This is a genomic window from Bradyrhizobium sp. WYCCWR15520 (assembly GCF_056174665.1).
This window is the reverse complement of record NZ_JBWBWM010000049.1, coordinates 1-49,277: the sequence shown is the minus strand read 5'-3', so window position 1 is coordinate 49,277 and position 49,277 is coordinate 1. Positions and strand designations below refer to the sequence as shown.

The following is a 49,277-nucleotide window of genomic DNA, read 5'->3' as shown; positions in this document are numbered from 1 at the left end:
TCAGTTCGGGATCGATCGAAGGTCGTCCGATGTTGCTGTAGAACGGCGCCAGCTCCCGTCGCAGGTCCTCAAGCTCTACGAACCTATCGATCGACCGGAGTAGGTGGTCGGCCGGGATGTGCCTTTCAAGCGAGAACTAATAGAACAACGCAGCTTGTTCGATTTGCCGATGCCCCATCATGACCTTCAGTCCTGCCAATTAGACAGACTGAATCACTGATATCTCTGCGTCGCAACAGCCGCCTTTTTCAACACAATCGGCCAGAAGCTGACTCAGGCTGAGCCCCGAACTAGCTGCAAACTAGCGCGCGAAGTGCCTAGCATTACAGACGAATGGATCGCGGGATGACTCGCAAACATTTGTGACAATCGAACAAGCTCACCTTCGCTTGACGCCAAGCAGGATAGGTACCGTCTCGCGAAGCTTTAGTGATTTCACAATGTCCTGAGTGGCGGTCTTGTACTTTTTGAAATGAGCCGTTTCAAGATGCGTTTTGTATGCTTCCACGTCCGTGTATATCTCAAAGACGGTGATGTGCGCCGGATTCTCCTTGTCGGCGACGGAATACAAGGCCAACACACCTGGTTCGATCCGGAGGGCCGCTTCGATCTGTTCCTTGACTGCGGCCTGGTAAGCCTCCAACTGGACCGGATCGATTTCGATCTCGGCCACTCGCACGTAGGGTTCTTTACCGCCCTGACCGTAGCTGGGCCCCCCTGTCATCGTCAGCATTACGGCACTCAGCACGAGAAGTTGCCTGAATTCCATGTCAATCTCCTTGCATTCTCCAAGCGCTTGCGGCCGCGACCGTTCCCGCCGCCCACGGATATCTCGGACCAAGGTCGCTGCCAACGTGTATCCTGTAATGCAGCCCACACGGCGCCTCTTGGCGTAGGGCTTCACATAGGCCGGTGGCATCCATCGCACCGTATGGCCCAATGCCTCAGTTCTGCTAGAGCTGATTTACGATTTGGGTCACAAGCGGCGGTGAGGAATTGCGCATGCCATGCGGTCCCCTGCTGAGACCCGACATGACGAATGCTTTAGCGTTGTTCGGCTACGGACCAAGGGCGGTCATTCGAGATTGGATGACCGAAGTCGTGTCCTGGAAGGGGGGTGACGCGAGCAGCGATGACCTCCGCCATCTCGACGTTGCTCTCGACGAGCGGCGAGGTTGCACTCGTTAGTAAACCCGAGCGCGAGGGCAATGGCGACGCCGGTCACCCTTAGGCCAAGGGTCGGATGTTCGTGATAAGCCCGAGCGAGTGGACCGCCTTTGATGTCGAACCAATCCTCCAGTCATGCGGTGGCCGACCGGATCGCTCGTCAGAGCAACGACGGGGATAGGTCGATTTTGCGCGGCGGGTAGATGCGGTCCATGCAGAGGCCGAAGCGCTACCACGTCACCCGCGAACGTGTGATGTGATGCGTTGAATGGCGATAGAGCTTTTGATCAGCCTGGGCGGATCAGGTGCGCGAGCATGGCGGTGCAAGCGATCTCGGCCTCGACAAGCGTCATAAAGGGAGAGCCGCCGACCTTTATGGCGCATCGGCTTTGGTGGATCGGGCGCCAAGATGCCAGGTAACCATGGCGTCCGCGGAGGCCGGGACCGCTGCAAGTTTCAAAGCTGATCACAAAGGAGAAGCCGTTGCTTGTCGCACTCCATATATGCAGGTCCTCGACGAGACCGCTGACGCGGTTGAATTGCATGACAATCCCACACGAGCCCCCATCAGGAGGAAACAGCACTTCGCTGATTCGGAAAATGCAGTTCTGCTGACCTAACGTTGTTTGCCCCAGAGTGGCCACAGCGCAGGCTCGTCGTCTAATTTCTTGAACGACTACTGCCCAAACAATTGTCCATCACTGAGTTGAAAACATGCGTCAAGCGATAAGAGCCGTCGTCCGCACGGATTTTGCGCCCAAACGAAAAGGACCACCGGAACGACCGATGGTCCTCAAAGCCTTGCGGCCTTCGTGTCGCATGTATGTTGCCAGTTAGCTGCGGACAGACTGGCGGCTGCCGCAGGGTTGACCCTCGCTTTGCACTGGCCGTTTGGACTCTGACCTTTGGACCCTTTGCCGTTGAGACGTCGGTCCCGTCGGACGCCTGTCACCCTTGGCTTTGGTCGTTATCGGTACTCGTCACTGTTGGCGCGGGATGGTGCGAGAAACCAGTCAATCAACCGAAGAAGCCAACGCTAGATAAAAGCGCCAGTTCCATCATTAAGACCACCAGGGCACAACTTTGTTTAGGCTGGGCAAATTTGGTTTGAAACTTTTCGGGGCATGCATGCCGACGCAGGCTAACGATGTCTGTTTATAGGGGGTAGAGCGGAAGTCGTCGGTACGTGGCCAAATCGAACGCTCGACTTAAACAGTCGACGTAACGTTCATGCGACAGCCTTGTCTTCTTTGTCCGCACCACGCATCACGATCTTCAAGGCGTCATCGGGCAGAGGACGCTGTAACGTCTTCGCTTCGTCCCACGGCGTGCGCATCCAGACATCGCGCTCTTCATCGGTCGTCACGATCACCGGCATCGCCTTCGGTTGGATAGGCTCGACGATGGCGTTAGGTGATGTCGTCAGAAAGCCATAGACCGTGCGGCCCCGCTATCGGCTTCGACTTGGTGCTGCCTTCCCCGTTGTAGGTCGTCCACATGCCCGCGAAGGCGAACAATGGACGGTCCTCGTTGAGGTCGAACCAGACCACATCCCTTTTCTTGGTTTCCGTTTCGGATCGGGGCGCGTATTCGTCGACCCGACTGAAACCAGCGCAGGGAAACTAGTCAGTCGATTGGCATGAGCCGTTCGTCCCACTGCGCCGCAAGGTTCTTGATCTGCTCGAAATTCAGGATCGCCGGTTCACTCTCGCGGACGATTGTTGTCCGCTTGCGTTCCTTGGGCAGCAACGTCATCGCGCGCAATACGGCCGCGCGCAGTTTCATCGAGCCGTGATCTGTCAGGGTGACGAACTCTTCGGGGTCAAGGGCCATGGGTCCACGCCTACACTACCGGCTGGCCCGCAAGCCAGCACACGCGCCCCGAATGCCCAACTCTCCAGATAATCCAACTTGGTTAATAGCTAGTTATCGTTCGGCTCTGTCATTCTGAATTGGCGCGCGCGGTACACCCGTACTTGCACCTCGACCTATGCGCCGCCCGATTTCAAATGGTTGGCTTAAAGGAGACGGCTGCCGTCAAGCTCACAGTTGCATGCCGGGAGGCGTCGCGACGGTGCCCGGCGGGCAGTGGCACGCGAAGTCTATCAGCAACGTCCTGGGGCAAGCAGGCGTTTTGAATGCCTGAACGGCTGGTGCTCCGCTGTTAGGTGAAAATGAGCTAAGCTATTTGCATGGAGGAGTGCCGATGGCCGATCCGAGAGACGTGATCTACGCCGCGATCCATTCCGCGTTTGTCAAATATCCCAAGGAAGATGATCCCGCTTCGCACGATCATTGGATACAACCGGAAGAGGCCGCTCACCTGACCAAGGTGGTTATGACGGAGCTTGAGACCAACGGGTTCGAGATCGTGAAGCGGAAATAGGTGTAGGCGTTACCTCGGGCGCACCTGGAGCGGTTGACCGACACCAAGTTGATGCGCGCATCGCGATGGCTGGACACGCTGCGGAAAGCTTTCCGCCGTTCACCCGCCTACTATCCGTTGGGTCGCGCTGACATGAAGGAGGTCAATCCACAGTTCTGACACGCGTCTGCCTTGTTTCAAAAACGGACTGTTGCCGGCAAGTCACGCCATTTCCGGGAAAATCATGCAAACTTACTTACAGTTGTAATTCGGAAGTGCACTTCAACTTGGTGGTCGCGACAAGGCGACGGGGGATGGAGAAATTACGATGAAGAAGTTTTTACTGGGGACTATCGGGTTGCTTGCTCTCGGGATGGGCTCTCCCGCTTCGGCCGCTGATATGGCCGTCAAGGCACCGCCACCCGCGCCGCTTCCGGTGATCTACAACTGGGGCGGCTTCTACATCGGCGCCAACGGCGGCTGGGGTCAGAGCCGCAACTGCTGGGATTTTGTTAACACGGTGGTTGGCACCTTCGCTGAGGGCTGCCACGAGCGGTCCGGCGGCGTCGTCGGCGGCCAGATCGGTTATCGCTGGCAAGCCAATCAGTGGGTGTTTGGCCTGGAAGCCCAGGGCGATTGGGCGGATCTCAGCCATACGCGCGTCAGCCTGTTCGATCCTACGCTCTCCCTTCGCACCAAAACCGATGGCATCGGCCTCTTTACCGGCCAGATCGGCTACGCCTGGAATCAAGTGCTGCTGTACGTAAAGGGCGGCGCGGCGGTGACCAGCAACCGCTTTAGCATCCTCGACAACCTTAACTTCGGCGCTGAACTGGCCTCGGCAAGCTCGACCCGCTGGGGCGGCGTCGTGGGTGTCGGATTTGAGTACGGCTTTGCACCGAACTGGTCGGTCGGCGTTGAATACGACCACCTGTTCATGGGCGATGCCAATAATACGTTTACGATTGTCGCACCTTTTGCCGCTGTGCTCAACAACCGGGTCAGCCAGGACGTGGATATGGTCACCTTGCGCATCAACTACCGCTTCGGCGGTTACGGCGCACCGGTCGCAGCGAGATACTGACCTCGCGTTATTTCGACTTCTCCAGCAAACTAGGTCGGCAGAAATGCCGACCTTTTTGTTGGAGGTTACATGTCTGAGAAATCCGTCAGGTCCGCGACACGCCCACAATCGAACAACGGCAGGTCGCTGCCGATTGCATAAATCAAGCGCTTGAGAAGTCGGACATCGCCGAAATTTGTCACGCCATTGCCGCCGCCACCCGGCCTGCACGCAACGCTACGTCCCGCCGTCGGGCGGTTCCGGCTGATGGCTTGTCGATTGCCGGCCGTCCTTCCGGCGCCCGCCTGCCGGCGGCGATCGATGCCTTGAGCCCGATTGCCGATGCCCTGGGCACGATCGCCGACATTGGGCCGGTTCGTTCCCTGACCCAGCCCCTGGCGGCCGCCACCTGGACGCTGGTTGGGATTGCCGAATCTCTGCTGGAGGTTCGCATTGTTGTAGCGCGCGCCCTGGCGATGCGCCGGATTTGTGCTGCCAGTGCTCGACGCGGGCGCCGCGGTTGATGGGCTGCCGCCCCAGTAACCGCCGCGGCCCCAATAACCGCCCGTCGCCCAGCGGCGCGGTCGCCGGCTGGCGGTCGCAAGCGTTTCAAACGCGCGGCAAATCAGGAGGCGAAGCCGGTACCGCCGCTTTGACCTCTGCCAGAGCCGCTTGCAAGGCGGCTTCCTTAGTGTGGTCGAGAGAAGTCTTTAGCACCGCGCCGCCTTCGCCTTTGAGCCTCTCAAGAACCTTGTCTGCCGTGACTTTGCGCACCAGTACGAAGAGTGCTGCGGTTCCAGGTTGAATGGCAGCAGCGGTCTCCTTCATCCATTTGTCGTCAATGCCGACATCCGTCAAATATCCGCCGAGCGTGCCGGACGCTGCGCCAAGGGCAGCGCCAGCCAGCGGCATCAAAAAGATCAGGCCAATCAGCGCGCCCCAAAAGGTGCCAGTAACCGCACCAGCAGCCGTGGTATTGATCAGTTGATTTAGCTTGATGTTTCCGTTGCTGTCCTTCACCGCAACCACGGCATCGCCGAGTTCGATCAGATAGTCCTTCTGCATGGTCAGCAATTTCTGACGAACTTCCTCTGCCTTCGCCTCGGTTGGGAATGCAATCACGACAAGATCACTCATCAGTTCTGCTCCTCTACTCGAACGAGAAAATCTTCTTCCAGTTTCTTCGTTCTAGTCGGGCCTTTATTTCTTGCCCCACCAGTCGAATATTCCGCCGATGCGCCCGCCAGTGTCGAACGCTTTCTTCTGCTTCGCGTCCAGGCTGTCATAAAACGCCTGAAGCTTGGGCTCGACTGCCTTCAGGCCGGAAAGCCTGGTCTCCGCCATCTTTGCGGCGAACGCCATTCGGCCCGGCGTCGTAGAAAGATCTTTGTCAGCGCATAGCAACTTCTTCGCAGAAGCGTCGGCAGACGCAGAAGCACCAGTCAAATCTTTCAGCGCCGCTTTTTGAGGATCGGTGAGTTTAAGCCGCCTCGCTAGGCCATCGGTGTTGGCAACGGGCGTCGCCCCGCCGCTGCAAATCGCCCTTGCAAATCTCGTCTCAAGCCACGAGCCTTGGGCGCGCGCTGGCGTCGTCGCAAAGGCCAGAATGGCAAGGAAAATCAGGATTGCTGAATGCATGACAGACCTCCAGCCAGACATCGGCCCTAAACAACGATATCCTCGGCCCGACGCCAACTTCGTTGATCTAGATCAGTTGATTGTCATGAAGCGCAGCTGAAAGCGGTGAACATCGCAAGCTGCCCGAGCTAGCTTAACAGCTCACGCGAGCTTGTGCGGAGCAGTTGACAGACAACTGATGTCCGCCGTGGGTCAAAAATCGGAAGAACTTGCTTTGAGCACACTTGGTCTGCTGTGCTCCCGGAGGCGACATACGGTTTCGTGGCAATCCATATCGTCAGACCTGTTGCTCTAACGGCGGTTCGCCGACCACATCGGCCATCACGCTGCAGGCTTCGGCTCACGCCTGACCTGAAACACCACCTGATCGATCTTGCGCCTCACCACCATGTCGCGGCTGCACCGCGCCGCCATGCCGCTCAGATGCGTGAGAACGACCCCGGCAAGGGTGTCGATCAACTCATCAACGTCCGCCCGCCGGACCAGTTCTCGCTTCTTCTCCATCAACCGCAGTTGCAGCATCTCAGTCTTGGCCTTGACGTGATCAGCGTCGGCCTCCGCGCGCGGCGATTGCTGCCGCTTGCGCCGCAAGTATCGCAGATAGGCAACGCGGCTCTGGTCGAGCGCAAAGCCGTCACCTTGCCGCTGGATGACGCCTTCGGCTTCGAGTTTGGCGATGTAGGTTCGGCTGCAAGGTGCAGCGCCAGTGCCGACGAGCTCACGGTCGCAGGCTGGGCGACGTGACGGGCAACCAACGCTGACGGTCTCAGCCATCGTGTTCGTTCCTGTTGCGTCGCGGCAAGATACTCCGATTGCTTGCAGCATCCGCGTGAATGGGCGGTGATCGAGCAGTCGTTCACGTAGATGAACGTGAGGTTTGTTTGATCCAGGTCAAGGGCGCGAAGCTCCCGCGCGCGAGGCTTCAACTGACCCGCGGTTCGGTGCGATGTGCAGGTGTCCGCGGCTTCCCTATCTCGAAGAAGGAGAACTCCTAATGTTGCGTCGAATTTTCATCGCTTCGGCAGCCGCAGCCTTGCTGCTGGTCACCTTCACTCCCGATGACGCGTTCGCCCGACGCGGCGGTGGTATGCGCGCTGGAGGCTTCCACGGCGGTGGCGCTGTCGCAGTTCGAGGACCCCGGGGCGGCGCTGTCGCTGCTCGTGGATATCGGGGTGGCGCGGTCGCTGTGCGCGGCGGGCGCTACGGCTATCGCGGCTACGGCTATCGCGGCTACGGTGTCGGCGCGGCGGCGGTGGGCGCGGCCGCGGTCGGCGCAGCCGCGGCGGGGGCCTACCGCGGCGGCTGCGGCTACGACACCTACGGCAACTGGGTTTGCCCAAACCGGTACTATCCGTACTGAGTGGCGCGACGCCGTTGGCCGATGGGGCGCGAAGCCGATGATGAGGTCATCGGCATAGCGCACAATGACCATGTCGCCGGTGGCCATAGTGCCGTCGGCAACGCGTTGGCCTGGTGCAGATCGAGTTGGCACATCGCGTCATTCCCAGCGCTGCGGAACGTGCCATGCCTGGACTTGCCCCTGGAGCAGACGTTCAGAGGCGCTCCGCGCAAGTCGTCGTTACACCGTGGAGTATGCGATGTGGGTTCTGATGTACGTCTTTTCCTACTCCGTCAGCCCAGCCGCCTCCAATGATAGGGCGGAATGGAGGCTCCTTCCGACCGTGGTGTTTCAGGAGTTCTCCAACGAAGAACGATGCAGGGCGGCTAAATCGGCGCTTGAAGAAAGTTTAAGGGATGCCGGAGCCAAGCTGAGAAGTGGCCTGGAAGACTTGAAGACCATCGGCAAGGCCGATCCGGCCCAGATTATCATTGCCTACAATGTGGAATGTCTTCCGAAATAAAGCCAAGCAACCACCGTCCATTTCATCACCTCGATGATATTGCATCGCGCCATTCGCTGCGCTGCCGTTGGCGTGCCGGCACGCGTGCAACCGCACCACGGATTTTCTCGCACCAGATATCCTCAATATGTGGGGTCGCGCGGTCCCGGCAGGTGCGCCACGGGCCGAAGGACCCACTTGCGGTGACAGTTTCAGGCCAGCCGAAGCGCGTTATCGCATTTGATCGTAGGCGTCGGCGAGGAAATGATCGAAACTCTCGATCCGGATGAGGCCGAGACGCGGATATTCCATATCGGTCACGATGTAGAGCGCGACGGTCAGGGTTCCTGCAAAGAGCAACATGTGTATCCAGCTGTGCCCTGCGCTCGCGGCCATACCGAACCCGGCAAGCAGTGAGCAGCCAAGACCAAGGCCAAACAACATAAAGTAGACGATCTGTGGCGGATGTTTTTCGGCGGCACCTGCACGCAGGCGCGCGACTTCAAAGAGACTATTTAGCGCCGGAAGAGATAGAGCGCATGCAGGTCGATAGTTCGGCTGCGGGCAAGCCGCCACCGCCGCGTCCCACAACTGGTTCTTGAGTTCGAGCACCTTTTTTTCTTGCTGGTCCGAGAAATCTTCCGCCCGCTGGAGCAGCAAGAAATCATGCGCCATGCGGTATAGATCGATCCGGGCGCGGACGTATTCTTTGAGGCCGGTCTGAAGCCTGCGCGCATCGTCTCCGCCGAAAAGGCTCAGTCTGTCATATGCGGTGGTGGCCGCCGTCGCTTCCTGAATGACCAGCTGTCGGCGATCATCGAAGCGTTGCAGCGCACCTGAGATGGTGAATGCGAGCAGCAGACCCATTAAGCCGAAAATTGAGCCTTCAACGGTCGCTAACCCTCCGAGGCCCTCGCTGCCGCTCCGCTTGCGATGCTGCAAGCCGAGCTGCTGACCCAAACGTAGCAAGATGAGCGAGCCGGCAAAAAATAAGACGGCAATGGCCACGGCAAACAACATGAAGATCATTCTTGATCTCCGTTCCAGAATGGCCCGCCTCACGCCGCCAAGTGTGGCAACAAATTATGCAATCACTTGGGCAGATCATTTCAGCCTTTTACGACGTAAACTCAGCGCCAACGGAGTGAGGGCGCCACGTTGGCCAGATGCTGCGATGGCGTGAAAGGTTATCGCCACTGGCCTAAAATTAATTGTCCGATCCAATTGACTCTCGCTACATGCGGCGTAGCCTCATCGGCGGATCGCGGGCAAGGCTTCCCACGCCAGCAGAGCCAGAGCGGGTCGCTCCCGCCAGCGCCAGTCGAAGTGGGCCGGTTCCACGCGTAAGGTGCACCAGACGGCGCTGGCGACAGCGCCGTTTCTGCATTTTGGGACGACTCCTTGGCTGGTCAGCACCGAGCGCGGTCTTAGCTAGTCTGCCCCGCGTCGGACGCAAGGATGCTGACGCGCTCGGCCAGCAAAACAAGCTCTGGCAGAGATCGAGCCTGCATCTTCGTCATCACGAAATGGCGGTGCGCCTTCATGGTGCGTTCGGTCGCGCCCAAGACGTTGGCGATCTCTTTGTTAGTTTTGCCACGAATGACAAGTTCAAACACTTGCCGCTCGCGCGGCGTCAACGTTGCAATGCGGGAGAGAATGAGGGCGCGGGTCTGCTTCAGGTTAAGCACCGCGCGGTGATGGGCGATGGCTCGTTCGACGGCTGGAAGAAGCTGGTCCGATGATACGGGCTTGATCAAAAAATCCTCTCCGCCAGCCTTCATGGTCTTCACTGTAGTCGCAATATCAGTGTAGCCGGAGAGGAATATGATGGGGAGCGTCGAACCGAGTTCTGACAACCGCTGTTGCAGCTCTGGCCCGCTCATTCCCGGAAGCCGCACGTCAAGAAGGATGCAGCTCGGTATGTCGTCGCTCGGCAAACGATCCAGGAAATGCTGGGCCAAAGGATAAGTGGAGACCTCATATCCGAATTGCTTCAACAGGCCTTCAATTGCTTTGCGGAAGTTCGCATTGTCTTCGACAATATGTACAAACATCGAACCGACCTTCACCTCCACTGCCTTCCTCCCACCCACGACAATAGGATGACGCTCTACATCCCACGGGGTCAACCCGGGATCGGTGAGCGCTGAGGTTAGAAAAACGGGACCCTCGAACCGCCGGAAGAGATGGTCTCACCCATAAGGGTGAAGGGTTCACAACAAAATACGCGGAACCTCAGCGGGGCGAATGAACAAGGTGTGACGTGACGGACGGTGCTGCTAGGTCTGTCGCCGAGCCGCTCGTCCTGATCCGTGGCGCAAGGTTGAACGAGGCAGCAGGGTGGCGCGAAGGCGACATGGGTAGAGCCTCAGTTCTTTGCCGACGTTGAATACAGAAACATCACATCGGAAGGATTGCTGCGGGCGAGTTCTTTCAAGGGGCTGACCAAGGGAACGCAGCGGACTTGATATCGTCGTCATTCCGGCAGAAGGCTCCGTAGAAGAGCGGTGCGCGCCGACGCATCGGCAAGTAGCATCGCGCATCAGTTTGCTGGCATTGCGCTCACAACCTGATCTTGGTTGACCTTAGCAGGCAGCAAACAATAAAAAATGAGACTGTTATAGAATCTATACTGTTCACTTTTGAACCTCTGCATACTCTTTTTTCGGAGGAGCCATGCATGATTTTCCAAAGCTCGCTGCGCAGGTAAGAGGCGCACGTGCACTTCTTGGTTGGTCTCAATCCTACTTGGCAGAGGGTATCAGTGTTCGTCGTGTGATAATCGCTGATCTCGAAAGCTGCAAACGCGAACCACAGGCGTCGACATTATCCGCCTTGATAACGGAACTGAGCGCCGCAGGCATCGTCTTCACGGAAACAGGTGTCGAGCTTCTGGAATGGCCGCCGAGACCCTACGTACCAACCGGGTGCGCAACAATAAAGAAGCGCGCGAGGAGACGGTGGTGTTCTAGGACGCAGCAGGCGATTAGTTGAACGAGCCACTGAATTTGCGATGCGGTTGAGGCGCGGCTCTCCTTGCATACCAAAACCTAACATTTGTTGTGTTGCTCCCAAACCATCACCGCGCGGCCGTGGCCTTGCCCGGTGTAGGAACATTTCAGTTGAGGCTCTGTTTTTCCTTGCATGACCGACACCGACCTCTTTGAGCAGTCTTTCAATATTGCTTGGAGCGTCCTTGAGAGGACGGGTGAACTCGGCGAACCCAACGACACCTCGCGATTTCTGTTCGACAGCATCGCTTGCATGATGAGACGCGGCGAGCGGCGCAGGCTGCTGCTGTCAAATTCTGCGATCGATGCATACCGGCGTCGTCCGGTTAGGCTCGTTCGATGATTGATCCTGACTGCAAGGTCAACCATCCGCAGCGTGCCTGGGCAGAAGGGTTGGGATGTCAGTGTGGGGCAGGAATGCCCTGTGACTGTGTTCGCGCTGATGGCCTCGAAGGGCCTGACGTTAGTCAGGTACTACAAGAACGACCAACAGCAAGTCATGAGCACCCACCACGCCGTCTTCGCGTTCCATCTTCAGACTGATGATGCCGGTTGGCGTGTTGGCCTTAGCAAAACGCAGCAAGCTCGAGAAGGGTTAGGGTTCCTTCCGTAGTTCTCTGGCCGTGAACGGAGTTCCAGTGCTATAAGAGGGGTCTGGTTTTGTTTGCGTCGGCTGAGGGCGGGACAATGCCAATCAATCGGTTATTGAAAAACAAGCGCACGCCGGAAGAAATCGAGCTTTTGAACAAAGCCTTCAACCACGCTCTAAACTTGCTGGGCGTGGTTGATCGCAATGACCCGCTTTGCGATATGGTCGCTCGCAAGGTTATCGAGGTCGGCGCGACAGGCATTAGCGAGCCGCGAGAGATCGCGGAAATGACCGTGGCACGGATTGGCCTACGGTAAGGCCGCCCAGTTGGCGGCTTCTTTCTCATGGAATGCTAAGCAGGCGGGCAAAATTGAGCGATCGAGCTGCTTTCTAATTCCCCTGCGATGGTCCCCGACGCCGGGCGACGTATATGATCGGTTGCCGCCGAGGTGAGGGTCTATGCAGGACATGAAGGCCAGCGCGGAGAAGCTGCGCGCCGAAGCCGACTTTGCCGAACAGATCGCGAGAAGCGCGACGGATCGGCAGAAGCGCGAGCTTTACGAGCGCCTCGCCGCCCATTTTAGACAACTCGCTGGCGATATTGAAAAGATGATGGCGGACCGGTCAGAGTAAGGACCGCTCAGTTGGCGGCCACATCGCGACGAAACACAAAGGCAATCGCGATTTGTATCGCGGGATCGAATACTCCGTTGTGCAGGGCATCGTACGCCACCATTGGAAGTAGGTCGCAACCGTCTCCGGGACCAAGATATCCGGATATGGCAGCACGCGGGGCGAGGCGATTGGTAACGCGGAAAAAGCCATCGAGCGCTCTCTCCAGAGGCAACGCTTCAAGCCGGATTTAGATGGAGAAGATCGATGATCATTAGCAGAAATACCGCTGCACGAGCTGCATTAGTATTCGCAGCAGTCTCGGTTGGTGGTGCCGCTGTCGCTCAGGGCGCCCCGCCGGCAAAGAAGCCAATGGTCGGAGGAAAGTCGATTGTCCAAGCGAAGCCGCGTGCGCCAAATGGGATGCAAACTGGTAGGGACTGTCAGGGGCACCAAGAGTTGAGCGGGTGAGTGTGTTGGGGCATCCGAACTTAGGGGCACTACGCCCGCTGAAGAACTCTCATCACCTCCCGCGGTCGCTCCCAACGAAAAGAAATAATAGAACCCATCAGCCCCGCAGGTGTGCTCGCGCCTACAGCACCGACTGGAGAAATCGTGTCGCAAGGTAGACGCCAACCGCGGCGACGAATGTGATGCCAATCGCGATGGCCGTGTTTCGGACGACGCGGCCTTCATAAGTCTTTCTCGGATGCCCTCGAAAAATGGATGTCGCATCTTGCCTTCCGCTGACTTCGCCCGGTACTCGATTCCCGCCACGGCATGATCCATGTCCGCAAATACGCCGATAGCGACCAAATTCCGCATCGCTACGGAATGACGCGATGGGCCAGACTGAGACATTCACTCGGACCAACTTGTCGGCGCGCAAGCTAGCCGGGATATCAAGGGCGATTTCGGCGCATCTTTTCGCATCGTCCATAAAGAGTGGCGCAATCTTCTACGTCCGCGCGTAGTCTTATAATCCCGACTGAACGAGAATCATTCCTGAAGCATCTGGTCTGAAGCCTTCAGGAAATTGTGTGCGCTCGTCGTACTCGGCTCCATTCAACACGGCTCCTGTTAAATCTGCACCTCGTAGATCGGCTCCCTGAAGCGGCGTTGAACCGCCAAGATTGCTCAAACCAAGATTAGCCCCCGTCAATTTCGCTCCCCGCAGGTTCGCTTCCTTCAAGTCAGCCCCGCAAAGCAGGGCATTTGAAAGATCGGCATCACTCAGATTTGCTCTGAATAGAATGACCCAGTAGAGGTCGGCATCGCGCAGGTTTGCGCCTTCAAGATTTGCATCACTAAGTTCTCTACCCTCCAAATTCGCGCATGCGAGATTTGCACCTGGCAGCTCTATTGGGTCCCAGATCGCTTCCTGATTTCGGATGGTAAGTAAGGATTTCGACACCATCATGGTGGCGAATTTTCCTCATGGTGCTGCTACTCCGCTTATGAGAATTGCGGGGAATTATCGACACGACTAGCGCTCCCGGCAATTCGTTTTGGGATGGCGCCAGATGTTCATTAGTGATCTGGCAATCCCTGCCACTCGATTCTGGACAATGGATCCCCGGTTCCACTGAAGCATGGGCGAAGAAGCTTATGGCCAACTGGTCGGATCTTCGAGCGAGCTGACAAGCGAATTGCTAAACGGCTTTCTCACCGGCCTAGTATCGGGCACTGAAAGCGCGGCGACCGATGCACTAACGGTGACTTGCGAGTTCATGAGCCGAACTTCCTTTTTCTTTGGACAAACGGTATGACGGTTTCTGCAAAACTCGAGGGCAGCAGCCGTTTCGATACTTCGATACTCGCGTTCGGAACGCGGTCGAGCCATTTCTCGGATCCGGAAAACCTCCTCATGGCGTCTGCCAGCGCCTCGAAGTTGCCGGTCGGCACGACAAATCCGTTGATGTCTTGCTGCACGAATACGTCTCCGGCTCCGCATTCATCGCTGCAGATTACTCCGAGACCAGCTGCAGCGGCCTCCTGGATCACGACACCCCACGGCTCCAGAACACTGGGGAGGACGAGGCACGCCGCTTCCGCGAGCACGTCAGGCAGTTGGTTCGCCTGGACAAATCCGACGTCTTGTATTCCAGGAACTCCAGAAAAGAGATGTTTGAGGGGCCCGTCGCCGGCAACAATGAGGGGCCAGGGTTGCGAGCTGTTGCACCTATACAATCGATACGCCTCCACCAGGATCGAAACGCCCTTCACAGGCGCATAACGGCCCACAAATAGGAAGTTCTTTCGTTCGCCGGGATGTCGCCCGGGCGCCAGCGTGTGCCAATCACACACAGCAAAGCCCTCACAAATGTCGTCCGGACGAAAGCCCATTTTAAGCGCGAAGGTCATCTGTCTCGTCTGGCGTGCCGCGGGACTTCCTTGACCGTCGACATACTTGGGACCGGAGAGGAGGGCACCATCAAATAACGAGTGGAAAAAGTATCGCCGCAGGGCCCGCCCCCCCAACTGTTTCAGGTAGAGTGGAAACTCTCTCTTGCTCAGCAGAGCACCCAGATGGCCGCGCCATTGGCTATCGAAACACACGATGCGCACGGTCCTTCCGGCCCACCGCTTCATTAACTCGCGGTAGGCAGGCCTGCGCCATGACAGAACGATGATTCCATCTGGCTCGAATTCATGTAGGGCTTGGTCGAGAGCGTCGACGTCTATTTCAGCGGCGTAGGTCAATTCAGACTCGACCGGCCCGAAGCTCTCCTCGGCAAATCTGTATTGGTCTTTCAGACTGCCGACATGTCCCCGCTGACGCGCACGAAAAACTACCACGTGATGCTCGGACCGAAGGTACTGCACGGTCGCATCGATATAACCGGTCCAGTATGCCCAAAGGAATGCGAGTCGGAGGGGCCGACAACCATTATGCGCACATCGTCCGGCGATCTCTGCAGCGGCATTTCTGTGCATGTCGCGCTCCATTATCTCGTTCTAAACCGCCAGCTGGCTGTAAGCGCTCAACCGATTGGGAGGCTTCATGAACAGCCGCCGGCCGACCTGCCTGCGTCGCGAAGCGTCGTCCCAATGAGTCGTGAGAGCGGCGATGACAAACAGCGGCGCCCAAGCGGGCACAATCACGATGCCTCCCATGGTCTGCCCCATAAGTGTCGCCCCGAGCAACACGAAGCCAATTTCGCGCACGCCCAATTGTGCCAACGCAAATGCCACGATGGAGGCGATGATGGCGCCGCCTAAGATGCCAAATGAAATCCAAAACTGCCAGAACGAGTTTGTGAGTAAGTGACTTGTCTTTCCCTCACTGAAGTTGATGGCCATGCCCGGAACGCTGGCGACGTCCGCCTCATAGGCTCCCGCTAACATGTTTTCGATGACGGGCGAAAACGCATCCATGGCGTAAGGAGTCATTTCTGCGTCACCTCCCAATCCGAAACCAAAGAAAGGACTGTGGTCGACCATGCTTGACGCAAGCCGATATGGTCCAATCTGGCGAGAATAGAAGCTATCTCCCGTGACTATGTCCTCGATCAATCCTCCGAACGCATTGGAGGCATATGCAAGCAGCGAAGTCGAGGCGACGACCAGCACGAAACAGGCAAATAGTGATGCCGATTTGATTAATCGCACGCCAGGGTTGGCGCTTCTTCTTAATTGATAAACGATCAACCCGATCACGGTGACAGTGACAGCATAGAATATGGTGGGCGAGCGAATCACAAAAATCGCAGCTGCGGTCAGCAGTGCAGCGACAACCAGCCGTCTAAACCCACACTTGTCCGGATCGGCGAGTAACCACCCACACAGCGATAGGCCCCAGAAAATACCTACCAGCGAAGGTTCGGACGAAAAAGCGCTCGGCCGCACGGCGCCGTAGAGCTCAAGATCTCGTATCGTGTCATCGTAGTACTGCTGATGAATCATCGAGCGAACGGCGTCGACAAATGGTCGTAAACCGAAGTGCACCTCCAATGTCGCGACGATCAGCACGACGACCGCCAAATACATGAACAGGCGGGAAACCGTTCGCGATGGTAACGCGGATAGCCCAAGAAAAAGGCCGTAGTTCGCTATGAACGCCACGTACATCTGGACTAGCGAGAGTAGGCGACGTGACGGGGCAACCGCATACGGGATCGACAAAGCAAAAAATGCGACGGTAGCGATCAATAATAGAAAGGCAGCAATAACCACCCCTATCGAGACACGCCGCCACTCGAGACAAATCAGAGCGAGAGACGTGGCGAAAGCCGCAACATAGGGGAACAGAAGGCGTCCTGAGGCGGAAAGATGGATTGACAGGAACACCGAGAGTAGCGTGGCAACGCATAGAAATGTGCGAAGGCGCGTCCCGACGAGACGCGCGGTTGTTGTGCGTAGTTGCGCTGGAGCGTGCATGTGCCTTCCGGTATACATTGGTACCGGCCCGCCCAAGCGGCGGTCGCGTGCCGCCGGCTGAAGGAATCCCAGCTGCGATCAATAAACGGAGGCGTTGTCGGTCGGTTCCTTTGTCCCGAGGCAGCTTGCGCGGGGCCGGCGACCTTTGAAGTCGAGTTCCAAATTGACCCAATGGGAACTGCGGCGCAGGAACTCCGGGGCAGCGGGCTCGTTGTAGCAACCATCATTCCCGGGCCACGCTGGAGGGCAGGATGAACGCAATGAATTTGCGCCTGTTTGGGTCCGCTCGGCAACTCCTGATGCTTATCGCCGTTCTGCTCGCCCCAATCGCTGCACACGCCGAATACCTTCTGGCACCCGGCGACGTGCTTGAGATCGAGGTGGTGGGCCTTCGTGATTTTCGGCACCGGGTGATGATCGATCTGAATGGTCAAGCCTCATTTCCATTGATCGGAGACATCAAGGCGGCAGGCGTGAGCGTGGGCGAATTGCGGAGGCAAGTAAAATCCATACTTTCAACCAAGGCCTTTCGTTCTCGGCAACTAGATCAGCAGGGGCGTTCGGTGTCACTGGACCAGGTGGTCACCGTTTCTCCCGATGAGGTTATTCTGAACGTGGCGGAGTATCGGCCGATATACGTCAATGGCGACGTGGCCAATCCAGGGACACAGGCCTACCGCCCAGGAATGACTGTGCGCCAAGCCATCGCGCTCGCAGGCGGCTTTGATACAATGCGGTTTCGGGGACGGGACCCTTTTCTGGATTCGTCGGATTTTCGCGGTGATTACTACGAACTGTGGACGGAATTTGCCAAGGTGCGGGCACAGGCCGACCGCTTCCAAGCCGAGCTCGACGGTAAGAGCGCGCTCGGGCAACCGAAGCTGGATGATCTGCCGCTCCCATCGGCGGTGACTTCAAGGATAGCAGATGTCGAAGCACAGCGGCTCAGCGTCGACAATTCCGATCATCAAAAAGAGAAGCAATATCTAACCGATGCCGTTCAGCAGGAGGATGGGCAAATAGCCACGCTTCAGCGTCAACGAGAGACGGAGCAGAAGGACGCTGACGGTGACGCTGCTGAGTACAGTCAACTGCAGGCCAATTTCAGTAAAGGGCTCGTGCCAATGACGCGACTTTCGGAGACGCGCAGACAGACGCTGTTTTCAGCCACTCGGGTACTTCAGACGACCGCGCTGATAAACCAGGTACAGCGTCACCGCAGCGAATTCGCCAGACGATTGGAGCGCGTGGATGACCAGAGACGGGACAGTCTGCTAGGAAAACTGCAGGACGCCAACGTTCGCCTCGCCACGATCCGGGCTCGACTCCAAGCGGTCGGCGACAAATTGTTTTATGCCGGAGTGGTGCGATCCCAACTCGCCCGCGGAACCGGTGGCGACCCGGTGATCAAGGTGCACAGAAATGACAACGACACGTCGGGCAACATCGCTGCCGATGAAGGTACCAGACTGATGCCGGGCGACGTTGTTGAGGTGCGGCTACGGCTGGAAGGTCTGCCCAAGTTTACCGATTCTGGATCGCCCGCGCCGGCGCCCGACGAAGATCAAAAGGAACCCGTCGGAGCACGGAAGTAGCACTCGCCTTTGTGATGGGGCGTATAGTGGTGCATCAAGCCAAGGTCGGTCTTGTTCAAAACCGCACCGAGCAACTTGCGATGCACCCCTTGGACCGACGCCAAAGCGCATTGTACCGTCTCGGTCGAGGTCTTGCCCCATTCCAGCACGAGGACGTAGGCATCGATCGTCACGATTGAAGCCCGAATATCGGTAGATGACTCGAGGGAAGGCAAATCAACAACAATATAATCGTATTGACGTCGAAGCGCTTCAAACATCGTGCGGACATTCTTAGATGCCAAGAATTCCATCGGCTCGAACGGCTCGGGCATTTCCAGCAGGGGGAAGAAATGCATCTTGCTCGCATCATCGGTCCGGAGCACTTCCTCCCCGCTGCCGCACTGCAGGGCCAAGTCGCACCAGCCCTTCGAGGCACGCGGTGTCATCGAGCGTGACAGCGTCCTCTTGCGGAAGTCCATATCAAGAAGAAGAACTTTGCGTCCTGCACGCGAAAGGAGCTGCGCGAAATTCGCACCGACGGTCGACTTGCCTTCCTCCTCCAGCGCGGACGTAAATCCGACAATCCTCGACGGCTGTTCCGGAAGGAGAAGATCGCAGGATAGCTTTAACGAACGGATGGTTTCAGCGAAATGCGATGCCGGATTCTTCAACACATACGCGAAGAGGGCCGAGTGTATGAGCTGAGGGGCCGCCAACCTGCTCCGAAACCGCTCCAAGAACCGCTCAGCCAGAGGCCATTTTCGAATCCATTCGAGCCGACTAAGACGGTCGATCTTCAGGCGCTCTGCAACATGCCCGGGCGTTCGGAACGTCCGAAACCGCTCGCTCAAGGCTAAAGATCGCTTGGGAGGTCGAATCCATTCGAGCGCTCCAAGACAGTCGATCTTCAGGCGCTCTGCAACGTGCTCGGGCGTCCGGAAAGTCCGATCCGATAGTTCTGCCCAGGCCGCAATCCCAAGACCGATGCAGAGCCCGCCGAATACGGCAATCGGCAGCACCAACAGGGCATTCGGTCTGCTCTTGAATGCCGGCGGCAAAGCTGGACTTACGACTTGACCCGCGGTGAACTGGAACGACCGCTGCTGACCGGCTTCGGCGTACCGATCGAGAAAGCTGTCATAGAGCCTTCGATACGTCCTTGCATTTGCCCGAAGCTCGCTTAGCTTTGCCTGCTCCTCGATTTCATTCTTCGCTTGAAACTCCTGGACTAGCTTCTCCGCATCGGCTGCCTTCTTCTGCAGGTCTCGGAGGCGAGCTTCCAGCCAATTGGCTGCGCTCTCCGCGGCTTGAGACGTGGAATTGATCCGATTTTCGATGTATGCGGTGGCGACGGCATTCGCTATTCGTGCGGCTTGCTGGGGATCAGAATCGGTAAAGTTGATCTTGATGACCGATGAAAGGCCAACTCGCGACACAGACAGATTTCGTCGCAGGACGCGCATGGCCTCCTGTTCGGGAGTCAGACGTGAGGTCCCTGCGCTTATAAAAGCCGCGTTTTCCGCCAGTTGAAGACGTTTGACAACTGACAGTACGATTGCATCTGACTTCAGAATCTCGACTTGGCTATCGATCGTTTTAGAATCGACGGAATTGTCGCTGCTCACGGGTTCGGACTGAACTGGGCGGATGTGCGGCTTTTCAATGTACAGAACGGCTTCTGCCGTGAAGCGGGGCGTCGCGAACAGGAGATAGGCGAGGGACGATGCGACGGCTAGGCCAAGAAGTGTCAGGATCAGTCGGAGGTTGCGGCGGAGGAATGCGGTACTGGACGTAAGCATTTCGGCCGCCGAACTAGCGGGCGGTTGTTCCACGTCGCCGAGAAGAACTGCCGACTTGTCAGGTTGCAACATCTGGGGCGCTCCTAGATGTTCGCAATCACGAGGTTGAAAAGCGCGTTCTTGGGGCCAGCAAACGCCTGATCCGTCGAGAGCTCGAAGTGGACACGATCGCCGGGCGTTACACGATAATCCGAATGTTTGGTGTTTTTGACGACGGCTGCAGCCTTCAGGCCGCCGGCTCCCGACGTTATGGCGAGCTTCATCGCTCCGGAATCGAGCGGCAGTCCGTTCTTGAAGAGCTCCAGTTCTATCTGCCCAGCCGTTACTTCCGCATCCAAGCTGAGCTCGATCGCCCATATCCAACCGGCAGCTCCCACGGCCTGGCCATTGATCGCGCTAGGTGAGTCGTTTGGCACGCGGTCCATGCGCGACGTCAGACTGTTCTTGTAAAAGCGCAGCACTTCCGAGGTTGCGAATGTGACGGCTGCCAGATCAGGGTTGTTCAAGAGAAGAACGTGGGGAGAAATGATATCCGCAACACTGCGAAACTGAATTCGTGCGTCCTGTGTAGTGGCCACCGTGAGCGCTCCCGACTTGTGCCTGGTTGCAACCTCCTGATAGCCGTCGATTATCACTTGCGCGCCGTCGTGCGCGTGAAAGACGGAATGAGCCTGCTTGGTGTCGATGGTCGTAAACCGCATCTCGACGCCCTGAATACGGTAGCTGCATTGTTGACCCGGCCCGTTACCGCTCAGATCAAAAATCACGTTTCGTGGACCGTCCGCTATTGTGCATTCCTCCATGCGCCACGCGCGCACATTGACTTCTGTCGTTCCGGCCCAGCAGACGAGCTGAGGCCCGCGGCCGAAGTTGATCTCGACGTTGTCAATGTTGACGCTTGAACAACCCGCCAGGTGAATGAGTTCCTCTTTCGCCGCATACCGAAGGGCGTAGAGATGCGAGATCAGGATATTTGGCATCCCTTCGACAGGGTTGGTCTTCAAGCGGACAGCCGCGCCACTCGCCGAATAACCGCTAAACAGGCGCGAAAAAACACAGCCCCATATGTTCAGACGGCGATTAGATGCCTGCATTTCGCGAGTTGAGATGAGCCGACAACCATTGGAATTTTCGCAATTGTCGATCTGAAAATCCGCATACCCTCCGTCGTCAAACAGGAACATGTTGGATTCGTTATTCGCAATGCCTTGATTGCGCGTCCACGCGGCCTTCAGGTTGCTTACGCTGAAGGAGCGATTAGTCGTATCTCGATAATCGTGGCCATGGCTGGAAAACAGGAAGATGGGCTTGTTGTCGGCGGTTTGTGTGATCTTGACTCGCCCCGCCTCTCCCGAAATCGCCCAATCGTGCTTGCCATGCGGAATGGGTAGGGAGTCGGAAATTAGATAAGATTTGGGCGTACCGGGAACGACCAACTGCATCTTGTTGTTGCAGGCATAATCGATCGCCCGCTGAAACGCACTTGTATCATCGTTTACGCCATCGCCGACCGCACCGAATCTCCGAACGTCCAGACGCGCTTCAATGCTTCCGGCTACTTTTTCCTTCGCGCGAGCCGATCCGAAAAAGCCGCTCGAAGCGCCTAAGATGAGCAAGTTGCGGCGGTTCATCTCATCTCTCCTGGCGTTCCCATTGTACCCGGCGAGCAGGCGCGAACTTTGAGTTGCAACCGCGGCTCTTCGTTCGAACTTAAACAATCGTCCGGGCAATCCGACCTAAGCGCTCCGGTGCGATCTGCTCTTCCAAGGAGGTCCGACATCCAGCCCCTGCGCGTCCCGCAAGTGTTTGATGAATGACTCCAGTCCATCCGCAGCGATCATCCGACGGGCCTCGTAGAGCTTGGCGTCCACCAGAAAAAGATTCCAAAACGCCTGCAGGAAGCAAAAGACGAGACCTTGCTGCCCGTCGAGGAATCCCAGTCGAAACACGTATCGATACAGGTAGTATGCAAAGGCACGCAGATAGGGCGGGAGAGCTGGATATATCTTGGTCTTGACCTTGTGGTAGATGACTTGCCGGCCGGACATCTTGCCGCTAACTGCATGCTGCGACAGCCCCAGTTCGAGTTCGCGGTCGAGCAGGTCGATCACCCTGCGGCTTGAATACTTGTTGTGTTTTTCTGTCCACCAGGTCAGGTCGTGCAAATTCTCGTCGATCAAGTCGCCCGGGCAGTACTCCACCTGGCCGTGCTTGACGACGCAGTATTCATCTATCCAGCGCTGTTCCACCTGGCCTAATCCCGTCCGCCAGATTTTCAGGACTCTCATCGGGTAGAAGCCCCCGTGGCGAATCGGGCGCCCGAGAAATACGACCATCCGGTCAACGTAAAAGCCGGAGACCGATATGGGCGCGCGAGGAAGGACTTTCGTCATCGATGCTGCGAGTCCTGTCGAGATGTATTCATCTGCGTCAACACGCATGACCCAACTCGTGTCGATCGGCAGGTTGTCGAGCGCCCATTGAAATTGATCGGCTTGATTTTTGAATTTCCGTTGCATCACTTCAGCGCCGAGGCCGCGGGCGATCTCGACCGTCGCGTCTGTCGAAAACGAATCGACGACATAAATTCGTGATGCGACAGGTTTGAGGCTTCGAATGCAGCGCTCTATGTGCAGCTCTTCCTCGAAAGTCAGGATGATCGCTGTGAGCGACAGTCCGGAGGACCAATCGGTATCTCTTGCAGCCACCTTCGCGGATTCGCGAGCGCCAATATCGGCCACATCCGTCTCCCGCAAGTCAGAGGAAGCTGGCCCTAAACGCGATTGACGGCGGCAGGTTCCTACGAGGTAAACCCTCGATCCAATTCGGAACCCATTCGAACCTATGTTTATCGGACCCAACCAGACCGGTGGCGGAAATGGAACGCCATCGCGGATCATTTGTTCGGGACGCCGATTGCGCGGACCATTTGCTCGGGACGCCGGTGAGAGGATGATCCTCGTATGTGCGGTATTGCAGGCTTCGTCGGCCCCTGGAGCGACCGGCTGCTCGATGCGATGCTTGATCGGATCAATCATCGTGGCCCGGACGGCAGCGCCACTTGGCGGGATTGGGACGCGAGTTTCGCGGTCGGCCACGCCCGCCTGTCAATCATTGATCTGAGTGCTGCCGCCAACCAGCCGATGCATACGGTTGATGGACGTTACGTCATCTCATTCAACGGCGAGATCTATAATTTCAAGCAGTTGCGTCGTGAACTCGAGAGCGCCGGTGTCGTATTTCGCACCAAGAGCGATACAGAGGTGCTTCTTTGTCTGTTTGAACGGCAGGGCCGGTCCTGCCTCCGTCGACTGAATGGAATTTTCGCATTCGCAGTCTGGGATCGGGCATTGCGGAATCTCTTCATTGCTCGCGACCATCTCGGCGTCAAACCCTTGTACTATGCGGCGCTGCCTCACGGGTTTCTGTTTGCATCAGAACTCAAGGCACTGACGGTGTGTCCGGATGTGGCCCGCGACATCGACGTTGGATGCGTGGCAAACCACCTCGCGTTCGTCTGGTCATCGTCTGCTTCCACCATGCTCAAGTCTGTTCGGAAGCTGCGACCTGGACATTGCGCCTGGATTGACGCGAACGCCCGGCTGACGATTGAGCGATACTACGACATTCCACTCCCGCCCCCGCGCAGCGAGCGAGTGGAGCCGGCGGCTTTGCTGACGATGTTCGATCGCGTCGTGGCGGATCAGATGGTCGCCGACGTTTCCGTCGGCGCGTGTTTGTCCGGAGGCGTTGATTCCAGCGCCGTTGTGGCGTCGATGTGCAGAGCGACGGATCCCTCTCGCGTCGTCACATTCTGTGCAAGCGTGTCGAAGGACCGCACACATGCCGATAATTTCGGAGACGATATTGTCCATGCACGCGATATGGCAAAGAGGCTGGAGGTGCCCCTGGTCGAAGTGCCGACTACGGCGCAGCTAGTTGAACAGCTTCCCCAAATGCTCTGGGATTTGGATGAGCCGACCGGCGACTTTGCCGCCCTCCAGACCCGGATGATTGCTGCAGAAGCGAGGCGACATGGCATCAAGGTCTTGCTGACGGGCACCGGAGGAGATGATCTGTTCACGGGATACGGCCGGCATGTGGCAGCATTCATCTGGGCAACGCTCGATCAGCTACCTTATGCTCGTCGGCTCACCTCGTACCTGATCAGCGGGTTTCCCAGCAATTCCGTGCTCGGTCGTCGGCTCGGCCGCCTTGGTCAGATGTTGAGCTGGAGCGAGGACGAGATGCTGACGGAAGCCATGAGCTTCTCGAACTGGCCGGCGGAAGAGCGGGCCTTGCTTCTGGCGAAAGCATCGGGCCAGTCACTGGACGGCCAGAGCGCTCCGTTCGGCCGACTGCTGGGCGAGACGCGCGCGTTGCATCCGGTGGACCGACTACTGCAGTTGGATCTTCACGGATTCGTGCCGGATCTCAATCTCAACTACACCGACAAGATGGGCATGCAGGAGGGCGTCGAGTTTCGCGTGCCTCTGCTTGACGTCCGGCTTGTCGCGTTTGCGATGCGAGTTCCGGTCTCACAAAAGATCGGTCTCTGGCAAACGAAGCGGATCTTGCGAAAGGCCATGGCAGCCCGGTTGAACCGCGCTGTTCTGCATCGCGCGAAGCAGGGTTTTGGCGTCCCTCTCAGGGCCTGGATGGCCGGTCCTGGACGTGAGCTGGCTGCGGAAATGACATCGCCGCGCGTCGTCGCAGCAAGGGGCCTGTTCGATCCTGCCGCCGTCGCCCGATTGCGCAAGGCGTTCGATCAAAATCGGAACGACGTGGCGTTCATCCTCTTCACGCTCGTATGCATTGAAATCTGGTGTCGGCAGCTCAGCTGCAGACCATCGCTAGCGAGCACGGATGCGAGAAATGCTGCCTAGTCGCAAGACAGGCTTCTGAATGTCAGCGCAACGTTCCTTACTGGAGCGCAAGGATGAAGCAGATCGTCCAAAGTGCAAGTACTGGCGCGTTGTCGGTTCGGGACGTCCCTGTTCCGCGGGTGATGCCGGGACATCTGCTGGTTCGCACGGCGGCGAGCCTGATTTCGGCCGGCACAGAGCGAATGGTCGTTGAGTTTGCGAAAAAGAGCCTGATCGGGAAAGCAAAGAGCCGGCCTGATCTGGTAAAGCAGGTAATAGCGAAAATTCATCGTGATGGACTCCTGGCCACCTTGGACGCTGTGCGAGCCCGTCTCGATCAGCCATTGCCGCTCGGGTATTCCGCGTCGGGCGTCGTTCTGGAAGTGGGCTCTGGGCTCGAAGGCCGATTTCAGGTTGGTGATCGGGTTGCCATTGCAGGAGCGGGGATCGCTAATCATGCTGAGTACAATGTTGCTCCGGGCAACCTCGCAGCGTCTGTTCCAGATGACGTATCCCACTTCGAGGCGTGCTTCGGTACTCTCGCATCCATAGCGCTCAACGGCATCCGTCTGTTGGAACCGAAGCTGGGTGACGTTGTCGGGGTCATCGGTGCCGGTCTGGTCGGTCAATTGACCGCTCAGCTGCTTGCGATCCACGGCTGTCGCGTAGTCTGCCTGGATTACAGTGCCCAAAGGCTTACGCTGGCCCGATCCCTAGGTGCTGAATTCACCTGGAATCTTGCTGACGGCAGCCCCTCCGCGTTCATCGAATCTCAGACCGACGGCGTCGGTTGTGATGGTGTCGTGATCACCGCCGCTACGCCTTCAAGCGAGCCGTTTGAGACAGCGGCGAACATTGCGCGCGACCGCGCGAGGATCAGTCTAGTCGGTATCACCGGAACGGCTTTTCCGTATCGCGAGTTTATGAAGAAAGAGCTTTCGGTCGTCGTTTCGCGATCCTATGGGCCAGGAAGATACGACAGCGATTTCGAAAAGCGCAATCTCAAGTACCCTGTCGGCTGGATACGCTGGACTGAAGCAGACAATCTGACTGAGTGCGTTCGTCTGATGAGCTCGGGACGCACGCTCCGGCTCACTCCGGCAGCACTCACGACCCATCGCTTCTCGATACAGGAAGCGGAGAGAGCCTATGAACTGGTTACCGAAGGAGCAGAACCGCATCTGGGGGTCGTGATCGAATATCCGATTGATGAGCACGCAAAAGCCGAGCCGATTCCGGCTATCGAAATGCGCTCTGGTCCGCATCCGGATCCTATTCGTAAGGGATGCGTCTTGGGGGTGATCGGCGCGGGATCTTTTGCGCGATCAAAATTGTTGCCTACACTTGCCCGGCACCCACAGGTCATGCTGCACACAGTTGTGACGCAGCGCGGCGTTTCGGCCGACGACACCCAGCGCAAATTTGGGTTTCGGCATTGCGGGACCGACGATTCGACGATTTTTGACGATCCCGCAATCAATGCAGTTGTGATCACCACGCCCCACAGTAGCCATGCGGCTCTCACTGCTCGCGCGCTGTCCGCGGGCAAAGCCGTCCTGGTCGAAAAGCCCTTAGCCTTGACGCGAGACGAGCTGAATTCAGTCGTCCAAGCGCGCAATACGTCTTCCGCATTTTTTCAAGTCGGATTCAACAGACGGTTTGCGCCGATGACCGCGTCCTTGTGTCGGCACTTGGCGAGTTTACCGGGGCCAAGAAACGTTCTCATGCGCATCAATGCAGGACAACTTGCACCAGACAGCTGGCAGCGAGAATCGGACGAGGGGAACGGCCGCATTCTCGGCGAACTCTGTCACTTCGTCGACTTGGCGCGTCTCCTGATTGGTACACCGATCGGGACGGTCCGAGCCGATGCCGCGCGACTTCGTCGCGGTCTGTGTGAGGACGTCACCGTCGCCATCCGGTTCAGTGATGGCAGTCTCTGCACCCTGGTGTACACGGCGCTAGGCGATCCGACCTACAGCAAGGAACGAATTGAATGCTACGCCGGGGGCACGGTGGCTACCATCGACAATTTCCGCACACTGGAGATTGTCGCGAACGGCAGCATCCGACGCCAGTCGAGCAGATTGAAGCAGGATAAGGGCCATCGCGCTGAGCTCGATGCGTTCGTCGCGGCGGTCGTAGAAAACACCGGGCCGCCCGTTCCGGAAGCTGATATTGTTGAAACGAGTTTGGCAACAATTGCCGTTGTCGAGTCGCTTCGAACCGGATCGGTCGTGCATCTATGAAGCCCGGCCGCACCATCCGGACGATACGGCACCTGAGTGCAGAGCAGTTGTATTTTCGCGTGTGGTCGCGCGGGCGATGGGCGATAGCCGGGAAGCTTCCAACGCTGCTCCGTCGATCGGTGGAAAAGACAGCTCGCGAGCTTCCTGATCCGGAATTCCGCGATCCACTCCGCCAGGCGGCGCAACATGTTCTTCACCTGCAAAATTGCGTTTACGGCACGCACCTCTCGGAAATCCTGGAGGGAAGATTCCATCTTCTCGGCAGGACGATGGATTTCGGCGGGATCGATCGCATCGCGTGGCGCGTCGAAATGGGCGAAGGCAACAACCGCCTTTGGCGGATGACGTTGTCGTATCTGGGCTGGGCCGTACCACTCCTTGCCCGAGGCGAGCCCAGCAACGTAGCAATGATACGTCGGGCAATCGATGGACTCGAGGCCCAGAACCAGTGGGACGTACCGGGCGTCTTTCGAGATGTTTGGCATCCATACTCTGCAAGTCACCGAGTGCTAAACCTGCTTGCGGGCTACGCACTCTTTCGTGCCGCGGGTGGGGGCCACTCCGACGACCTTGCGGCTTTACTCGAACACGCAAAATTCTGCGCTGCATTCGTGCTTTGCAATCTGGAGCGAGACCTCCAGTTCAATCATTTGCTGAAGAATTACGTGGCGCTGGCGATGTATCGCGCGGCTCTCGGACGGAGCGCGCCTCGCCTGGAGTTCCTGGACCTCGCGATACGAGAGACCCTGGATCAGGTCGTGCTGAGCGATGGCGGCCATGCCGAGAGATCGCCGATGTATCACGCGCTGTGTCTCGTCGACCTGCGAACGTTGCAGGCGACGAACTTGCCGGCCGCTTGCCCCTGGCTGGATACGGCCCTTTCAGCGATGCAGTCGGCTCTTGGCGTCATGTGCCATCCGGACGGCGACATAAGCCTGTTCAACGATTCGTGGCTCGGCGACACTCCATCGGCCGTTGAACTGGCGCCACCGCCAGCGGACGGTCGAATCGCACTACCAGAAACAGGGTACGTTCGACTGTCCGGCCAGAACGATGCCGTCATTTTCGATTGCGGGCCCTGCGGGCCTGAATCCAATCCGGGACACGCTCACGCAGATTTCCTAAGTGTTGAACTCTCGGTCGCTCGCAAGCGGTTCATCGTAGACCCCGGTGTACCAACATATTCTCGGGGCTCTGCGCGGGACAATTGCCGATCCGCCTCCTGTCACAATGGACCACACGTAATCGACGCCGAGCCGATCGAGTTTTGGGACTCATTCCGTGTCGGACGCCGAGGATCCGCCCTTCCTCTAGAATATCCGACCCTTCGGGGGGTGGCGCCGCTGTGGACGGCGGGATATCAAGACGGCTTTTGTCCGGTCGGAGTTGATGTCGCACGCTGGGTCGGACTGTGGCCCGGGTGCGCTTTGCTCATCGTTGACGTTTGGCGTGGTGCCGAGCCCACCCGTGCAGGCGTTCGATTCCTGGTGCCGGGAACGTGGGCTGCGTCGCCTTCCAGCGCATTCGCAGCCGGTGCGACGCAGGTAAGTCTCGCCGTGCTTTTTGGAAACGCACCTCATATCGAAAGTGCCAATTGGTGGCCGAAGTTCGGTGAGGCGCAATCTACGCACAGCATATTCGTACAGCCATCGTGGGACCATGATGGTTTGGTCGCAGCGACTTTGTGGACCTGGGGCGAACAGGTGCCGGTAGGGATTGTTGAAGCCCGCGCCGTAGCAAGGACATTGCTTGCACACTGCCAAGGACGTCTGCCATGAAAATTGTCGTCTGCGGACTAGGATACGTGGGTGTGACAATGGCGGCCTGCATGCTGCGCAGGGGTGGCACGGTGGTTGGCATCGACGTGAACCCGGAAAAAGTGGAGATCGCCAATGCTGGGCGCTCTCCCGTCAAAGAGCCTGGGATACAAGAAATTTTTGCGAAGGCCCGAACTGAAAATCGTCTGACCGCTGCGACGACGTTGGGTACTGCGCTAACCGACGCGGACGTCGTGGTCGCGTGCGTCGGAACTCCAAGCGGTAAGGACGGCTCACTTGAACTGTCGTACGTCTCTTCGGTGTCCGACGAAATTGGTATGGCCGTTCGGCATCGATCACCCGGACGCCGGCCACTGCTGTGCCTGTTCCGATCGACAATGCTGCCTGGCACCATGGAAACGGTGGTCATACCCAAGTTGAGTATGGCGGCCGGAGAGCCGGCCGGTCACCGTTATGAGCCGGTTTATAATCCGGAGTTCATGCGCGAATCCACCGCGATCGCCGACTATTTCCATCCTCCGAAGATCGTCGTGGGCGAGCGATTTCCTGGCGCAGCACAGGAGATGTACGGAATATACGATGGGATCGATGCGCCCGTGTTCAAAGTGTCCTTTGCCGTGGCTGAGATGGTCAAGTATGTGGACAACTATTTCCATGCGCTCAAGGTCGCGTTTGCCAATGAAATCGGGAGATTGGCGTTCACCAGCACTATTAACCCGCAAGATCTAATAAGCATCTTCTTGTCGGACACCAAGCTCAACATCTCTCCTTACTACCTGCGTCCGGGCAATGCGTTCGGCGGATCATGCCTTCCCAAGGATGTTCGTGCTCTCGATGCCTTTGGGCGGAAAAACGGAGTGGACGTGCCGCTCCTGCAAAGCGTGATCGCCAGCAACACCGCCCACAAGTCCTTTATTGCGCGCTTGGTTCTGGCGCACGCGCCTAAAGGGACGCGCATCCTACAAATGGGACTTACCTTCAAGCAGGATACGGACGATCTGCGCGAAAGTCCGCTGGTTGAACTGGCCGCCACCCTGCTGGATCATGGATACGATCTGTCCCTGTTCGAACCCGACCTGAAGCCGGAGCAGCTCATCGGCGGCAACTTGGCGTTTGTGCGAACTCATTTCACGCGACTACCAGACGTTCTGGTAACCGATTTCAAGAACGCGGCGGCAAGAGCCGACCTAATCATACTCGGTAAGTCTATGCCTGGCGTTAAGTTGCCGTCGGGCAAGCAGGTGCTCAATCTCTATCGCTTAAGCGATCCATTGAGCGATTGGGTTGCCGGTGACGAGGACGACGTTCGCGGTTTGATCGGGGCGGACAACGGTAGCGGCGGAAAGCCCCGCCGGGTTCGCACTGCGGTACGTTAGGAGTTAGCCATGACGCCCAACACAATGTTGCCCTCATCCATGAACGTGCTGCCAGCGAACCATCGGCTAAGAATTGCGCTTGTGTGCAGCCGGTTGCCGTTACCCATGACGCGTGCAGATCAATTAACGGTCGCGCACCTGATCTCATTCTTGGCCGCGCGGGGGCACGCGCTGGACCTGTTCACGCTAGACACGGGAGAAGAGCCGACGCGTGAGCAGATCGCGTGGCTGGATCAGCGCTGCCGTCAACTCCTTGTTTTCCGACAACCCAAGGGCCGCAGCATTTTCGGGTTGATCGGCGCTCTTGCAGTCGGCAAACCTATGCAGGTTGGCTGGTTCACCAATCGCGCTCATATCCATGCCGTCCGGGAAGCCATCTCGCTCCGGCAATACGATGTCGCCTACGCTTATTACATTCGCAGCGCCGAGGCGCTCCGCGCAGTCTGCCCCGCCGACGCGAAACCCGACGAGGGACATCCTCCCACGATCCTTGGCATGCAGCTCTCCCAGTCGCTGAATACGCGACGGCTAGCGCAAAACTCCGGCAGGCTACGAGACAAGGTCATATATGCCGTAGAGCAGGGCCTGGTGCGTCGATATGAGGCTAACATCTGGCGCGACTTCTTCAAGACGGTTCTCATTGGCGAGAGAGATGCGGAGGAAATTCGCTTGGCCTGTCGCGAAAGGTCGGTCCCAGAGATAAGCAATTACATTCTTTCTCCGCACGGTGTAGATGCGAGCCGATTCCGGCCTCGCCCCGACATCGACCCCGATCCAGCCACGCTGGTCTTCTCTGGCGTGATGAGGACTAACACCAACATTCACGCAATCGCCTGGTTCACGAAGAACTGCTGGCCGCGCATAAGGGCGGAGATCCCTGGCGTGCGTTTGCTCATCGTCGGTCGGCAGCCGGCGACTGAGGTCATCCGTCTGGCCGATCTCGACCGCGCAATCACGGTGACCGGCGAGGTTCCGGATACTGCAGACTACATTGCGCGCGCGACGGTCTGCATAAATCCCATACAAATTGGAGCCGGCATGCAGAACAAGCTGATTGAGTACATGGCCTGCGGCAAGCCTGTCGTCACGACCCCGGTGGCCAATGAGGGGATTCGTGCAATTTCTGGAACGCACCTCCTCGAAGCCGCCGGTCCCGAGGCATTTGCGGATGCTGTCGTCGCACTTCTGCGCAGTCCGGAGATGCGAGCGGCTCTAGGAAAGAACGCCCGCGAATTTATCCAGCGCAATTGGACATGGGAGAAGCTGTTTTCAGCGCTGGAATCTGAGATGTTAGTGATGGCGTCGCCTTATCGCGCGTCGGCGGCGTGATCTTGCAAGGCATTCCGGCTGCGGTCAACAATCGGTTGCTAGTAGCGATTAGCGGATCGAGCATCTCGGATGCGGGCCCGCATCCACTTAAGCGAGCGGGTGCGCGTCCTCGGCAAAGCTGGGTTGGAACGTCCTGATGAGCATCTATGGCTTTCTTGCATTAAAGGTCGCTAGCACTGGGCTCCAAGTCGTGTTTGGAATTCTCACCACATACGTCTTCCTGCGGATCCTTTCACCAGATGTGTTTGCGGCCTACATTTTGATTTCTGCCATAGGCGGCTATTCAAATGTAGCCGATTTTGGTTGTTCGAATCTCATGTACGTTAATATACGGAAGGCGTATTTGGCTGGCCAACATCTGGGGACAGCGTTGGAAGAGGCGTTGGCGGCTCTGCTTACATATGGCGCCGTCGTCCTGCTAGTGCTCTTCATCGTCGGCGCACTGATTATTGCTGACGTTATTAAAAATCACGGAGCACCGCTGAATCTCATTCTGTACTTGCTGTTCTGGCTGCTGCTGTTGCCTTGGAGGATCGTAGGATCCACCGCGAATGCGGTCGACCTTTATGTCCCTTTCGAAATTCTCGAGGTGATGCGCAGATTGCTGGTGACCGGTCTCATGATATTGCTTTTGACCGGACTTGAGGTCCGAGACTATGTAATCGCTATAAATATTGCTTGGGTGGCCTGCTTTCTGGTCGCCGCGTTTTACGCTCGCCGCCTGTTTGACGATCTCGGCGCCGGCAAAGGGTCGATCTCGGCGGCCATGGTTCGGTTATATCGTGATCGGCTGTCCAGCATGAGGGCCGTCGCCGCTTGGAACGTGAGTGCGCTTACCATTTTGGTTTCCCCGTACTTCATGGTCCCTGCCATGTCGTTTCCCAAGGAAGCTCTGGTAGTATTTGACACGTTTTATAAGGTCTGCCGCTTCGGTGCGACGGCATACGGATTTGCAGGAGAGGCTTTCCTGCCGTTGCAGACACGGGCAGTGCATGAGGGCAGAGCGCGAGATCTGATGTCATCGGTAGGGACGGTCTTGGCCTTGAAGTCCATCATCTTCCTGGTTTTGGCAATTTGCTTGTTAGGAGGATCGGACCAGATCTTTCCAGCACTGCTCAACGGCAAAGTGGAGATTAGCCAAGCAATCGTGTTGATGATGGTCGCGATGCTCTTTCTACAAATCATCCACCTTACGCTCGAGCTGATACTCATCAATTTCGGCTTCTTTGAACCAATGGCAAAGTTGTACGTGGCCGTGGTGTTCCTACTGACTGCAGTTGCTCTTGCAAGTTACCTATTCAAACTGGCGTTCCCGACATTTCTGGGGGCATATGTTCTGGTTTACGGGATCAGCGCAGTACTGCATGTCCCACTTTTCTTGCGGTACGTCGGACCGATTCGAACAATGTCACGTCAGCCAGACTGACTTTTCGACCATTTGCGGTTCACCCAAGCAGCCGCATTTGGTGCCAGATGCCGAGGGCTTGTGTTGCGTGGTTTGGAACTCCTGCGCAGCCAGCGTGTTCACCACCGCGCAAATCCTCCCAGAAAAGCCTCGCGCTTAACTGTGGTTTTCCTGTCGACATGACGCTTGAACGGCAACAGAGGGCAGGATTCATGCTGAAGAAGATGGGCAAGTTGGTGGAAGCGCTATCAAACCCCACATACTGGAATGGACTACGATATGGGATAACTCCAAGCATCGAGCACAAATTAGCACTGCAGAGATTGAACATAAGGACGGTGCTCGACGTCGGCGCCAACAGAGGCCAATTTACGCTGCTTGCCCAATGTCTCTACCCCGCGGCGACCATTTATGCATTCGAACCGCTCGCGCGTCCTGCTGAACAGTTCCGCGCGCTATTCGCAGATAAGACTAATGTGCAGCTTTTCCAAGTGGGCATTGACGAGGCTCTGCGCGACACCAAAATGTTCGTTGCCGACGATCATCATGCATCGTCCTCGATCCTGAAAGCGCACAAGCAGTCAAAGATATTTGGCTCTCGAGAAACAGGAGAGGAGACGGTTCATGTCGGCCGACTCAACGACTTTCTACGCCTTGATTGCATACGTCCGCCCTGCCTGCTCAAGATTGATGTCCAGGGCTATGAGCTGCAGGTCATAAATGGCTGTCGTGAGGTACTGCCCCTCGTTGATTATCTGTACGTCGAATGCTGCTATGTCGAGTTGTATGCGCGTCAGGCGCTCGCTCACGAGATACTGCGTCGGCTGGAAGAATTTGGCTTCGCTCTCCGGGGCATCTTCAACCAGCACTGCGATCCGGAGGAGGGGCCTGTGATAGCCGACTTCCTCTTCCAATCGTTGAGATCGATGGCCGCGGTCCGAGCGGCGTAGTGAACTAACCACGCTTCCTCAAGAGCGTCAGGAGCACATCCGCCATGCTCAAGAGCGACGTTCGCAGCTTCTGGGACCAAGGCTCCGCTGGTGAATTCTGGGCTGTCGGATCGGAGACGAAGCTGCGCTTCCTCACTGAGGAAAAGTCTCGTTATGAGTTTGAACCTTTCATACCCGCTTTCGCCGACTTCGCCGCCGCGGCGGATCGGGTCGTGCTCGAAATCGGCATCGGTATGGGGTGCGACCATCAGCAATGGGCGCGAGCGCGGCCGCGACGTCTGCTCGGCACCGACCTGAGCTGGCGTTCCATCGCCTACACGCGCGAACGGTTCGATTTGTTCGATTTGAAGTCCGATCTAGTTTTGGCCGACTGCGAATGTCTGCCGCTGTCTTCTGGCTGCGTGGATATTATCTATTCGTGGGGGGTAATGCATCACACCCCGGATACCGGTCAGGCCGTTCGAGAGGCCTACCGGGTGCTGCGGCCCGGTGGTATCGCAAAGATCATGATCTATCACAAATGGTCGCTGACCGGTTACATGCTCTGGATGCGCTATGGCCTCATGCGAGGGCGACCTTGGTGGGGACTCGAGTATATCTACGCGAATTTCCTGGAGAGCCCTGGAACCAAAGCCTACACCGTCGACGAAGCGCGCCAACTGTTTGGGCAATTTTCCGACGTTCGCATCGCCATCCAAGTGAACTACGGCGACCTGCTCCAGAGTGAGGTCGGCCGTCGGCACCGAGGCCCGCTCCTCAGCATTGCAAAGAAACTATGGCCTCGTTGGCTCATCCGCAGATTGCTGAAGCGGCACGGCTTGTACCTGTTGATCACCGCGGTGAAATAGAGCTGCGCCTGGTCTCTTCGTTCTTGCAAACGCTCGTTGGCCGCTGGCTTTTGTGCAGCACGTGGTCACGAAGGCGCCACCGCGAGCTTCTCGTTTGGAATCGCAACCGTATTCCAAGCGGGGCGTTGCAATGGAGACCGGCCCTTCGCTTCACCGTCCAACAACACATAGCGATGCTTTTGAAAGAACGCTGCCATCGAATCCTGAAGTTCGCTTTGGCACTCGATCAGGATGTTGGGACGAGCCATCGCGATTGTCTGCTCGCCGCCGTGGAGAACCATCATTTCCGCGCCTTCCATGTCTATCTTGAGTACCGTCGGCGCGGCCAGACTCCTGGCGAGCGTGTCGATCCGCGTTGTCGGTACCGGTCTCGTCTCCTCCGGAACGACGAACGTTTCACGCAATTTGCCAATTGCCTCCAGCTTATTGAGTGCCCGACTGAACTTGGATATCTGAAAATTGGCTGCAGCATCCTCGTTCGAAATCGCAACACTCATCACCGACAATTTGAGAGTTCGGTTCTGGTTCAGCCTGAGGCTCCGCATCAAGTTGCAGGCAGGTTCCAGATCTGCCTCAAAAGCATAGACACGGCCGGTACGGACCATAAGTGCGGCAGGTAATGCAAACAGCCCCAGATTAGCGCCGATGTCCCACACGACGGTGTCCGCCTCAACCCATTCGCGAATGAAACGCTCATGGACGGGATCAACAAGAGATTTGCGTACGTCGAGTACGCTCAGGCTGCTGCTCGGCGAAACATAGGCAGCGAAAACACGGTCATCCGTTCTGGCGGTCCGGCGAAAATATATGGACTTGAAGAACCTGTACAGCGCGCGCCGGTAGAACGGGGATTGCGCTCCGATTCCCATCGTTGATTTCCGTCAGCCAGGGACACCGAAGGTGTCACCTTCTTGGACAGCATGTTTACGTCAGGCGAGCTCGGTCAAATTTCCGTCAGCAGCATGCTTCCGTTAGTAGCTGATTGGTAAGGCCGAAGAAAAGTGCGTGGCGGGAATTTACCAACCAGGCTTACGCCAGCACGGCCCCAAAGCCCAAATCAAGGCCGCCGAGGCAGTTACAGTTCGACCATCTGAAATTCTGGTCATGCGGCCGGAGACTAATCTGGCTGCATCCCGGCCGGACATTATGTAGGATAGTTTTAACATAGCATGGCTTTGCTCATGACGAACTGCTCTTGCCAGACACCTGTCCGGCGAGCGTCGGCCCTTAGAAGAGGAGCATGGAGGCACCCAAGCAATAGTGAGTCACCAAATCTCGTGTTTTCAGTGTAGCGCTGCGTCCTTGGATGCGCAGCGTCCGATGGCCGACTTCGGTAAGGAGTTCCTGTACAACTCAGTCACATCTCCTCCGCGTAGCCGCAGATAGTCGGGGGCAAATTCGGCGAGACGAACCAGCTCGTTCCAGTTGTTTATTGTGATCGTCCTTGCCTGCCATTGCAGAATATTGCTGCGGCTCAATTCCCGGATGACCCGATTGGCATGAACCGGGGAAATGCCACAGGCGTCGGCGAGTCCCGATTGCGTGAAAGGTGAAGGTATCCGAAAATCCCTGGCTAGGCCGACTGCGCGCAACCGTTCTACGACCTCACACAGCAGATGCGCCACGCGGGCCAGCGCGTCCCGGCTCCCCAGGGTGACGGTCCAGTTCCGTAAAGCGGCTGCCTCCGTGAGGAACAATAATAGGAACGCGCGCGCCATTGAGGGCGACAGGGCGCTAATTTCGCGAAAGAATGAATGCGGAATCGATGCGATCACGGCGGGACTGAGTGTGACCAAATCGAAGTCGACGCGTGGATCGAAGAACGTGTGCAGGTCTGGCACATCACCAGTCACATGAATCGACGTGATGTGTCGGTGGCTGCTGTTCACATGCTGCCAGCAAAGATAGCCCTGCAGCACCAGTGAGCAGTGGTCCGGCCGATCGCCCTTTTGAAGGATATGGTGACAGGGGCCATAGTAGCGTATGCTGCTCGGCATATTCGTGAGCAGGTCAAGATCGCCCGGCGTTAGCTCGACGATGCTTACTAGGCGATCAGCGAATTTTGAGAACGCGAATCCAGCTTGCATACGCTATCACCAGATTGCTACTGAACAGCGCACCACCGCGCGTTATCAATCACGTCTCCCGTCGACCCGGGAATATTTGGCAAAAGACGCGTGGCGGGCCCAAAGGTTCCAAACCGGCGGAACTGATATCGCCGAGACAGTCAGCGAATTGTCGAACACTAAATCGGTGTTAATCGGAGCGACGCACCTACCAGAACTACAAGCATCCATTTCATGGCGTTCGGGGCCTACTTCCTCGCTCTCCGGAGCGGTGAGAGCTTTCGCTGGTTCCCTAGGCGACGCGAGCCTAAGTTAACTCTATGCGGCTGCGGCCCCAGCACCGCCAACGCGGCGCTTAAACAAAACCAAAAGCCCGGCCTGCAGCGGGCCGGGCAAATCGCCAAACCCGCAAACCGCTCGTGTCTGTACGGCAGCCGACTTAAAGAGAGTTCGTTGGGAACAAGCGGCAATCGACAGCCATGAAGTTATCATGACGGTGAGCGTTGCCGGGTAAGCCCGCGCCATGGCGCGAGCGTGGTCCTCGTGGGTGCCGTTCTTTGATTTGGATCAAACTCAGGGCTGGTCCCACTTTCCATCGTGCCCCGGAGAAGGCGGGCTAAATCTCCTCGAAGATCGCCTGTGATGACTCAAGTGAGCGCCCGACGCAGCGGAACCGTCGTTAGCGTTTCCCGTCGCGACTGTCGAGGATCGGATCCTTCATGGACATTCCGACGGTGCCTCGTCCCAAAGGCCTGCAAACGCTTCCTGAAGCACCTGACGGGATGACATGACATTGAGTGTGTCCATTGGGGCCATGCTTTTCAGGCGCCCAGCCGGCGTGGTGCCTAGATAGGGGAACAGATATAAATCTATGACGATCGTTTTGAAGATTGTCGGAAGATTGTCGGGGGAGGGCCCGACGGCCGGCGTGGTTTCTGATAAAAGCCCAAAGCTATCTATTGGATTTAAGTCTAACTTGAGCGGTAAGGGACACCCGCTGCAGTTACTCCGACTGCTCATTGGGTGAGGGCGCTGCGTGATGCCGGGAGCGGCCCATGCTCTATGCTGTCAGTGGCGCTGATGTCGTCCATGTCCATGCCATCCCCTCCCGCCTCGGCTTTCTTGCCTTAACGAAACGTCCTCATCGCCGACGAATGCTCGCATCGCTGCTCGGCGGTAGAATTTGGCACGCGCCAGCACGACCTTGATTTCGCCGGAGGTCAAGGATGCTGCAATCCAACTTCATCGAACCGGCGGACAGCGCGCAGCAAATCACGCACAGCCACGATAATCGCCAAGTGCTCGCCGCAATGGTCGCCCTAACCGAGATGGCGGTCGTCGCAAGTTCGAGCTACCTGGCGTTTTTTGCATATCATCTGGCAGTTTGGGGTGGATTGCCGGATACCATTCCATATGGATGGATATCGATGTATTTGGCGCTAATTTACGGCACCATCTGTCTGTCGGACAAGCAATACGATTTTCTTTGTGCGGAATGGAATCGGAAAGCGCATCGGGCAGCGCTTGCATTGGCGTTAGCCTTTGTTTTCGCTCTCGCGTTCATGTTCATCACCGGGATGGTCACGAGTTACTCGAGAGGAACATTCCTCGCGCAGTTTGCCATCGCCTTGCCGGCCGCGGTCTTCACTCGAGCAGCACTATTGCATGCGATAGACGTTGGTCGAAAACGCGGCCACTGGAATTCGCGGGGCGCCGCAGTCCTTGTCTTTCCGGGTGTTGAAAAGCCGACCCAACTCCTTGAGCAATTGTCATCCAGGCGGGATGACATACGGCAACTCTATCGCCTGGACTCGACGAATATTGAGTTGCAGCTTCAAACGATCCTGTGTGACACTCGCACCAACCAATGTGATGCGGTGTTGTTGCTGTTTCATTCAGACAATATGAACGCGGTCACTCGCGCAGTGGACATGTTCTCCGAGATGCCGGTTAGGATTCAACTTCTTCCCGCCGGCATGCTGGACTTCATGGGCTGCAGCCGGATTGGATGCTTCGGCCACGCCTGTGTATTTGAAATCGCATCGGGACCCGATTGGGTGCTGGACCGTTTTCTCAAGCGAAGTTTTGATCTCTTTGTCGCTGCGGCCGCAGGCCTCTTGCTCTTGCCCCTGATGCTGATGGTGGCTGCGCTGATCAAGTTGGACTCGCGAGGTCCGGTTCTGTTTAAACAAACTCGTCACGGCTATAACAACGGGCCCATAAGGGTTCTAAAGTTTCGCACTATGGTCGCGAGCCAGGAGGATCGTCAGGCAATCAGGGATGATCCCAGGGTCACGCGCATAGGACGGATATTGCGGCGAACAAACATCGACGAGCTCCCTCAGCTCGTCAACGTCATCCGGGGAGACATGTCGATTGTCGGACCACGTCCTCACGCAGTTTGGCACAATCAAATATTTGAAGGGCGGATCGCGCGATTAGCCCGACGTCACAACGTCAAGCCCGGCATTACCGGCTGGGCTCAGGTGAATGGGCTACGCGGTGAGACCGACACTTTCGAGAAGATGCGCGCCCGCGTAGAGTATGACCTGTACTACATCGATAACTGGTCTTTTGCCTTCGACCTGAAGATCGTTCTGATGACGGTACTTTCAAAGAGTAGCTATGAGAATGCCTACTAGGGAGTCGAGCGTCGCGCGAATTGCGGCAACTATGGTCTCGGGTGTCGGAATAGCTGGCCAACGAGAGAGCCGAGCTGCACCGTGCATGCCGTACCGACGCTCACGAGAAGTGAGTACACGACGGTTAAGTCGCCAGTCAAGATACGGCAGCGAAACCGCGGCACGGACAGTACTTGCCGTGGCTGCGGCGAAAACGTTGTTACCGCGCCAGGCACAGTCCCACAATGAAGCTGACTATTACCAAAGCGAACACTGAAGGCCCCCACTGGGTGATTTCGTAGTCCGCGAGGTCCTGGATGATAACATTTGCTTGTTCAGAAGGTCGCCAGCAGGCACGTGCAGTATTTTATTGCACAATCGCGTGGGTGGGCGAGCGGCGCGGGACAACAAGGCACGAGATGTCCGCGCTTAGCTCGGACGTCAGCAGCGCGGTGAAGAAGGCGGTCAAGGAGGCGAGGAGGCGGACCCCAGCCGCGAGCGCGTAGAATGGCGTCTCGAGCGCCAGGAACGGGGGCTAGGGGAGTGGGTCATAAAGAGGTTGCGGATGAGTAATTGCTCGTCCTCTCGCGATAACACTGAATTCAAATCAACGCTGGGCCAAGTCATCTGTCGGATTGCCAGCTCGTTCCCGCGTCAGCCCGCGATCGTCTCCTCTACGTTTGCGACCCTCCGGTACCGCGATCTTCAGCGCCAGTTGGATCGCATTCGCCGGCAGTTGCGTGTGGCCGGGTTCGATTGCAACGCCCGGATCGGAGTGCTCATGCCGAACGGGCCGGAGGCGGTTCTCGGCATTGTGGCAGTCGCCTGCTGCAGCATTGCAGTACCCCTAGATCCGCGGCTGTCGCCAGTGGAGATCGATCAGCGTCTTGACATGCTGCGCCTGAACGCTCTTCTCGTGCCGCAAGGCAATGCCTCTGAAGCTCGCCAGGCTGCTGCGCGGAGAGGGCTCGTCATCATCGAAGCCGTTCCGGTCGGGCACGGCCAGCTTGGACTCGATATCGCAGCGCCGGTCTCCAACTCCTCTGCGATCGACGCTGAGCCTGATCCGGGATCGCCCGCATTCATCCTGCAGACGTCGGGCACGACCGCCCAGCCGAAGCTCATTCCGTTCAGTCATGGCAACATGCTGGCGGCGGCCGCGCGGCTTCAGGCCTGGTTTGGCCTCACACGCCAGGACCGGTGCTTGAGCGTTTCGTCCCCTTACTATTCCCATGGGCTCAAAGTAACGGTCTTCACACCGCTCCTGACGGGCGGCAGCATTGCCGTCCCGGCGAACAGTAGCGTCCTGGCGTTGGACGAGTGGCTCGATGTCCTGCGGCCGACTTGGTACTCGGCAGGTCCCACGCTTCATGCTGCGGTGCTGGACAAGGCAGAAAGCCTTGAGGATGCGCCGGCGGCGCACACGCTGCGGTTCGTCGTATCGGGTGGCGCGCCGCTCTCGAAGGAGGTGCACGACGACCTAAAGCGCATGTTGGGCGTGCCGGTGCTGGAGCATTACGGCTCGAGCGAAGCCGCACAGATCGCCGCCAACGTGCCGGCGCCCGGGCCGAACAGATCAGGGACTTGCGGGCAACCTTGGCCTGATACCGTGGCCATTGTTGGTGAGGATGGACATCCCTTGCCAGTCGGCGAGCGCGGTGAGATCTGGGTTCGTGGTCCCACCGTGACGTCTGGCTATCTCGATGCGCCGGAACTCAATCAAGCTGCTTTCACAGGTAGCTGGTTTCGCACGGGCGATATCGGCAGCCTCGACGGAGACGGCTTCCTGTCCCTTCATGGCCGCCTGAGTGAAGTGATCAACCGCGGCGGTGAGAAGATCGCCCCTGCCGAGATCGACTCCGCGCTCCTACGCCATCCGGCCATTGCCGAAGCCGCGGCTTTCGCAATCCTCCATCCACGCCTTGGCGAGGACGTCGCGGCGGCCGTCGTTCCCCATCCTGGCGCGCAGACGACACCCGCGGAGCTTCGCCAGTTCCTGCAACTCGAGTTGGCCTCGTTCAAGATTCCGCGGCGCATTCTGATCGTCGATCAACTGCCAAAGGGGCCGACGGGAAAGGTTCAGCGGCGGCGGTTGAGTGAATCGCTCGACGGGCTGCTGGGTCATCAGGGGGCGATGCCGCTGCCTGCCGTGAACAAAGGGCCATTGGATCTGGAAGCTGAATTGCTGAGCCTGTGGCGCAGGCTGCTCAAGTCCGATTCTGTGACGATCGACGATGATTTTTTTGCCTGCGGTGGAGACTCCCTTCTGGCGATGGAAATGCTCATCGAGGTCGAACGGCTCATCGGCAACCCCGTACCGGAAACGATTCTGTTCGGGGCAGAAACAATTCGCCAGCTTGCTCCAAAAATCGCCGCGCAGACGGGTACGCCGACGACGCCGGTCTTCCAGTTCAGTGCGTCTGGCAATCGGCCGACCCTGTACTTCTTCAATGGAGATCTCGTGAGCGGCCACCCGTGTATGCGCCGGATTGTCGACCTTTTTGGGCCTGATTACCCGATCACTTCCATCGACTCCCATGGTCTCCATGGGGAGCCGATTCCGCCGTCGATTGAGGCGATGGCCGCCGATCGCCTGCCGCTAATCCTGGCAAGGCAGGCGAGCGGCCCTTTCCTCCTGGGTGGCCGATGCAACGGCGCCATGGTGGCGTTCGAAACAGCCCGCCTGCTGATGGCAGCCGGCCACAAGGTGGACATAGTTGCGATGGTCGATCCCCCAACCGTCAGTGCCCGTCCGGCAGCGCGGGCGATCATCGCGGTGATGAAGCCCATGGTTTCGCCCTACCTTCTGCGTTGGACCTATCAATTGATGGTCCAACTGGAGGTGTTCTTCAAGGGAGCTTCAACGAGCGAAAAAATTGCTAAGGTGCTGACGCGGTTGCGGATCGCCAAACTGCATGACGGTTTGTCCAGCACCAATAATGAGATTCCGCCGGCGTTATGGGACGCTTATTCAATCGCAATGGCGCAATATCTTCCGGCGCCGCTCGAGGTACCTGTGAGCTTTTACGCGGCCGGCTCCGACGGTCGGGCTTGGCGTCTCAGTTCCCAACTCGAAGTAATTGAGGTGCCTGCGGGACATAGTGACTGCCTGACCTCTGGCGCTGAACGGCTGGTTGATCATCTGCGGCAAAGAATTGATGCTCTGGCTGATGCCGCACCTCCCAGGAAATCAGCCGCTTGAGGCCTTTCCCGCGTTCTCAGGGCCGTTGGCAGGTTCAACACTTGCGCGAGAGGCTGTAGGCAGCAGCCGCAAGCGGGTCGAGCGTCGGCTTGGACGTTAGGAACGCGATCGAGGCTGCTGGGTTGAGCCGATATCGCATCTTGCCCCCAGGGTGCGACTCCTCAGTTCTCAGAAAGGGGCTCAGGCCGTCGCTTGAGGCCCTTTCTTTTTTTTGCGTGCGCCGAGCACGACGAAGAGGCCGCCAATCAAGGCGGCAATTTTTATGGCCCTGGCGATTATAGGAGGAATTTGACTCCGATCATCGTTTCCGTTCGCCAAATGGCAGGCGACCACCAGTGTAAACTGTGCCGGAACGGCGTTCGTGCTGACTAACTGCAAGGCCGCTCCAGTCTCAGACCGGTTACGAACGACGCAGGCAATTGCGTGTCCGCTAAACTCAATGCTTCCAGATTTCAATACGCTTCATCCGATCAGACGCAACGATCATGTTTCGAGGGCTGCGGACCTGGCGATTTCAACCACTCATTCAAGCGCGCTGCGTGTTCAGCCTGTCGGGCACGCCTCAGGAGCAGTTCCTGAGCCGTGCCGGGAGGAAGCGCCTCGGCCGCCTCTCTAAAGCGGTGAGCCTCTTCCGCTAACCGTTCTCCAAAGCTTTTCTCGTGCTTGATGCGGCGACGTTTCTGCATACGCTGCTCCATTCCATTTGGTGAAGGCGGGAGCGCGTCGTTGCGATCTCATCACCGAAAATGCCTGGGCCGCGCGGTGATGGTCGGTATGATAGTCCAACTGGAAACGTCGGCTGTTCGCTACCCGACTTACGATCTCTTTCCTTTGGAGGAGTTGGTATGAGTGCGCCGAGTGGAACGAAAGCCGTTTCACTCAAGTTGAGTGACCGTAGCCGATGGCGCGTAAGACTGAATTGTGGCTCGGTCTCTTTGCCATTGGGCGAACAATTCTTCATGGGCCGGCGTGAAGGTCACGTGACGAACCTCATAGCGCGCACTAGGGTGACCTAGTCGGGCGGTTCTGCCCCGTGCAATTGTGAATCGCCCTGCCACTCAGCAGCGCGGTCGGCTAACTTGTCGTACTCCTCAGCGACCCGCAGCATTCGTTGCATTTCTCGAGGAGCGTAGCGCAACTGATTCGCTTTCGCGCGGGTCGCTTTTGCGCGATCGCGCCAGTACTTCGGCTGTTTGATCGGATCATGCATGCACCCGGTAAAGCACTTCCAGGGCACTTGCCTTATGACATATGTGCAGGAAAGCAGGTTCTTGCTGTTCACGAATTGTAAGGTAGGCAGACATAATTCGGGAAAATTGAGCTAAAAACGAAGAGCCCGGCGATTGGCCGGGCTAACTCCGACGTACCTGTAGGTATTGAAACGCGGACAGTAAAGCGCTGCTTGACCTTGGCGTCTGTACGGTACGTGACTCTAGGTGAATTATCAGGAAAAGATGGCAATCGGCATTGTGAAGCTGATGAAAGCGGTGGCTGCGGGATAGCCTCCCTTCAGTCCCGAGGGCGCCTAGACCATTGAGCCGGATGCCCTTAGCGTATCGGCGTCCCGAGTCGACTGCGCCCACCAACAAATGTTGGTCTCGATGTAATTGTTGCAGCTGACGCTCGGGCCTTCACACTATTTTGCCGCTCCCGGCATGATGATTCGGCGCTCGAAAGAGTGCACGCCGAGGGACGGCTCTGGCACATTAGCCCCCAGCCCCGCGCCAGAGCCGTTTCTTAAAGTTCTTAAAGTCCCGTCCTCGCGTGCGGAAGTCAGGGCCGCAGTCGACGCCGCGCTAGGGCTATCCTAATGGTAGGGCTTCCAAGTTTCGGGACGTCCGGGTAAGTAGGCTGACTAACAGCTTTCACGCACGGCGCGGCACCTAGTCGCAGCGTCGCTCCTTGCGCGTAACCATCCGGCCATCGTCACTCTCGACCCTTGTAGTTACTGTGCGGCAGCGCTGCCGTGGGCCCACGGTGACGCCACCCGGGCCGACACCAACCGTGGTGTCGCGGTCCCGATCTGAGCGGTAACGGTCCCTATCCCGGTCCCGTCCGATCTGAACATCGACTTGGGCCATCTTGACGCCTTCAGCCTTTGCCGGAGTAGCCAGCGGGGCGGTTGTCAGCGCCGCTGCGGCTGTTGCCACGACAATAGCGATCCTAAACATGGGAAGTTTCCTCCCTGGGGGTGAACCGTTGTAGCGGGCACCAACAGAGGCTGTTCCATCTAAAGCTCTATTTTGCAGTGTCGCTGCGGTGATTAGCTGACTACTGGCTAAACTTGGATCGGGCTTGGAGCCCGCCGGCGAGGACAGTACCGCATCAAATCCGCCGCTAGCAAAGGAAAACCAATGGCCGGTGCTGTCATTGCGTTCCGGCGCGGTTAACCTTTGTTGTAGCGAGAGACGGCTGTCCGGTGCTGTAATTCCGGCGCGGCCCTTTGTGCTGGTCACATGCAAGGGCTGGCCTCCAGGGGCCTTGGCTCCACTCCTCAGCCCCCACCGGAGCTGGGGCTCTTGGTGTAGAGACATCACTCACTCTCGGGTCAAAAGTTTCGTCGTAGGTCAGAGCGGCTCACTTTTACGGAGCCGGCGTCGGAGTCATGGTCTGCCGCCGACCGCGACATAGATGCCGCACTCGCGGCGTCGGAGGCCTCCGGTTAGCGTCGGCGCGCTCACTGACGGCCGCCCCGTGGTGAGCAGGAGACGGCTCCACTCACCCGGGAGCCGTCTCCATCGCGGAAGCGGCTGTCCCGTCCCGTCTACAAAACCACAGATGCTAAGCGGGATCATTCTTAACGAAAACGGCCCCTGGAGCCCAGGAGCCGTGAGTTTCGAGTCGTCTCACATCGAGTGTCCGCGAGATTACTCAATTCTCTGTCCGCTTCTTTTGCATCTTGACGATCAGGTCAATCATACCGAATGACAGCCGCTTAGGTGTTGCGCGGCCGGGCTGAACGGCTTGAAGTCATCGTGAGAGTGCAGCCAGTTCTGTCGACTGCTTCACCACCATGTCGGCCCGTCTTTTTGTAAATTCTACAACCGCGTCGACGAATTGGAATGGCGACCTGATCGACAGAAGCTTCTGGCTGAAATCAAAAGCAAATCGCATGTTGGCTTGTGTCATTCCCAGAAGCATCACCTGATAACCCAACATGTTTCCCGTCGCTGAAGCAAAATCAAACCGTCGCATCTGACCGGGGCCGTGTTGCACCGGATTCGCAGCGATGGGAGCTTCTTGTTTCTCGACGTTGGGAGCTTCCTGTTTTGGATCGCCATGACGCTCAGGTGGCGACTCAATCGGCCCAGCCGCAACAGAGCGCAATAGATTGTCTTTCGCACTTTTAACAACATCCTGCTTAGTCCTATGGGCCCGCGTGGCTATGGCGGGGCTGCGGGCGCGCTTTGACGACTTGGCTGGTTTACGCTTACTCATCTGAGGCTCCAAAGGTCGTAGATCTTTGAAAAGACAACAGACCTCGCGATCTAGCGTTCCAAAACGCGAAATTATGGGAGCCTTCCTCCAGCAGTTGGAGTGGGCAATTTGGCTGAAAGCCTTAATGACCGGTTGGTGGTATTGGACGGTGGTTTGGTCGGCTTGGGGTCGAAGCTCTAACTAAGATCGGGCTTAAAGCCCGCAGGCATCCCGGGCACGTCGTCCGGATCTGTGACATCGACCTTGTTGCAGGCCGGGCAAGGTGCGCCAGCGCCGCCGCAACCGCAGGCCCTGTCACCCAAGAACTCTCACGCTCTGCGTTAGCTTCACGAACGTTCCGCTCTCGTGCAACTCAAGCCAGCCGCGGGACATGGCGAACTCCAAACCGGCGCCGTACTCGGCGGGCGTCGCCTTGTCTACGAACAGGAATGGACCGTTGATCTTCTCGATGTAGATGCGGTCATCCTGGAGGGGTTCGAAAGCCCGCGCATGCTCCATAAAGCAGATCGCGGGGGTCCGGCGTGCATGACGGAAGAAATCGTGAAATTGGGCACGGCCGGCGCGATCTGCATCGTCCTGCTCTGGGTGATTTTCAAATCTGAGCAGCGAGACAAGGCAAAGGACGCGCGGATCCAGATGCTCGAGAACAAGTTGAATGAGAGTTACGACGAGCGGATCGCCGCTGCCGATACCATCGCCGAATCAAATGTCGGTTTGCGCAACGCGCTTGATGCGCTGACGATCGAGATCAGGGCGAGGTTGGTTAAATGAGGATGATCCTCGACAATATCCGCCGCATCTTTTTCGATGACGGTCGCGATGATCGCGATTTCAGCGAGCAGGAAAAGCGCCTTCAGGAAGTGCTCGCGCACCTGCATGACGCAGCCAACAGCGTCAAGAAAGGCGCCGAGCTGCTCGCCGACCTGATCAAGGCGCGCGCCTAGACCAATCAATGCAGAAGGAAAGCTGAATGGGCTCGCATCGTTGCCGGCAGCGGACCCTCGGCTGCCTCGGCGCCGTGCTGCTGTCGCCTGTCTTTGCGCAAGGGATCGAAGGCAGGCGTAGGCATGCGGGATAAATAGGCAACCGCTCGCGAAATGCGAGTCGGAGTTAGACTTCGAAGGGTCAACTGACGCCGATCGCGGTCCTCGTGTCGCTCAACGAAATCAGAAATCGTAGAGGGAAGCTCGCGCATCTGCAGATCGCAGCGACGACGTAATTCGGCCGCGACGTCTTCTGAAACGTCTTCCGACCAACGTTCGGCGGTATTGAAGGCGACGACGCGGATCGGGTTGCTATATTGGCCGGTCAGCAGGTCCCGAATTACCGTCTCGAGGTCGGTGGTTTCGTAATCGGCTTCGCACCAGGCGTAGCCAAATCGACCGAAATCGTCCGCCACCAGGTAAACCGTTTCATCATTGTCGTTCGGGACTATCGACGGCGTCCAACTAGACCTACGCATCATGAACTCCACGCAATACGAGATTGACCTGAGCTGAATCGTTCCGACCGCGAGCCTCCGCCTTCCCCCTGTTCCTCCAAGCCGAACAATCGGAAGTGTCGAGGATTCTCCCTTCAACCAGATATAACAACGGGAGGATGAGTGTGGCAGTCAACAAACCGGTAAGCGACAACGCCAGGAAAGGCGCAGTGAAGAAGCGATCGCAGGTAAAGGCCAAGCCGGGCGGCGCGACGGCCTGGACAAAGCGCAGCAAGAAGTCCGGTGAGTTCATCGCGGTGAAGAAACCGGCGAAAAAGTCCAAGGCAGCCAAAAAATTCGAGGGCGTGCGGGTCGAAAAGAAGGCCGGGAAGAAGAAGGCGCGCTCTGGCGGCCGGCGGTAAGCCGCACTCGGGAGTGTATAGAAAAAACGGCCCCAGCGCGGGGGGAGCTGAGGCCGTCGTCACAGTAGTGTGCCGTGGCGACAGCACTAAATTCTCATTTTTCCCAGCCTGTTTGGTTCCGAAGAGCTGCTCTTTGCTAGCATGCGATAGCTTCGCCAGCTTTCTCAGACCCGTGAAGTTAGGCGGCCTTGCGCTCCTCGACCGTGAGATAGTCTTGAGTCACCTTGCCAAGATTGGCATCGATCCAGGCGGCCATTCGCTCTTCTTCCCTAAGGTTTGCTTCCAGAAGGGGACGCGCCTTTTCCTGGCTCGCCGGACCACATAAAGTCAGCAACGACTTGTAGGCGGCGATTTCAAAGTGCTCGAAGGCGTTGTTGGCGAAAGTGTTCTTCAGGATCTCATCACCGGCCATTGCGTTGGCCATGGCTGTCGTGTTGGCCATCACCGATGAGGTGGCGTCCTTTAGCGTGGAAGAACTTTCACCGCACGATTCGAGGCATTGCTCCAATCTCTTGAGCTGCTCGTTAGTCTCGGCCAGATGATTTCTCACCTTGGCTTGTACGTCCGGATAGTCATCCAGGCGCTCCGATTGCCTTTCCATCATTTCTCGGGCGTGCACCTCCATCGCATGTGCGTTGCGGAGGCCCACTATGAATACGTCTCGTGCTGTCGTTGTCATGTCGCATCTCCCGTTGGCATGCTGAATCAAACCGAATTATGCCGCTAGGTTCCTAGCGGATAGCGAGCTCAGCGCGGCCGATGTTCGCATGTCGCATAAGGTCAGGCCGACCATTTGTCTTCTTCACGCCTGGCCTCGTCGTCATTGAGGCGCTCCACGATTTCGTCAGCGACGGCGGGATTGTCCGCATCGGCGATGAGAGTACCGTCCTGCTTCTTTATCTTCTGACCTTCGGCATCCACGGGAAAGTCTTCGGGCCGTAGTGGCTTCTTTAAATTCGATGCCATGTCTTCCTCCCCGGTCGCGCTTGCGTGTTGCTGCTCTAGCTTAGGCTCCACGCGAGGAATGGTTCCTACAGCGCCGAGAGGCATCTGCGCATTGGCCGCAGCAAAAATAGGAACGAAGGCTGCGCCTAAAAAATTGCCGTTCTTCAATAGGTATAGGGAGAACGACCATGAAAGTATCAGCGATTGCGGTAGCATTGTTCTTTGCGCTCGGCTCAACGTTGGCCGTGGCCCAAGGTGCCGGGGGCGCAGGCGGCGCGGGAGCCGGCGGCGCGGGAGCCGGCGGCGCGGGAGCTGGCGCTG

The 49,277-nt window shown here is 57.6% G+C and carries 43 protein-coding genes and 3 pseudogenes; 23 read left to right on the top strand and 23 right to left on the bottom strand.

The window, feature by feature from the left end:
- The 5 genes and pseudogenes from AC0QUY_RS36615 to AC0QUY_RS36595 form a co-directional block, all read right to left on the bottom strand.
- A pseudogene (locus AC0QUY_RS36615) lies at positions 1 to 181 on the bottom strand (transposase); the annotation flags it as partial.
- 198 nt (positions 182 to 379) lie between these two features.
- Positions 380 to 769: a putative quinol monooxygenase gene (locus AC0QUY_RS36610; protein WP_161849297.1), complete on the bottom strand. Its 390-nt coding sequence runs from the start codon at positions 767 to 769 to the stop codon at positions 380 to 382.
- Positions 770 to 1,454: 685 nt separating this feature from the next.
- On the bottom strand, positions 1,455 to 1,712 hold the full coding sequence (locus AC0QUY_RS36605; protein WP_161849296.1) for a hypothetical protein: 258 nt from the start codon (positions 1,710 to 1,712) through the stop codon (positions 1,455 to 1,457).
- 683 nt (positions 1,713 to 2,395) lie between these two features.
- Positions 2,396 to 2,759: pseudogene (locus AC0QUY_RS36600) on the bottom strand (SOS response-associated peptidase family protein); the annotation flags it as partial.
- Between the two features lie 34 nt (positions 2,760 to 2,793).
- Entirely contained in the window at positions 2,794 to 3,000 is a 207-nt protein-coding gene (locus tag AC0QUY_RS36595) for a hypothetical protein (protein WP_161849295.1), read from the bottom strand.
- A 373-nt stretch (positions 3,001 to 3,373) separates the two neighbouring features.
- Here AC0QUY_RS36595 and AC0QUY_RS36590 point away from each other — a divergent pair, with 373 nt between their 5' ends.
- The 3 genes from AC0QUY_RS36590 (at position 3,374) to AC0QUY_RS36580 (ending at position 5,119) form a co-directional block, all read left to right on the top strand.
- Entirely contained in the window at positions 3,374 to 3,553 is a 180-nt protein-coding gene (locus AC0QUY_RS36590) for a hypothetical protein (RefSeq protein WP_246738367.1), read from the top strand.
- A 307-nt stretch (positions 3,554 to 3,860) separates the two neighbouring features.
- Positions 3,861 to 4,616 (top strand): outer membrane protein, encoded by a 756-nt coding sequence (locus AC0QUY_RS36585; RefSeq protein WP_161849293.1) that lies wholly within the window; start codon positions 3,861 to 3,863, stop codon positions 4,614 to 4,616.
- 251 nt (positions 4,617 to 4,867) lie between these two features.
- On the top strand, positions 4,868 to 5,119 hold the full coding sequence (locus AC0QUY_RS36580) for a hypothetical protein (protein ID WP_161849292.1): 252 nt from the start codon (positions 4,868 to 4,870) through the stop codon (positions 5,117 to 5,119).
- Positions 5,120 to 5,204: 85 nt separating this feature from the next.
- On the opposite strand, the gene AC0QUY_RS36575 is transcribed toward AC0QUY_RS36580, so the two are convergent.
- From AC0QUY_RS36575 to AC0QUY_RS36565, 3 genes are all read right to left on the bottom strand, one after another.
- Positions 5,205 to 5,732, bottom strand: a complete 528-nt coding sequence (locus AC0QUY_RS36575) for a DUF1269 domain-containing protein (protein ID WP_161849291.1) — start codon at positions 5,730 to 5,732, stop codon at positions 5,205 to 5,207.
- Positions 5,733 to 5,795: 63 nt separating this feature from the next.
- Positions 5,796 to 6,233 carry a Spy/CpxP family protein refolding chaperone gene (locus tag AC0QUY_RS36570; protein WP_161849290.1) on the bottom strand — a complete coding sequence of 146 codons (438 nt, stop codon included), beginning with the start codon at positions 6,231 to 6,233 and terminating at the stop codon, positions 5,796 to 5,798.
- 321 nt (positions 6,234 to 6,554) lie between these two features.
- Positions 6,555 to 7,007, bottom strand: coding sequence for a hypothetical protein (locus AC0QUY_RS36565; protein ID WP_161849289.1), 453 nt, complete (start codon positions 7,005 to 7,007; stop codon positions 6,555 to 6,557).
- Between the two features lie 220 nt (positions 7,008 to 7,227).
- Between AC0QUY_RS36565 and AC0QUY_RS36560 the strand changes: the two genes are divergently transcribed.
- Positions 7,228 to 7,593, top strand: a complete 366-nt coding sequence (locus AC0QUY_RS36560; protein WP_475390866.1) for a hypothetical protein — start codon at positions 7,228 to 7,230, stop codon at positions 7,591 to 7,593.
- 238 nt (positions 7,594 to 7,831) lie between these two features.
- On the top strand, positions 7,832 to 8,095 hold the full coding sequence (locus AC0QUY_RS36555) for a hypothetical protein (RefSeq protein ID WP_161849288.1): 264 nt from the start codon (positions 7,832 to 7,834) through the stop codon (positions 8,093 to 8,095).
- A 210-nt stretch (positions 8,096 to 8,305) separates the two neighbouring features.
- Here the strand turns inward: AC0QUY_RS36555 and AC0QUY_RS36550 are convergent, their stop codons facing one another.
- Both AC0QUY_RS36550 and AC0QUY_RS36545 read right to left on the bottom strand, forming a co-directional pair.
- Complete coding sequence (locus tag AC0QUY_RS36550; protein ID WP_475390864.1) at positions 8,306 to 9,103, bottom strand: bestrophin-like domain; 798 nt, start codon at positions 9,101 to 9,103, stop codon at positions 8,306 to 8,308.
- A gap of 398 nt (positions 9,104 to 9,501) precedes the next feature.
- Positions 9,502 to 10,149: a response regulator transcription factor gene (locus AC0QUY_RS36545; RefSeq protein ID WP_371419352.1), complete on the bottom strand. Its 648-nt coding sequence runs from the start codon at positions 10,147 to 10,149 to the stop codon at positions 9,502 to 9,504.
- Between the two features lie 279 nt (positions 10,150 to 10,428).
- On the opposite strand from AC0QUY_RS36545, the pseudogene AC0QUY_RS36540 reads away from it, so the two are divergent.
- From AC0QUY_RS36540 to AC0QUY_RS36525, 4 genes and pseudogenes are all read left to right on the top strand, one after another.
- Positions 10,429 to 10,542 (top strand): annotated as a pseudogene (locus tag AC0QUY_RS36540) (non-homologous end-joining DNA ligase); the annotation flags it as partial.
- 208 nt (positions 10,543 to 10,750) lie between these two features.
- Positions 10,751 to 11,068: a helix-turn-helix domain-containing protein gene (locus AC0QUY_RS36535; protein WP_475390862.1), complete on the top strand. Its 318-nt coding sequence runs from the start codon at positions 10,751 to 10,753 to the stop codon at positions 11,066 to 11,068.
- A 704-nt stretch (positions 11,069 to 11,772) separates the two neighbouring features.
- Positions 11,773 to 11,991 (top strand): hypothetical protein, encoded by a 219-nt coding sequence (locus AC0QUY_RS36530; protein ID WP_161849285.1) that lies wholly within the window; start codon positions 11,773 to 11,775, stop codon positions 11,989 to 11,991.
- A 142-nt stretch (positions 11,992 to 12,133) separates the two neighbouring features.
- Positions 12,134 to 12,307 (top strand): hypothetical protein, encoded by a 174-nt coding sequence (locus tag AC0QUY_RS36525; RefSeq protein WP_202639156.1) that lies wholly within the window; start codon positions 12,134 to 12,136, stop codon positions 12,305 to 12,307.
- 955 nt (positions 12,308 to 13,262) lie between these two features.
- On the opposite strand, the gene AC0QUY_RS36520 is transcribed toward AC0QUY_RS36525, so the two are convergent.
- From AC0QUY_RS36520 to AC0QUY_RS36510, 3 genes are all read right to left on the bottom strand, one after another.
- A complete protein-coding gene (locus tag AC0QUY_RS36520) occupies positions 13,263 to 13,706 on the bottom strand; it encodes a pentapeptide repeat-containing protein (RefSeq protein WP_161849284.1) in 444 nt (147 codons plus the stop codon).
- Positions 13,707 to 14,014: 308 nt separating this feature from the next.
- Positions 14,015 to 15,235 carry a glycosyltransferase gene (locus AC0QUY_RS36515; protein ID WP_161849283.1) on the bottom strand — a complete coding sequence of 407 codons (1,221 nt, stop codon included), beginning with the start codon at positions 15,233 to 15,235 and terminating at the stop codon, positions 14,015 to 14,017.
- 9 nt (positions 15,236 to 15,244) lie between these two features.
- Positions 15,245 to 16,576 carry a hypothetical protein gene (locus AC0QUY_RS36510; RefSeq protein WP_161849282.1) on the bottom strand — a complete coding sequence of 444 codons (1,332 nt, stop codon included), beginning with the start codon at positions 16,574 to 16,576 and terminating at the stop codon, positions 15,245 to 15,247.
- A 341-nt stretch (positions 16,577 to 16,917) separates the two neighbouring features.
- Between AC0QUY_RS36510 and AC0QUY_RS36505 the strand changes: the two genes are divergently transcribed.
- Positions 16,918 to 18,261: a polysaccharide biosynthesis/export family protein gene (locus AC0QUY_RS36505; RefSeq protein ID WP_161849281.1), complete on the top strand. Its 1,344-nt coding sequence runs from the start codon at positions 16,918 to 16,920 to the stop codon at positions 18,259 to 18,261.
- Here AC0QUY_RS36505 and AC0QUY_RS36500 read toward each other — a convergent pair.
- The 3 genes from AC0QUY_RS36500 to AC0QUY_RS36490 all read right to left on the bottom strand — a co-directional run bounded on the left by AC0QUY_RS36500 (position 18,231) and on the right by AC0QUY_RS36490 (position 22,783).
- Complete coding sequence (locus AC0QUY_RS36500) at positions 18,231 to 20,114, bottom strand: AAA family ATPase (protein ID WP_475390859.1); 1,884 nt, start codon at positions 20,112 to 20,114, stop codon at positions 18,231 to 18,233. The two genes, AC0QUY_RS36505 and AC0QUY_RS36500, sit on opposite strands and share 31 nt — an antisense overlap.
- Before the next feature lie 11 nt (positions 20,115 to 20,125).
- Positions 20,126 to 21,673: a pectate lyase family protein gene (locus AC0QUY_RS36495; protein WP_161849279.1), complete on the bottom strand. Its 1,548-nt coding sequence runs from the start codon at positions 21,671 to 21,673 to the stop codon at positions 20,126 to 20,128.
- Between the two features lie 105 nt (positions 21,674 to 21,778).
- On the bottom strand, positions 21,779 to 22,783 hold the full coding sequence (locus AC0QUY_RS36490; RefSeq protein ID WP_202639155.1) for a glycosyltransferase family 2 protein: 1,005 nt from the start codon (positions 22,781 to 22,783) through the stop codon (positions 21,779 to 21,781).
- Between the two features lie 222 nt (positions 22,784 to 23,005).
- Between AC0QUY_RS36490 and asnB the strand changes: the two genes are divergently transcribed.
- From asnB to AC0QUY_RS36450, 8 genes are all read left to right on the top strand, one after another.
- On the top strand, positions 23,006 to 24,928 hold the full coding sequence (gene asnB, locus AC0QUY_RS36485; RefSeq protein WP_161849278.1) for an asparagine synthase (glutamine-hydrolyzing): 1,923 nt from the start codon (positions 23,006 to 23,008) through the stop codon (positions 24,926 to 24,928).
- 53 nt (positions 24,929 to 24,981) lie between these two features.
- Positions 24,982 to 27,156 carry a bi-domain-containing oxidoreductase gene (locus AC0QUY_RS36480; protein WP_475390857.1) on the top strand — a complete coding sequence of 725 codons (2,175 nt, stop codon included), beginning with the start codon at positions 24,982 to 24,984 and terminating at the stop codon, positions 27,154 to 27,156.
- Positions 27,153 to 28,934, top strand: coding sequence for a heparinase II/III family protein (locus AC0QUY_RS36475; RefSeq protein ID WP_161849276.1), 1,782 nt, complete (start codon positions 27,153 to 27,155; stop codon positions 28,932 to 28,934). Before AC0QUY_RS36480 ends, AC0QUY_RS36475 begins: the two co-directional genes overlap by 4 nt.
- Positions 28,931 to 30,310, top strand: coding sequence for a nucleotide sugar dehydrogenase (locus AC0QUY_RS36470; RefSeq protein ID WP_475390856.1), 1,380 nt, complete (start codon positions 28,931 to 28,933; stop codon positions 30,308 to 30,310). Before AC0QUY_RS36475 ends, AC0QUY_RS36470 begins: the two co-directional genes overlap by 4 nt.
- A 9-nt stretch (positions 30,311 to 30,319) precedes the next feature.
- Positions 30,320 to 31,639 (top strand): glycosyltransferase family 4 protein, encoded by a 1,320-nt coding sequence (locus AC0QUY_RS36465; protein WP_161849274.1) that lies wholly within the window; start codon positions 30,320 to 30,322, stop codon positions 31,637 to 31,639.
- A gap of 136 nt (positions 31,640 to 31,775) precedes the next feature.
- On the top strand, positions 31,776 to 33,065 hold the full coding sequence (locus tag AC0QUY_RS36460) for a hypothetical protein (protein ID WP_161849273.1): 1,290 nt from the start codon (positions 31,776 to 31,778) through the stop codon (positions 33,063 to 33,065).
- A gap of 191 nt (positions 33,066 to 33,256) precedes the next feature.
- On the top strand, positions 33,257 to 33,994 hold the full coding sequence (locus AC0QUY_RS36455; protein WP_161849272.1) for an FkbM family methyltransferase: 738 nt from the start codon (positions 33,257 to 33,259) through the stop codon (positions 33,992 to 33,994).
- A 44-nt stretch (positions 33,995 to 34,038) separates the two neighbouring features.
- Positions 34,039 to 34,842 carry a class I SAM-dependent methyltransferase gene (locus AC0QUY_RS36450; RefSeq protein ID WP_161849271.1) on the top strand — a complete coding sequence of 268 codons (804 nt, stop codon included), beginning with the start codon at positions 34,039 to 34,041 and terminating at the stop codon, positions 34,840 to 34,842.
- A 65-nt stretch (positions 34,843 to 34,907) separates the two neighbouring features.
- On the opposite strand, the gene AC0QUY_RS36445 is transcribed toward AC0QUY_RS36450, so the two are convergent.
- Together AC0QUY_RS36445 and AC0QUY_RS36440 are read right to left on the bottom strand one after the other, a co-directional pair.
- Positions 34,908 to 35,711 (bottom strand): FkbM family methyltransferase, encoded by an 804-nt coding sequence (locus tag AC0QUY_RS36445; RefSeq protein WP_161849270.1) that lies wholly within the window; start codon positions 35,709 to 35,711, stop codon positions 34,908 to 34,910.
- A 414-nt stretch (positions 35,712 to 36,125) separates the two neighbouring features.
- The gene (locus AC0QUY_RS36440) at positions 36,126 to 36,929 is read right to left on the bottom strand and encodes a Crp/Fnr family transcriptional regulator (protein WP_161849269.1); all 804 of its coding nucleotides are present in this window, start codon (positions 36,927 to 36,929) and stop codon (positions 36,126 to 36,128) included.
- Between the two features lie 1,205 nt (positions 36,930 to 38,134).
- Here AC0QUY_RS36440 and AC0QUY_RS36435 point away from each other — a divergent pair.
- Together AC0QUY_RS36435 and AC0QUY_RS36430 are read left to right on the top strand one after the other, a co-directional pair.
- Positions 38,135 to 39,550, top strand: a complete 1,416-nt coding sequence (locus tag AC0QUY_RS36435; protein WP_161849268.1) for an exopolysaccharide biosynthesis polyprenyl glycosylphosphotransferase — start codon at positions 38,135 to 38,137, stop codon at positions 39,548 to 39,550.
- A gap of 544 nt (positions 39,551 to 40,094) precedes the next feature.
- The gene (locus tag AC0QUY_RS36430) at positions 40,095 to 42,731 is read left to right on the top strand and encodes a non-ribosomal peptide synthetase (protein WP_475390854.1); all 2,637 of its coding nucleotides are present in this window, start codon (positions 40,095 to 40,097) and stop codon (positions 42,729 to 42,731) included.
- Positions 42,732 to 42,911: 180 nt separating this feature from the next.
- Here the strand turns inward: AC0QUY_RS36430 and AC0QUY_RS36425 are convergent, their stop codons facing one another.
- Both AC0QUY_RS36425 and AC0QUY_RS36420 read right to left on the bottom strand, forming a co-directional pair.
- Complete coding sequence (locus AC0QUY_RS36425; RefSeq protein WP_246738365.1) at positions 42,912 to 43,109, bottom strand: hypothetical protein; 198 nt, start codon at positions 43,107 to 43,109, stop codon at positions 42,912 to 42,914.
- 2,592 nt (positions 43,110 to 45,701) lie between these two features.
- Positions 45,702 to 46,169 (bottom strand): Phasin protein, encoded by a 468-nt coding sequence (locus tag AC0QUY_RS36420; RefSeq protein WP_475390852.1) that lies wholly within the window; start codon positions 46,167 to 46,169, stop codon positions 45,702 to 45,704.
- A 345-nt stretch (positions 46,170 to 46,514) separates the two neighbouring features.
- On the opposite strand from AC0QUY_RS36420, the gene AC0QUY_RS36415 reads away from it, so the two are divergent.
- Both AC0QUY_RS36415 and AC0QUY_RS36410 read left to right on the top strand, forming a co-directional pair.
- The gene (locus AC0QUY_RS36415; RefSeq protein ID WP_161849263.1) at positions 46,515 to 46,940 is read left to right on the top strand and encodes a hypothetical protein; all 426 of its coding nucleotides are present in this window, start codon (positions 46,515 to 46,517) and stop codon (positions 46,938 to 46,940) included.
- Entirely contained in the window at positions 46,937 to 47,113 is a 177-nt protein-coding gene (locus AC0QUY_RS36410) for a hypothetical protein (RefSeq protein ID WP_161849262.1), read from the top strand. Before AC0QUY_RS36415 ends, AC0QUY_RS36410 begins: the two co-directional genes overlap by 4 nt.
- A gap of 5 nt (positions 47,114 to 47,118) precedes the next feature.
- Here the strand turns inward: AC0QUY_RS36410 and AC0QUY_RS36405 are convergent, their stop codons facing one another.
- The gene (locus AC0QUY_RS36405) at positions 47,119 to 47,631 is read right to left on the bottom strand and encodes a hypothetical protein (RefSeq protein ID WP_246738364.1); all 513 of its coding nucleotides are present in this window, start codon (positions 47,629 to 47,631) and stop codon (positions 47,119 to 47,121) included.
- 143 nt (positions 47,632 to 47,774) lie between these two features.
- Between AC0QUY_RS36405 and AC0QUY_RS36400 the strand changes: the two genes are divergently transcribed.
- The gene (locus AC0QUY_RS36400; RefSeq protein WP_161849261.1) at positions 47,775 to 48,011 is read left to right on the top strand and encodes a hypothetical protein; all 237 of its coding nucleotides are present in this window, start codon (positions 47,775 to 47,777) and stop codon (positions 48,009 to 48,011) included.
- Between the two features lie 178 nt (positions 48,012 to 48,189).
- Here AC0QUY_RS36400 and AC0QUY_RS36395 read toward each other — a convergent pair whose 3' ends face one another.
- Together AC0QUY_RS36395 and AC0QUY_RS36390 are read right to left on the bottom strand one after the other, a co-directional pair.
- Positions 48,190 to 48,690 (bottom strand): ferritin-like domain-containing protein, encoded by a 501-nt coding sequence (locus AC0QUY_RS36395; protein ID WP_161849260.1) that lies wholly within the window; start codon positions 48,688 to 48,690, stop codon positions 48,190 to 48,192.
- Between the two features lie 101 nt (positions 48,691 to 48,791).
- Positions 48,792 to 49,124, bottom strand: a complete 333-nt coding sequence (locus AC0QUY_RS36390) for a hypothetical protein (RefSeq protein WP_475390850.1) — start codon at positions 49,122 to 49,124, stop codon at positions 48,792 to 48,794.
- Positions 49,125 to 49,277 lie beyond the last annotated feature (153 nt).

What these genes read in the sequence shown, in the direction of transcription:
- AC0QUY_RS36530 (WP_161849285.1), top strand. Translation starts at nt 11,773, where the DNA reads ATGCCAATCAATCGGTTATTGAAAAACAAGCGCACGCCGGAAGAAATC.
- AC0QUY_RS36575 (WP_161849291.1), bottom strand. Translation starts at nt 5,732, where the DNA reads ATGAGTGATCTTGTCGTGATTGCATTCCCAACCGAGGCGAAGGCAGAG.
- AC0QUY_RS36560 (WP_475390866.1), top strand. Translation starts at nt 7,228, where the DNA reads ATGTTGCGTCGAATTTTCATCGCTTCGGCAGCCGCAGCCTTGCTGCTG.
- AC0QUY_RS36465 (WP_161849274.1), top strand. Translation starts at nt 30,320, where the DNA reads ATGACGCCCAACACAATGTTGCCCTCATCCATGAACGTGCTGCCAGCG.
- AC0QUY_RS36520 (WP_161849284.1), bottom strand. Translation starts at nt 13,706, where the DNA reads ATGATGGTGTCGAAATCCTTACTTACCATCCGAAATCAGGAAGCGATC.
- AC0QUY_RS36460 (WP_161849273.1), top strand. Translation starts at nt 31,776, where the DNA reads ATGAGCATCTATGGCTTTCTTGCATTAAAGGTCGCTAGCACTGGGCTC.
- AC0QUY_RS36430 (WP_475390854.1), top strand. Translation starts at nt 40,095, where the DNA reads ATGAGTAATTGCTCGTCCTCTCGCGATAACACTGAATTCAAATCAACG.
- AC0QUY_RS36435 (WP_161849268.1), top strand. Translation starts at nt 38,135, where the DNA reads ATGCTGCAATCCAACTTCATCGAACCGGCGGACAGCGCGCAGCAAATC.
- AC0QUY_RS36590 (WP_246738367.1), top strand. Translation starts at nt 3,374, where the DNA reads ATGGCCGATCCGAGAGACGTGATCTACGCCGCGATCCATTCCGCGTTT.
- AC0QUY_RS36410 (WP_161849262.1), top strand. Translation starts at nt 46,937, where the DNA reads ATGAGGATGATCCTCGACAATATCCGCCGCATCTTTTTCGATGACGGT.
- AC0QUY_RS36565 (WP_161849289.1), bottom strand. Translation starts at nt 7,007, where the DNA reads ATGGCTGAGACCGTCAGCGTTGGTTGCCCGTCACGTCGCCCAGCCTGC.
- AC0QUY_RS36585 (WP_161849293.1), top strand. Translation starts at nt 3,861, where the DNA reads ATGAAGAAGTTTTTACTGGGGACTATCGGGTTGCTTGCTCTCGGGATG.
- AC0QUY_RS36595 (WP_161849295.1), bottom strand. Translation starts at nt 3,000, where the DNA reads ATGGCCCTTGACCCCGAAGAGTTCGTCACCCTGACAGATCACGGCTCG.
- AC0QUY_RS36445 (WP_161849270.1), bottom strand. Translation starts at nt 35,711, where the DNA reads ATGGGAATCGGAGCGCAATCCCCGTTCTACCGGCGCGCGCTGTACAGG.
- AC0QUY_RS36440 (WP_161849269.1), bottom strand. Translation starts at nt 36,929, where the DNA reads ATGCAAGCTGGATTCGCGTTCTCAAAATTCGCTGATCGCCTAGTAAGC.
- AC0QUY_RS36395 (WP_161849260.1), bottom strand. Translation starts at nt 48,690, where the DNA reads ATGACAACGACAGCACGAGACGTATTCATAGTGGGCCTCCGCAACGCA.
- AC0QUY_RS36505 (WP_161849281.1), top strand. Translation starts at nt 16,918, where the DNA reads ATGAACGCAATGAATTTGCGCCTGTTTGGGTCCGCTCGGCAACTCCTG.
- AC0QUY_RS36550 (WP_475390864.1), bottom strand. Translation starts at nt 9,103, where the DNA reads ATGATCTTCATGTTGTTTGCCGTGGCCATTGCCGTCTTATTTTTTGCC.
- AC0QUY_RS36515 (WP_161849283.1), bottom strand. Translation starts at nt 15,235, where the DNA reads ATGGAGCGCGACATGCACAGAAATGCCGCTGCAGAGATCGCCGGACGA.
- AC0QUY_RS36475 (WP_161849276.1), top strand. Translation starts at nt 27,153, where the DNA reads ATGAAGCCCGGCCGCACCATCCGGACGATACGGCACCTGAGTGCAGAG.
- AC0QUY_RS36455 (WP_161849272.1), top strand. Translation starts at nt 33,257, where the DNA reads ATGCTGAAGAAGATGGGCAAGTTGGTGGAAGCGCTATCAAACCCCACA.
- AC0QUY_RS36555 (WP_161849288.1), top strand. Translation starts at nt 7,832, where the DNA reads ATGTGGGTTCTGATGTACGTCTTTTCCTACTCCGTCAGCCCAGCCGCC.
- asnB (WP_161849278.1), top strand. Translation starts at nt 23,006, where the DNA reads ATGTGCGGTATTGCAGGCTTCGTCGGCCCCTGGAGCGACCGGCTGCTC.
- AC0QUY_RS36420 (WP_475390852.1), bottom strand. Translation starts at nt 46,169, where the DNA reads ATGAGTAAGCGTAAACCAGCCAAGTCGTCAAAGCGCGCCCGCAGCCCC.
- AC0QUY_RS36570 (WP_161849290.1), bottom strand. Translation starts at nt 6,233, where the DNA reads ATGCATTCAGCAATCCTGATTTTCCTTGCCATTCTGGCCTTTGCGACG.
- AC0QUY_RS36480 (WP_475390857.1), top strand. Translation starts at nt 24,982, where the DNA reads ATGAAGCAGATCGTCCAAAGTGCAAGTACTGGCGCGTTGTCGGTTCGG.
- AC0QUY_RS36470 (WP_475390856.1), top strand. Translation starts at nt 28,931, where the DNA reads ATGAAAATTGTCGTCTGCGGACTAGGATACGTGGGTGTGACAATGGCG.
- AC0QUY_RS36610 (WP_161849297.1), bottom strand. Translation starts at nt 769, where the DNA reads ATGGAATTCAGGCAACTTCTCGTGCTGAGTGCCGTAATGCTGACGATG.
- AC0QUY_RS36405 (WP_246738364.1), bottom strand. Translation starts at nt 47,631, where the DNA reads ATGCGTAGGTCTAGTTGGACGCCGTCGATAGTCCCGAACGACAATGAT.
- AC0QUY_RS36500 (WP_475390859.1), bottom strand. Translation starts at nt 20,114, where the DNA reads ATGTTGCAACCTGACAAGTCGGCAGTTCTTCTCGGCGACGTGGAACAA.
- AC0QUY_RS36605 (WP_161849296.1), bottom strand. Translation starts at nt 1,712, where the DNA reads ATGCAATTCAACCGCGTCAGCGGTCTCGTCGAGGACCTGCATATATGG.
- AC0QUY_RS36495 (WP_161849279.1), bottom strand. Translation starts at nt 21,673, where the DNA reads ATGAACCGCCGCAACTTGCTCATCTTAGGCGCTTCGAGCGGCTTTTTC.
- AC0QUY_RS36525 (WP_202639156.1), top strand. Translation starts at nt 12,134, where the DNA reads ATGCAGGACATGAAGGCCAGCGCGGAGAAGCTGCGCGCCGAAGCCGAC.
- AC0QUY_RS36450 (WP_161849271.1), top strand. Translation starts at nt 34,039, where the DNA reads ATGCTCAAGAGCGACGTTCGCAGCTTCTGGGACCAAGGCTCCGCTGGT.
- AC0QUY_RS36535 (WP_475390862.1), top strand. Translation starts at nt 10,751, where the DNA reads ATGCATGATTTTCCAAAGCTCGCTGCGCAGGTAAGAGGCGCACGTGCA.